This window comes from Variovorax sp. dw_954, assembly GCF_018449755.1.
Lineage (GTDB): Bacteria > Pseudomonadota > Gammaproteobacteria > Burkholderiales > Burkholderiaceae_C > Variovorax.
Genome location: NZ_JAAVVD010000022.1, coordinates 1 through 54,554 on the forward strand (window position 1 = coordinate 1; position 54,554 = coordinate 54,554).

The 54,554-nt window shown below is 66.7% G+C and carries 55 protein-coding genes, 3 tRNA genes and 2 pseudogenes (1 of these 60 running past the window's edge); 23 read left to right on the top strand and 37 right to left on the bottom strand.

The annotated features are described in order from the left end of the window. Positions 1 to 140: 140 nt before the first annotated feature. The 11 genes from HB681_RS27480 to trpE form a co-directional block, all read right to left on the bottom strand. Positions 141 to 215: transfer RNA gene (locus tag HB681_RS27480), tRNA-Thr, on the bottom strand. Between the two features lie 39 nt (positions 216 to 254). Then, positions 255 to 328: transfer RNA gene (locus HB681_RS27485), tRNA-Gly, on the bottom strand. An 88-nt stretch (positions 329 to 416) separates the two neighbouring features. Next, positions 417 to 502: transfer RNA gene (locus HB681_RS27490), tRNA-Tyr, on the bottom strand. Positions 503 to 559: 57 nt separating this feature from the next. Beyond that, on the bottom strand, positions 560 to 1,276 hold the full coding sequence (locus HB681_RS27495; RefSeq protein ID WP_213958057.1) for a uracil-DNA glycosylase: 717 nt from the start codon (positions 1,274 to 1,276) through the stop codon (positions 560 to 562). Positions 1,277 to 1,285: 9 nt separating this feature from the next. Continuing rightward, positions 1,286 to 2,086, bottom strand: coding sequence for an indole-3-glycerol phosphate synthase TrpC (gene trpC, locus HB681_RS27500; RefSeq protein ID WP_213958058.1), 801 nt, complete (start codon positions 2,084 to 2,086; stop codon positions 1,286 to 1,288). Between the two features lie 2 nt (positions 2,087 to 2,088). Then, entirely contained in the window at positions 2,089 to 3,123 is a 1,035-nt protein-coding gene (gene trpD / locus HB681_RS27505; RefSeq protein WP_213958059.1) for an anthranilate phosphoribosyltransferase, read from the bottom strand. Between the two features lie 23 nt (positions 3,124 to 3,146). After that, on the bottom strand, positions 3,147 to 3,797 hold the full coding sequence (locus HB681_RS27510) for a LysE family translocator (RefSeq protein WP_213958060.1): 651 nt from the start codon (positions 3,795 to 3,797) through the stop codon (positions 3,147 to 3,149). A 10-nt stretch (positions 3,798 to 3,807) separates the two neighbouring features. Next, positions 3,808 to 4,863: a low-specificity L-threonine aldolase gene (gene ltaE, locus HB681_RS27515; RefSeq protein WP_213958061.1), complete on the bottom strand. Its 1,056-nt coding sequence runs from the start codon at positions 4,861 to 4,863 to the stop codon at positions 3,808 to 3,810. 2 nt (positions 4,864 to 4,865) lie between these two features. Continuing rightward, positions 4,866 to 5,450, bottom strand: a complete 585-nt coding sequence (locus tag HB681_RS27520; protein WP_213958062.1) for an aminodeoxychorismate/anthranilate synthase component II — start codon at positions 5,448 to 5,450, stop codon at positions 4,866 to 4,868. Continuing rightward, positions 5,447 to 5,836: a GxxExxY protein gene (locus HB681_RS27525; RefSeq protein ID WP_213958063.1), complete on the bottom strand. Its 390-nt coding sequence runs from the start codon at positions 5,834 to 5,836 to the stop codon at positions 5,447 to 5,449. Before HB681_RS27525 ends, HB681_RS27520 begins: the two co-directional genes overlap by 4 nt. Next, positions 5,833 to 7,335 (bottom strand): anthranilate synthase component I, encoded by a 1,503-nt coding sequence (gene trpE, locus HB681_RS27530; RefSeq protein ID WP_213958064.1) that lies wholly within the window; start codon positions 7,333 to 7,335, stop codon positions 5,833 to 5,835. The genes HB681_RS27525 and trpE overlap by 4 nt, the downstream gene beginning before the upstream one ends. Positions 7,336 to 7,619: 284 nt before the next feature. Between trpE and HB681_RS27535 the strand changes: the two genes are divergently transcribed. Continuing rightward, positions 7,620 to 8,222, top strand: coding sequence for a chalcone isomerase family protein (locus HB681_RS27535; RefSeq protein WP_213958065.1), 603 nt, complete (start codon positions 7,620 to 7,622; stop codon positions 8,220 to 8,222). On the opposite strand, the gene HB681_RS27540 is transcribed toward HB681_RS27535, so the two are convergent. Further along, positions 8,191 to 8,889 carry a phosphoglycolate phosphatase gene (locus tag HB681_RS27540; protein WP_218628322.1) on the bottom strand — a complete coding sequence of 233 codons (699 nt, stop codon included), beginning with the start codon at positions 8,887 to 8,889 and terminating at the stop codon, positions 8,191 to 8,193. The genes HB681_RS27535 and HB681_RS27540 overlap by 32 nt on opposite strands. A 77-nt stretch (positions 8,890 to 8,966) precedes the next feature. Further along, positions 8,967 to 9,329, bottom strand: a complete 363-nt coding sequence (locus HB681_RS27545) for a response regulator (RefSeq protein ID WP_213958066.1) — start codon at positions 9,327 to 9,329, stop codon at positions 8,967 to 8,969. Positions 9,330 to 9,508: 179 nt separating this feature from the next. Between HB681_RS27545 and HB681_RS27550 the strand changes: the two genes are divergently transcribed. Beyond that, entirely contained in the window at positions 9,509 to 9,793 is a 285-nt protein-coding gene (locus tag HB681_RS27550) for a hypothetical protein (protein WP_213958067.1), read from the top strand. Positions 9,794 to 9,819: 26 nt separating this feature from the next. Here the strand turns inward: HB681_RS27550 and HB681_RS27555 are convergent, their stop codons facing one another. Then, positions 9,820 to 10,938, bottom strand: a complete 1,119-nt coding sequence (locus tag HB681_RS27555) for a beta-ketoacyl-ACP synthase III (RefSeq protein WP_213958068.1) — start codon at positions 10,936 to 10,938, stop codon at positions 9,820 to 9,822. Positions 10,939 to 11,279: 341 nt separating this feature from the next. On the opposite strand from HB681_RS27555, the gene HB681_RS27560 reads away from it, so the two are divergent. Further along, on the top strand, positions 11,280 to 12,092 hold the full coding sequence (locus tag HB681_RS27560; protein ID WP_213958069.1) for a transglutaminase family protein: 813 nt from the start codon (positions 11,280 to 11,282) through the stop codon (positions 12,090 to 12,092). 21 nt (positions 12,093 to 12,113) lie between these two features. Here the strand turns inward: HB681_RS27560 and uraH are convergent, their stop codons facing one another. From uraH to HB681_RS27580, 4 genes are read right to left on the bottom strand one after another with little or no spacing between them, the layout of a single operon-like run. Continuing rightward, entirely contained in the window at positions 12,114 to 12,467 is a 354-nt protein-coding gene (uraH, locus tag HB681_RS27565) for a hydroxyisourate hydrolase (protein WP_213958070.1), read from the bottom strand. A gap of 42 nt (positions 12,468 to 12,509) precedes the next feature. Beyond that, a complete protein-coding gene (locus HB681_RS27570) occupies positions 12,510 to 13,025 on the bottom strand; it encodes a hydroxyisourate hydrolase (protein ID WP_213958071.1) in 516 nt (171 codons plus the stop codon). Next, positions 13,022 to 13,573 carry a 2-oxo-4-hydroxy-4-carboxy-5-ureidoimidazoline decarboxylase gene (gene uraD, locus HB681_RS27575; protein WP_256735126.1) on the bottom strand — a complete coding sequence of 184 codons (552 nt, stop codon included), beginning with the start codon at positions 13,571 to 13,573 and terminating at the stop codon, positions 13,022 to 13,024. Before uraD ends, HB681_RS27570 begins: the two co-directional genes overlap by 4 nt. An 8-nt stretch (positions 13,574 to 13,581) precedes the next feature. Then, positions 13,582 to 14,919: an MFS transporter gene (locus tag HB681_RS27580; RefSeq protein ID WP_213958073.1), complete on the bottom strand. Its 1,338-nt coding sequence runs from the start codon at positions 14,917 to 14,919 to the stop codon at positions 13,582 to 13,584. A 181-nt stretch (positions 14,920 to 15,100) separates the two neighbouring features. On the opposite strand from HB681_RS27580, the gene HB681_RS27585 reads away from it, so the two are divergent. Then, complete coding sequence (locus HB681_RS27585) at positions 15,101 to 16,042, top strand: LysR family transcriptional regulator (RefSeq protein ID WP_213958074.1); 942 nt, start codon at positions 15,101 to 15,103, stop codon at positions 16,040 to 16,042. A gap of 9 nt (positions 16,043 to 16,051) precedes the next feature. Here HB681_RS27585 and HB681_RS27590 read toward each other — a convergent pair whose 3' ends face one another. Next, positions 16,052 to 17,047, bottom strand: coding sequence for a 2-hydroxyacid dehydrogenase (locus tag HB681_RS27590; protein ID WP_213958075.1), 996 nt, complete (start codon positions 17,045 to 17,047; stop codon positions 16,052 to 16,054). Between the two features lie 213 nt (positions 17,048 to 17,260). On the opposite strand from HB681_RS27590, the gene HB681_RS27595 reads away from it, so the two are divergent. The 3 genes from HB681_RS27595 to HB681_RS27605 all read left to right on the top strand — a co-directional run bounded on the left by HB681_RS27595 (position 17,261) and on the right by HB681_RS27605 (position 20,934). Beyond that, positions 17,261 to 18,079 (top strand): IclR family transcriptional regulator, encoded by an 819-nt coding sequence (locus tag HB681_RS27595; RefSeq protein ID WP_213958076.1) that lies wholly within the window; start codon positions 17,261 to 17,263, stop codon positions 18,077 to 18,079. 89 nt (positions 18,080 to 18,168) lie between these two features. After that, positions 18,169 to 19,335, top strand: coding sequence for an acyl-CoA dehydrogenase family protein (locus tag HB681_RS27600; RefSeq protein WP_213958077.1), 1,167 nt, complete (start codon positions 18,169 to 18,171; stop codon positions 19,333 to 19,335). Between the two features lie 21 nt (positions 19,336 to 19,356). Next, positions 19,357 to 20,934 carry an AMP-binding protein gene (locus tag HB681_RS27605; protein WP_345944763.1) on the top strand — a complete coding sequence of 526 codons (1,578 nt, stop codon included), beginning with the start codon at positions 19,357 to 19,359 and terminating at the stop codon, positions 20,932 to 20,934. Here the strand turns inward: HB681_RS27605 and HB681_RS27610 are convergent. After that, the gene (locus tag HB681_RS27610; protein WP_213958078.1) at positions 20,892 to 21,815 is read right to left on the bottom strand and encodes a LysR substrate-binding domain-containing protein; all 924 of its coding nucleotides are present in this window, start codon (positions 21,813 to 21,815) and stop codon (positions 20,892 to 20,894) included. The genes HB681_RS27605 and HB681_RS27610 overlap by 43 nt on opposite strands. Before the next feature lie 112 nt (positions 21,816 to 21,927). On the opposite strand from HB681_RS27610, the gene HB681_RS27615 reads away from it, so the two are divergent. The 5 genes from HB681_RS27615 to HB681_RS27635 all read left to right on the top strand — a co-directional run bounded on the left by HB681_RS27615 (position 21,928) and on the right by HB681_RS27635 (position 27,646). Beyond that, positions 21,928 to 23,016 carry a tartrate dehydrogenase gene (locus HB681_RS27615; protein ID WP_213958079.1) on the top strand — a complete coding sequence of 363 codons (1,089 nt, stop codon included), beginning with the start codon at positions 21,928 to 21,930 and terminating at the stop codon, positions 23,014 to 23,016. Positions 23,017 to 23,189: 173 nt separating this feature from the next. Then, positions 23,190 to 24,557, top strand: coding sequence for a dicarboxylate/amino acid:cation symporter (locus HB681_RS27620; protein ID WP_345944770.1), 1,368 nt, complete (start codon positions 23,190 to 23,192; stop codon positions 24,555 to 24,557). Positions 24,558 to 24,637: 80 nt separating this feature from the next. Beyond that, the gene (locus HB681_RS27625) at positions 24,638 to 25,822 is read left to right on the top strand and encodes a glycoside hydrolase 100 family protein (protein WP_213958081.1); all 1,185 of its coding nucleotides are present in this window, start codon (positions 24,638 to 24,640) and stop codon (positions 25,820 to 25,822) included. A gap of 119 nt (positions 25,823 to 25,941) precedes the next feature. Next, on the top strand, positions 25,942 to 26,310 hold the full coding sequence (locus HB681_RS27630) for an XRE family transcriptional regulator (RefSeq protein WP_213958082.1): 369 nt from the start codon (positions 25,942 to 25,944) through the stop codon (positions 26,308 to 26,310). Position 26,311: 1 nt separating this feature from the next. Further along, positions 26,312 to 27,646, top strand: coding sequence for a HipA domain-containing protein (locus tag HB681_RS27635; protein WP_213958083.1), 1,335 nt, complete (start codon positions 26,312 to 26,314; stop codon positions 27,644 to 27,646). Between the two features lie 98 nt (positions 27,647 to 27,744). On the opposite strand, the gene HB681_RS27640 is transcribed toward HB681_RS27635, so the two are convergent. The 6 genes from HB681_RS27640 to HB681_RS27665 all read right to left on the bottom strand — a co-directional run bounded on the left by HB681_RS27640 (position 27,745) and on the right by HB681_RS27665 (position 32,494). Further along, a complete protein-coding gene (locus HB681_RS27640; protein WP_213958084.1) occupies positions 27,745 to 28,374 on the bottom strand; it encodes a DJ-1/PfpI family protein in 630 nt (209 codons plus the stop codon). A gap of 162 nt (positions 28,375 to 28,536) precedes the next feature. After that, positions 28,537 to 29,319 (bottom strand): transporter, encoded by a 783-nt coding sequence (locus tag HB681_RS27645; protein WP_256735127.1) that lies wholly within the window; start codon positions 29,317 to 29,319, stop codon positions 28,537 to 28,539. 53 nt (positions 29,320 to 29,372) lie between these two features. Then, on the bottom strand, positions 29,373 to 29,897 hold the full coding sequence (locus tag HB681_RS27650; RefSeq protein ID WP_213958085.1) for a TIGR02281 family clan AA aspartic protease: 525 nt from the start codon (positions 29,895 to 29,897) through the stop codon (positions 29,373 to 29,375). Positions 29,898 to 30,037: 140 nt separating this feature from the next. Beyond that, complete coding sequence (locus tag HB681_RS27655; protein ID WP_213958086.1) at positions 30,038 to 30,307, bottom strand: hypothetical protein; 270 nt, start codon at positions 30,305 to 30,307, stop codon at positions 30,038 to 30,040. Positions 30,308 to 30,519: 212 nt separating this feature from the next. Continuing rightward, positions 30,520 to 31,272 carry a carbonic anhydrase family protein gene (locus tag HB681_RS27660; protein WP_256735128.1) on the bottom strand — a complete coding sequence of 251 codons (753 nt, stop codon included), beginning with the start codon at positions 31,270 to 31,272 and terminating at the stop codon, positions 30,520 to 30,522. Positions 31,273 to 31,414: 142 nt separating this feature from the next. After that, positions 31,415 to 32,494 (bottom strand): helix-turn-helix domain-containing protein, encoded by a 1,080-nt coding sequence (locus tag HB681_RS27665; protein ID WP_213958087.1) that lies wholly within the window; start codon positions 32,492 to 32,494, stop codon positions 31,415 to 31,417. 177 nt (positions 32,495 to 32,671) lie between these two features. On the opposite strand from HB681_RS27665, the gene HB681_RS27670 reads away from it, so the two are divergent. Further along, a complete protein-coding gene (locus tag HB681_RS27670; protein ID WP_213958088.1) occupies positions 32,672 to 34,084 on the top strand; it encodes a carotenoid oxygenase family protein in 1,413 nt (470 codons plus the stop codon). Between the two features lie 82 nt (positions 34,085 to 34,166). On the opposite strand, the pseudogene HB681_RS27675 reads toward HB681_RS27670, so the two are convergent. The 3 genes and pseudogenes from HB681_RS27675 to HB681_RS27685 all read right to left on the bottom strand — a co-directional run bounded on the left by HB681_RS27675 (position 34,167) and on the right by HB681_RS27685 (position 36,595). Beyond that, positions 34,167 to 35,089 (bottom strand): annotated as a pseudogene (locus HB681_RS27675) (3-keto-5-aminohexanoate cleavage protein). A 7-nt stretch (positions 35,090 to 35,096) separates the two neighbouring features. Continuing rightward, positions 35,097 to 35,696, bottom strand: a complete 600-nt coding sequence (locus HB681_RS27680) for a VOC family protein (RefSeq protein ID WP_213958089.1) — start codon at positions 35,694 to 35,696, stop codon at positions 35,097 to 35,099. Then, positions 35,693 to 36,595, bottom strand: coding sequence for a fumarylacetoacetate hydrolase family protein (locus HB681_RS27685; protein ID WP_213958090.1), 903 nt, complete (start codon positions 36,593 to 36,595; stop codon positions 35,693 to 35,695). The genes HB681_RS27680 and HB681_RS27685 overlap by 4 nt, the downstream gene beginning before the upstream one ends. 283 nt (positions 36,596 to 36,878) lie before the next feature. On the opposite strand from HB681_RS27685, the pseudogene HB681_RS38410 reads away from it, so the two are divergent. Both HB681_RS38410 and HB681_RS27690 read left to right on the top strand, forming a co-directional pair. Next, positions 36,879 to 36,971 (top strand): annotated as a pseudogene (locus tag HB681_RS38410) (LysR family transcriptional regulator); the annotation flags it as partial. Positions 36,972 to 37,062: 91 nt separating this feature from the next. Beyond that, entirely contained in the window at positions 37,063 to 37,755 is a 693-nt protein-coding gene (locus tag HB681_RS27690; protein WP_345944764.1) for a LysR substrate-binding domain-containing protein, read from the top strand. Positions 37,756 to 37,892: 137 nt separating this feature from the next. Here the strand turns inward: HB681_RS27690 and HB681_RS27695 are convergent, their stop codons facing one another. The 6 genes from HB681_RS27695 to HB681_RS27720 all read right to left on the bottom strand — a co-directional run bounded on the left by HB681_RS27695 (position 37,893) and on the right by HB681_RS27720 (position 44,714). Further along, complete coding sequence (locus tag HB681_RS27695) at positions 37,893 to 38,885, bottom strand: tripartite tricarboxylate transporter substrate binding protein (protein WP_213958091.1); 993 nt, start codon at positions 38,883 to 38,885, stop codon at positions 37,893 to 37,895. Positions 38,886 to 38,917: 32 nt separating this feature from the next. Continuing rightward, entirely contained in the window at positions 38,918 to 40,096 is a 1,179-nt protein-coding gene (locus HB681_RS27700) for an acyl-CoA dehydrogenase family protein (RefSeq protein WP_213958092.1), read from the bottom strand. A 13-nt stretch (positions 40,097 to 40,109) separates the two neighbouring features. Next, a complete protein-coding gene (locus HB681_RS27705; RefSeq protein ID WP_213958093.1) occupies positions 40,110 to 41,312 on the bottom strand; it encodes an acetyl-CoA acetyltransferase in 1,203 nt (400 codons plus the stop codon). 14 nt (positions 41,313 to 41,326) lie between these two features. Continuing rightward, positions 41,327 to 42,784 (bottom strand): 3-oxoacyl-[acyl-carrier-protein] synthase III C-terminal domain-containing protein, encoded by a 1,458-nt coding sequence (locus tag HB681_RS27710; protein WP_213958094.1) that lies wholly within the window; start codon positions 42,782 to 42,784, stop codon positions 41,327 to 41,329. 30 nt (positions 42,785 to 42,814) lie between these two features. Continuing rightward, complete coding sequence (locus HB681_RS27715) at positions 42,815 to 43,699, bottom strand: MaoC/PaaZ C-terminal domain-containing protein (protein ID WP_213958095.1); 885 nt, start codon at positions 43,697 to 43,699, stop codon at positions 42,815 to 42,817. A 100-nt stretch (positions 43,700 to 43,799) separates the two neighbouring features. Then, entirely contained in the window at positions 43,800 to 44,714 is a 915-nt protein-coding gene (locus HB681_RS27720; protein WP_213958096.1) for an SDR family NAD(P)-dependent oxidoreductase, read from the bottom strand. A gap of 98 nt (positions 44,715 to 44,812) precedes the next feature. Here HB681_RS27720 and HB681_RS27725 point away from each other — a divergent pair, with 98 nt between their 5' ends. From HB681_RS27725 to HB681_RS27735, 3 genes are all read left to right on the top strand, one after another. Continuing rightward, positions 44,813 to 46,114 (top strand): acetyl-CoA hydrolase/transferase C-terminal domain-containing protein, encoded by a 1,302-nt coding sequence (locus HB681_RS27725; RefSeq protein ID WP_213958097.1) that lies wholly within the window; start codon positions 44,813 to 44,815, stop codon positions 46,112 to 46,114. Positions 46,115 to 46,178: 64 nt separating this feature from the next. Further along, complete coding sequence (locus HB681_RS27730) at positions 46,179 to 47,168, top strand: tripartite tricarboxylate transporter substrate binding protein (RefSeq protein WP_213958098.1); 990 nt, start codon at positions 46,179 to 46,181, stop codon at positions 47,166 to 47,168. A gap of 14 nt (positions 47,169 to 47,182) precedes the next feature. Next, positions 47,183 to 48,355, top strand: coding sequence for a M20 aminoacylase family protein (locus HB681_RS27735; protein ID WP_213958099.1), 1,173 nt, complete (start codon positions 47,183 to 47,185; stop codon positions 48,353 to 48,355). Positions 48,356 to 48,512: 157 nt separating this feature from the next. Here HB681_RS27735 and HB681_RS27740 read toward each other — a convergent pair whose 3' ends face one another. Further along, positions 48,513 to 49,193, bottom strand: a complete 681-nt coding sequence (locus HB681_RS27740) for a response regulator transcription factor (protein ID WP_213958100.1) — start codon at positions 49,191 to 49,193, stop codon at positions 48,513 to 48,515. A 221-nt stretch (positions 49,194 to 49,414) separates the two neighbouring features. On the opposite strand from HB681_RS27740, the gene HB681_RS27745 reads away from it, so the two are divergent. Then, complete coding sequence (locus HB681_RS27745; RefSeq protein ID WP_213958101.1) at positions 49,415 to 50,746, top strand: DotU family type IV/VI secretion system protein; 1,332 nt, start codon at positions 49,415 to 49,417, stop codon at positions 50,744 to 50,746. Between the two features lies 1 nt (position 50,747). Next, a complete protein-coding gene (locus HB681_RS27750; RefSeq protein WP_213958102.1) occupies positions 50,748 to 51,806 on the top strand; it encodes a type VI secretion system protein in 1,059 nt (352 codons plus the stop codon). Positions 51,807 to 51,824: 18 nt separating this feature from the next. Here the strand turns inward: HB681_RS27750 and tssJ are convergent, their stop codons facing one another. Beyond that, entirely contained in the window at positions 51,825 to 52,355 is a 531-nt protein-coding gene (gene tssJ / locus HB681_RS27755) for a type VI secretion system lipoprotein TssJ (RefSeq protein ID WP_213958103.1), read from the bottom strand. Positions 52,356 to 52,426: 71 nt separating this feature from the next. Between tssJ and tssA the strand changes: the two genes are divergently transcribed. The 3 genes in view from tssA to tssC are tightly spaced (at most 46 nt apart) and all read left to right on the top strand, a layout consistent with a single transcriptional unit that may run on beyond the window. After that, on the top strand, positions 52,427 to 53,479 hold the full coding sequence (gene tssA / locus HB681_RS27760) for a type VI secretion system protein TssA (RefSeq protein ID WP_213958104.1): 1,053 nt from the start codon (positions 52,427 to 52,429) through the stop codon (positions 53,477 to 53,479). 46 nt (positions 53,480 to 53,525) lie between these two features. Continuing rightward, positions 53,526 to 54,044, top strand: a complete 519-nt coding sequence (gene tssB / locus HB681_RS27765; RefSeq protein WP_213958105.1) for a type VI secretion system contractile sheath small subunit — start codon at positions 53,526 to 53,528, stop codon at positions 54,042 to 54,044. 41 nt (positions 54,045 to 54,085) lie between these two features. Next, positions 54,086 to 54,554 carry the start of a type VI secretion system contractile sheath large subunit gene (gene tssC, locus HB681_RS27770; RefSeq protein WP_213958106.1) on the top strand. Its footprint extends 1,028 nt past the window's final position, so the window shows 469 of its 1,497 coding nt (coding positions 1-469); its start codon is at positions 54,086 to 54,088; its stop codon lies off the right edge, out of view.

Below are 54,554 nucleotides of genomic sequence, written 5' to 3' on the forward strand. Positions count from 1 at the left end.
GCCTTTTGCCATTATTTCGCTCCGAAGAAATTACTGAATCAGCACACTGACATGGGGCCGCGATGTCATGACGGCAAGTGGCCGGCCATCGACATCCTCAACACAACCCGGGGGCGGATGCTGCGCCACCCCTTGAAACCTGGTGCCCTTTGCGGGAATCGGACCCGCGACCTCTCCCTTACCAAGGGAGTGCTCTACCACTGAGCCAAAAGGGCAAACTAACGAACGCTTTCCAACAATCAAAACAGACCGACTGGAGCGGGAGACGGGAATCGAACCCGCGTCATCAGCTTGGAAGGCTGGGGTTCTACCATTGAACTACTCCCGCATCAGGGGGCACTTCAGCAAGCACCCCGAAACCTGCACCCCGCCCGATTCAGGCGGTATCCAAACGCTCTTTCTGTCCGTTTCATCGCTGGTGGAGAGGGCTGGATTCGAACCAGCGTACTCGTAAGAGGGCAGATTTACAGTCTGCTGCCATTAACCACTCGGCCACCTCTCCAGCGAGCCTCGGAATATAGCACGAATAGAAGAGGCCGTCGATCCGCTACCCGGAATTTCACACCGAAGCCGTGCCTTGCGCGTCCCGCCAGGCCCTCGCCTGCCCGAAATGACCGCATCCGATGAAAGGCAGCGGCGGCCGCAGGGCCGACAGGGGCGAAGGGTGGTTGGCCACCAGCACCTTGTGGCGTTTCATGTCGATCAGGGCCCGTTTGCCCTGGGCGTGGGCGCCCCAGAGCATGAAGACGACCGGCCGCTCGCCCTGCGCCACATGGCGGATGACGGCATCGGTCAGCACTTCCCAGCCTCGGCCCGCATGGCTGGCCGGCTGGGCCTCCTCGACCGTCAGGCAGGTGTTGAGCAGCAGCACGCCCTTTTTGGCCCAGTTCACCAGACTGCCGCCCGGATTCGGGAACGGCGGCGTCGGCGTGCCGAGGTCGCGCTGCAACTCCTTGAAGATGTTGCGCAAGGACGGCGGAATGGGCACGCCCGGCGCGACGGAGAACGCAAGTCCCTCCGCCTGCCCGCGGCCGTGGTACGGGTCCTGGCCGAGGATCACGACGCGTACCTGCTCCGGCGGCGTCAGTTCGAGGGCGCGCAGCGGATGCGGCGGGAAAATGACGGCGCCCGCCGCCAGGCGCTCGCCGAGGAAGCCCAGCAGCTTCTGCCCGACTGCGCCGCCCAGGAATTCGTCGACGAGCGGCTGCCAGCCGGGCGCGACCGGCCAATCGGCCGGGTCGTTGCTCGACAGTTGATCCGTGCGCGGGTCTGCCATGCCGACGCCTCAGCGGAACAGTTCGGCGAGCGCGTCGCCCGGTTCGTCGGCGCGCATGAAGGTCTCGCCGACCAGGAAGGCGTGGATGCCGGCGGCGCGCAGCCTGGCAACGTCGTCACGGGTGGCGATGCCCGACTCGGTGACCATCAAGCGATCCGAAGGTAGCTTGGGCAGCAGGTCGATCGTGGTCTGGATCGACACCTCGAAGTTGCGCAGGTTGCGGTTGTTGACCCCCACCAGCGGCGTCTTGAGCTTCAGCGCGCGCCCCAGTTCCTCTGCGTCATGCACCTCGACCAGCACCGCCATGCCCAGACCCAGCGCGATGGCTTCGAAGTCCCTCATCTGTGCGTCATCCAGCACGGCCGCGATCAGCAGGATCGCATCGGCGCCGATCGCACGCGATTCGTAGATCTGCCATGCGTCGACCATGAAATCCTTGCGCAGCACCGGCAACTCGCAGGAAGCGCGCGCCTGCTTGAGGTAGTCGATGCCGCCCTGGAAGAACTGCTTGTCGGTCAGCACCGAGAGGCAGGCTGCGCTGACGGTGCCGTCGCCTTCCGCATAGCTCTGCGCGATGTCGGCCGGGATGAAGTCGGCGCGGATCACGCCCTTGCTGGGGCTCGCCTTCTTGACCTCCGCGATCACCGCCGCCTGCCCTGCCGCGATCTTCGCCCGCATGGCGCCCACGAAGTCGCGCGTGAGCACGCGGCTTTCCGCATCGAAGCGGATGGCGTCGAGCGGCGTGCGCTGCTTCAGCGCCGCCACTTCCTGGTGCTTGACCGCAACGATCTTGTCGAGGATGTCGGACATGCTCAGTTCGCCCCCGCAGCCGTCGTCGCCTTGACCAGTTCAGCGAGCTTGGCCTTTGCCGCGCCGGACTCGATGGCCGTGCGCGCCTTGGCGACGCCCGCCGCCACGGAGTCGACCACGTTCGCCGCATAGAGCGCCGCGCCCGCGTTGAGCACGACGATGTCGCGTGCCGGCCCGGGCTGGTTGTCGAGCACGCTCATGAGCATGGCCTTCGACTGGTCAGGCGTTTCCACACGCAGGGCGCGGTTGCTCGACATCGAAAAGCCGAAGTCCTCGGGATGCAGCTCGTATTCGCGGATCTCGCCGTGCTTGAGTTCGCCGACCAGGGTCGCCGCGCCGAGCGAGATCTCATCCATGCCATCGCGGCCGTAGACGACCATCGCATGCTCGGTGCCGAGGCGTTGCAGCGCGCGAACCTGGATGCCGACCAGGTCGGCATGGAACACGCCCATGAGGATGTTCGGCGCGCCGGCCGGGTTGGTCAGCGGGCCGAGGATGTTGAAGATCGTCTTGATGCCGAGTTCCTTGCGCACCGGGGCGACGTTCTTCATCGCCGGATGGTGGTTGGGCGCGAACATGAATCCGATGCCGACGTCGGCAATGCACTTCGCGATCTGCTCGGGCTTGAGGTTGATGTTGACGCCCAGCGACTCCAGCACGTCGGCGCTGCCCGACTTGCTCGACACGCTGCGCCCGCCATGCTTGCTGACCTTGGCCCCCGCTGCCGCCGCGACGAACATCGAACAGGTGGAAATGTTGAAGGTGTGCGAACCGTCACCGCCGGTGCCGACGATGTCGACCAGGTTCCGGGTGTCCGCCACCGGCACCTTGGTCGATACCTCGCGCATGACCTGCGCGGCGGCGGTGATCTCGCCGATGGTTTCCTTCTTGACGCGCAGGCCGGTGATGAGCGCGGCCATCATCACGGGCGAGCATTCGCCGCTCATGATCAGCCGCACGATGTGCAGCATCTCGTCGTGGAAGACTTCGCGGTGCTCGATGGTGCGCTGCAGCGCTTCCTGGGGGGTGATGGGCATGGTGTCTCCTTGATTTGAATGCGTCAGTGCGCGGCGGGTGCGTCCGACAGTGCGAGCTTGATGCCGAAGCCGATGAACATGGCGCCGGCGATGCGGTCGAGCCAATGCATGCCCTTCTGCACCGCATCGCGGCGGGCCATCCAGGCACCGGCCAGCGCCCAGCCCGAATTCACCGGGATCGCGTTGACGTTGAAGAGCACGCCGAGCAGCACGAAGGCCAGCGCCTTGTTGTCCACGTCGGGCGCGATGAATTGCGGCACGAAGGCCAGGAAGAACAGCGCGACCTTCGGGTTCAGCACATTGGTCCAGAAGCCGCCCATGAAGACGGCCCGCAGGCTGCGCGGCGCCGTGGCCGACGCCATCGCAACCAGGTCGGTGGCCGGCGACGCCTTGGCAAAGATCATGCGCATGCCCATGTACAGCAGGTACGCGGCGCCAATGAACTTGAGCACGGTGAACGCATGCGCCGACGTGGCCAGCAAGGTGCTCACGCCCAATGCGGCAGCGCCGATGTGCACGAAGCAGCCCGCGGTGATGCCGAGGCCCGCCACGATCCCGGCGCGCGTACCCGAGCGCAGCGCGTGGCTGACGATGTAGAACACGTCCGGGCCGGGCGTGAGGTTGAGCAGCCAGCCGGCCGCGATGAAGACCAGCAGATGCGAAAGATCCGGCATCCCAGCGCCTTCAGTTCCTGAAATACGCGCGGACCGTTTCGATCGCGCGGTCGACACCTGCCGCATCGACGTCCAGGTGCGTGACGAAGCGCAGCTTGTAGAGGCCCGTCGCCAGGACGCCCTGCTCGCCGAGGTACGCCATCAGCCCGGCCGAGCGGGCCTTGGCCGGGCCTTCGAGGTCCACGAACACGATGTTGGTCTGGGGCGGCTCGACGATGAAGCCGTCGATGCCCGACAGGCCCTGCGCCAGCCGTTGCGCCAGCGCGTGGTCGTCGGCCAGTCGATCGACGTGGTGGTCGAGCGCGTGCGACGCCGCGGCCGCCAGCAGGCCCGACTGGCGCATGCCGCCGCCGGCCATCTTGCGGATGCGGTGCGCGCGCGCGATGAACTCGCGCGAGCCGCACAGCGCGGAGCCGATCGGCGCGCCGAGGCCCTTGCTGAAGCAGACCGAGACGCTGTCGAAGCACTGGGCGATGCGGCGGGCTTCGGCGCGCGCGTGTCCGCCGGTGGTTGCGGCCTGGGCCACGGCGGCATTGAAAAGGCGCGCGCCGTCGAGGTGGCGCTGCAAGCCCTTCGATTTCGCGAGGTCGGTGGCGGCTTGCACGTAGTCGAAGGGCAGCAGCTTGCCGCCAAGGGTGTTCTCCAACGCGAGCATCTTCGTCCGCGCGAAGTGCGCGTCATCGGGCTTGATCGCCGCCTCGATCTGCGCGAGCGGGATCGAGCCATCGGCCGCGTGGTCCAGCGGCTGCGGCTGCACGCTGCCGAACACCGCTGCGCCGCCGCCTTCCCAGCGATAGCAATGGGCCATCTGGCCGACGATGTATTCGTCGCCACGGCCGCAGTGCGAGAGGATGGCGCAGAGGTTGCTCTGCGTGCCGGTCGGGACGAACAGCGCGGCTTCGAAGCCGAGCATCGATGCGATCTTTTCCTGCAGCGCGTTGACGCTCGGATCGCTTGCGAACACGTCGTCGCCGAGCGGCGCGGCATCCATGGCCGCGCGCATCGCGGGCGTGGGCTGCGTGACGGTGTCACTGCGCAGGTCGACGGTATTTGAAGCGGTTGCCATGCTCAGTCCAGGAAGTTCTTGAGCATGGCGTGGCCATGCTCGGTGAGGATCGATTCGGGGTGGAACTGCACGCCCTCGATGCGCACGTCGTGTGCGTAGCCGGTGTGGCGCACGCCCATGATTTCGCCATCGTCCGTCCAGGCGGTGATGGCCAGCGCCGGCGGGCAGCTGGCACGCTCGATGGACAGCGAGTGATAGCGGTTGACGACGAATTTCTCAGGCAAGCCGGCGAAGACGCCCTCCTGCGTGGTCGTGATCTCGCTGGTCTTGCCGTGCATGAGCTGTTGCGCGCGGATGATCTTGCCGCCGAAGGCTGCGCCGATGGCCTGGTGGCCGAGGCACACGCCGAGGATGGGCAGCTTGCCGGCGAAGGCCTGGATGGCCGGGACCGACACGCCGGCCTCCGCGGGCGAGCACGGACCGGGCGAGATGACGAGACGCGTAACGCCCGCGCCGATGCGCTCGCCGATCTGCTCGACGCTGATCTCGTCGTTGCGCTGCACCTCGACCTCAGCCCCCAGCTCGCCCAGGTACTGGACGATGTTGTAGGTGAACGAGTCGTAGTTGTCGATCATCAAGACTTTCATGGCTTGCTCACGATCCTGTGGATGCCTTTGACGACGGGGAACACATTGAAGTTGATCAGCAGGCCCAGCTTGAGGCCGGACAGACGCAGCGCGGCCTGTACTTGCGCCCGGTGCAGGTCGCTCAGCACCTCCACGGCCCGCAGTTCGACGACGACCGATTGCTCGACGACAAAACCGGCACGGCACACTTCGCCGAGCGGCCGGCCCTTGTAGCTGGCCGACAGGGGCACGTCGCGCTGGAAGCCGATCTCGCGCTCGGCGAGTTCGACTTCGAGTGCCGTGGCGTACGCGGCTTCGCTCAAGCCCGTGCCCAGCATGCGCTGGACCTCGACCGCGGCGCCGATGATCTCGTGCGAGAAGTCGGTCTGGGGGACGGATGCGGTCATTCCAGGCCCTCCTCGACCAGTTCGGCCGCACGCAGGAGTGCCCGCGCCTTGGCTTCGGTTTCGCGCCATTCGAGCTCGGGCACCGAATCGGCCACGACGCCCGCCGCTGCCTGCACGTGCAGTACCTGGTCCTTGATGATGCCGGTGCGGATGGTGATGGCCACGTCCATGTCGCCGGCGTAGCTGATGTAGCCGCAGGCGCCGCCGTACAGGCCGCGCTTGGTGGGTTCCAGCTCGTCGATGAGTTCCATCGCGTGGACCTTCGGCGCGCCGGTCAGGGTGCCTGCCGGGAAGGTCGCCTTGAGCACGTCGATGGCCCTCATGCCGTCCTTCAGGATGCCCTCGACGTTGCTCACGATGTGCATCACGTGGCTGTAGCGCTCGACCGCGAAAGCCTCGGTCACCTTCACGGTGCCGATCTTCGCGATGCGGCCGATGTCGTTGCGCGCCAGGTCGATCAGCATGACGTGCTCGGCGCGTTCCTTCGGGTCGTTGATGAGCTCGACCTCGGCAGCCTTGTCGAGCTCGATCGATGCGCCGCGCGGGCGGGTGCCGGCGAGCGGACGGATGGTCACCTTCTGCTCGCCGTCGGGCATGTTCTCCTGGCGCACCAGGATCTCGGGCGAGGCGGCGACCACGTGGAAGTCGCCCATGTTGTAGAAGAACATGTAGGGCGAGGGGTTCATCGAGCGCAGCGCGCGGTACAGCGACAGCGGCGACTCGGTGTAGCGCTTGCTGATGCGCTGGCCGACCTGCACCTGCATGAAGTCGCCGCCGGCGATGAGTTCCTTGGCACGCTCCACCGCGGCCAGGTAGTCGGCCTTGGCGAAGGAACGCTCTGGCGGGTGCGGCTGGCTCGGCTTGACGTGCGGCGCGGCCACCGAGTACTTGAGCTGGTCGCGCAGCTCGCGCAGGCGGCGCTTGGCATTGGGATAGGCCTCGGGGCGCGTCGGGTCGGCGTAGACGATCAGGTAGAGCTTGCCGGAGAGGTTGTCGATGACCGCCAGTTCCTCGCACTGCAGCAACATGATGTCGGGGCAGCCGAGCGTGTCGGGCGGGCATGTCTTCTCGAGCTTCTTCTCGATGTAGCGCACGGCGTCGTAGCCGAAGTAGCCGGCCAGGCCGCCGCAGAAGCGCGGCAAACCGGGGCGCAGCGCGACCTTGAAGCGGCGCTGGTAGGCATCGATGAAGTCGAGCGGATTGCCGGTGGCCGTCTCGACCACGACGCCATCCGTCACGACCTCGGTGCGGGCCTCGTCAGCGAAGCCGCTGGCACGCAGCAGCGTCCGGGCCGGCAGGCCGATGAAGCTATAGCGCCCGAAGCGCTCGCCGCCAACGACGGATTCGAGCAGGAAGCTGAACTTGCCGCCGTCCTTGCTGTTCGCCAGCTTGAGGTAGAGCGAGAGCGGGGTCTCGAGGTCGGCAAAGGCCTCGATCATCAGCGGGATGCGGTTGTAGCCCTGGGCGCTGAGGCTCTTGAATTCGAGTTCGGTGATCACGGGATGTCCTCCGTCTGCCGGCCGGCGCTGCGTTGGCCGGTGGCGTTGTCATTCATGGTTGGCCCTGAGTCGAGAAGTGATCAGGCGCCGCGGGCGCACGGCGTGCGCCGTGCAATCAACGAGACAGCGACGACGGGCGACGCCAGGGCCAGGCTCCCCGGCTGCCTTGACCTGTCTGGATGACGTGATGAATGAACATGGAACGGCGGAGTTTAGCTGAGCGAGAATGCTCGTACAAAAAGATACATCTCGGGGAGAAGTTGAGACAGGACACGGAGATACACATGTTCCAGTTCGCCATCCGGCGTGCGCTTCCCTCGGTTCTTCTGGCGTTGGCCTCCTTGGTCGGGACCGCCGCTTCTGGCGCGACCATCGACGTCGCGGGCGTCAAGCTCGAAGAAGGCATCGAACTGCGCGGCAGCAAGCTGCAGCTCAACGGCGCCGGCATTCGCTACAAGGCGGTGTTCAAGGTCTACACGGCCGGCCTGTACCTGGGCAAGAAGGTCGGCACGCCCGAAGAAGTGCTGGCGGCCACCGGGCCCAAGCGCGTCACCGTGACGATGCTGCGCGACATCGATGCCAACGAACTGGGCAAGCTGTTCACGCGTGGCGTGGAGGACAACTCGGCGCGCAACGAATTCAGCAGCCTGGTGCCGGGCCTGCTCCGGATGAGCCAGGTCTTCTCGGAGCAGAAGCAGTTGAAGGCGGGCGACAACTTCCTGATCGACTGGGTGCCGGACGTGGGCACGGTGATCACCGTCAAGGGCGTGGTGCAGGGCGAGCCGATCAAGGAGCACGCCTTCTTCAACGCGCTGGTGCGGATCTGGCTCGGCCCGAACCCGGCCGACTGGAAGCTCAAGGACGCGCTGCTGGGCAAGGCGGGCTGATTTCGGCCAGGCTGTCGACGAAGGCGTCGGCGTCGACGCCCCGGATCGGCTCGCCGTGGTTGTACCCGTAGGTGACGAGCACGACGGGGCATCCTGCGGCCCGGGCGGCCTGCGCGTCGTTGCTGGAATCGCCGATCATGAGCGTGCGCGCGGGCGGGGTGCCGAGCGCCGCGCAGGTCTTCTGCAGGGGCAGCGGATCGGGCTTCTTGCGCTCGAAGGCGTCTCCGCCGAAGACGAATTCGAAGTAGCCGTCGAGCCCCTTGGCCGCGAGCAGGGGCCTGGCGAAATCATTCGGCTTGTTGGTCAGGCAGGCCAGCCGCAGGCCTTGGGCGCGCAGCGCCTCGAGGCCTTCCAGCACGCCCGGGTAGACCGCCGAATGCCGGCCGTTGATGACGAGGTAATGGTGGGTGTAGCGCTGCCAGGCCGCATCGCAGAGCGCCTCGTCGGCTTCGTTTCCACGCACGTGGCGCAAGGTCGAGCGGATCAGGTGCTCGGAGCCCTTGCCGACCATGGCCTCGACGTCGCGCGCAGTGACGTACCCCAGCGAGAAGTCGTCGAGCATGAGGTTCAGCGCCACGACGAAATCGCCGATCGTATCGACCATGGTGCCGTCGAGGTCGATGATGGCTGCGTCGAAGCTGGAGAGGTCGAGGGGAAGGATGTTCAAGGCGGGTGCAATGGCGTTCGAAAGGTGGCGAGCATAGCCGCGCGATGGCCGGGAGTCGGCTGCGCGCGCAAGGTGGGTCAGCGCCTGCACCACTCGAAGAACAGGTCGAGTTCCTTCGATTTGTCGAAGATCGCATCGGCGCCCAGCGCGAGGCTCCGGCGCCGCATCTCCTCGGTGGGGTAATTCGTGAACACCACCAGGCGCTGGTGCGGCAAGCGGTCCCGGCAGGCGCGCAAGACGGTCAGCCCGGTCCCTTCCCGCAGGAACAGATCCACCACCGCCAGTTGCCACCGGTCGTGGAGGTCCTCGAGGATGGCCACGGCCTCGCTCGCGGTTTCGGCGATCGCGAACACATCCACATCGGCGAGCTCCGCCAGCGCCGGGATCAGGTTGTCCCGAATGGTCTTGCTGTCTTCGACGAGGACGGTGGCGACGGGCATGGCTTTTGGCAGTTGCGCCCCTGCCGGATTTGTTGCGTCAAGTTGCAGAGCAACACGGTCTCCGGTTATACGGGCAGGGCGCGCGATGCGTGTAGGCCGACAGCCTGACCTGTTCCTTCCGGCAGCGAGCTTGCACAATTTTCAATAGCATCGGGCCGTTGCTCGAAACGAGGATCCCCATGTCCAAGCAGTCGTCATACACCGGCCCGGCCAATCCGGCCGTCCTGGCCGAGTCCCTGAAGGAAAACAAGGAGGCGGCGCAGGTGGTGCAGAAGGCTTCGGATGACCTCGCGGTCGTCCATGCAGTGCTGGACCACGGGGTGCCCAAGGATTCACTGCCGCCGGACGTGGACCGGGCCGTCGCGCAGACCGAACGCATCGAGAAACAACTCAGTGCGTCGGTCGAGAAGCTCAAGAAGGTGAACGCGGCATTGGCCCGCGCGTTGCCGGACCCCAAGGCTTGACCTCGAGGCCGGCGCCGGAGGCAAGGTCAAAGCTTCCTGACGATCGCGCTGCCGATCGAATAGCCCGCGCCGAACGAGCAGATCACGCCGAGATCACCGGCCTTGAAGTCGGCCTGGTGGCGGTGGAAGGCGATGATGGAACCGGCGGAGGCGGTATTGGCGAATTCGTCCAGGATCACGGGCGCCTCGTCCGCCGTGGCGTCGCGGCCAAGCAAGCGGCGCGCGATGAACTGGTTCATCGACAGGTTGGCCTGGTGCAGCCAGAAGCGGCGCATGTCGGCGGGGGCGTAGCTGAACGCGGCCAGGTGCTGCTCGATGTGGTCGGCGGCCATGGGACAGACTTCCTTGAAGACCTTGCGGCCTTCCTGGCGGAAGAGCTGGTCGCGGTCGTCCGGGTCGCGGTCTTCGGCGCGCGACATGAACCCGAAGTTGTTGCGGATGTTGTTGGAAAAAGTGGTCAAGGCCCGAGTGCCCAGCACCTCGAAGGCGCCCGGCGGCGCCAGTTCCAGGCGCTCCACCAGCACGGCGGTACAGACATCGCCGAAGATGAAATGGCAGTCGCGGTCTTTCCAGGCCAGATGGGCCGAGGTGATTTCCGGGTTGACCATCAGCACCGCGCGCGCGCCGCCGCTGCGCACCGCGTTGTAGGCCATCTCCAGCCCGAAGGTGGCCGACGAACAGGCCACGTTCATGTCGAAGCCGAAGCCCTGGACGCCGAGCGCGGTCTGGATCTCCACGCCCATCGCCGGGTAGGCGCGCTGCATGTTGGCCGAGGCGCAGATCACCATGTCGACATCGGCGGCCGTCTTGCCAGCAGCCTGGAGTGCGTCCTGCGCGGCCTTGACGGCAATCTCGGCCATCAGCGAAAGCTCGTTGTCGGGCCGGGGCGTGAAGACCGGGCGCATGCGCGTGGGGTCCAGCACGCCGGACTTTTCCATGACGTAGCGGCGCTTGATGCCGGACGCCTTTTCGATGAACTCGACGCTGGAGCTGGTCAGCGCGGCGTGGGTGCCGGCGGCGATTTCCCCGGCATGTTTCGCGTTTTCCAGCGCGGCGTATTGATTGAAGGCCTCGACCAATTCCTCATTGGTGATCACCTCCGGTGGAATGAACAGGCCGGTGCTGCTGATGGCGACACGATGCATGACGGTCTCTCTGATCTATGTTGTGGATGGGGCAGGCGAACTGCCCGGGGGCGGGCCAGATTGTCCGCTACCGCTCGCCCCTGCGCGGATACGGATTTGTGCCTAGCGGCGACCGGGACGAGCACCAAAGCAGTACCGTCCGCATCTGCTGGTACTGGCAAGGATGCGGGTACGGGTACGGGTGCCGAACGCAGAAGGAATTCAAAGAAAATATTTGGTTTTCCTTTTGCGACTTCTGCGGAGTCTTCGCGACTTCTGCGTTCGGTTCCCGATCCCGGTTCGCCCACGCGGTGGCGCGTCCATTGCATGTCCGCCTTCCTCCCCCACACCCCGTCACCACCATGAAGCTGCACGCCACCTGCAAGATGACCGTCACCGCCAGCAGCGACTGCCCCGTCGTCGCGATGCTGCGGCCGCGCAGCGGCGAGGCGCAATGGATGGTGCAGGAGCGCTACGAACTCGACCCGTGGGTGCCGACCACGGAATACGTCGACGACTTCGGCAACCTGTGCCAGCGCTTGAAGATCCCGCAGGGCCAGATGCGCATCGAAGTCGACATGCTCATGGTGACGGACGAGCTCATCGCCGTGGATTTCAACGCTGTGGCGACGCCTGTCGAGCAATTGCCTTTCGATGCGTTGAAGTACCTGCTGCAAAGCCGCTACTGCCCGTCGGACAAGATGGGCGACAGGGCGCAGGAGATCGTCGGCAACGCCGCTGCGGGCTATGCACAGGTCGAGGCGATCCGCGGCTGGATCCATGCCAACCTGCAATACAAGTACGGCGTCAGCACCGGCAGCACCGACGCCCTCGACACGTTGAACGACGGCGCCGGCGTGTGCCGGGATTTCTCGCACGTGGGCATCGCCCTGTGCCGCGCGCTGCGGATCCCGGCCCGGTTCGTGGTGGGCTACCTCCATCGGCTGGACCCGATGGACATGCACGCATGGTTCGAAGCCTTCGTCGGCGGCCGCTGGTACACCTTCGACGGCACGCAGGATCAACCGCGCGGCGGGCGCATCGTCGTGGCCTACGGGCGCGACGCGGCCGACGTGGCCTTTCTTTCGAACTACGGGCCGCTGGAGATGGGGGAGATGGAGGTCACGGTGCGGGAGGTGTTGCCGGGCGATGCGGCTCAACGCTCCTCCATGTGACCGCCGCCCCGCGTCGGGCGCTCAGGAGCCCCGGTAGGTCGAGCAGCTCCAGCCCGAGCACAGCATCGGCACGTGGTAGTGCTGCTTCGCATCGAAGATCGAGAAGCGCACCGGCACGGTGTCGAGGAAGGGCAACTCCGTGGCGTTGGCGCCGGGCCGCTGGAAGTAGTCGCCAATGTAGAACAGCAGCTCGTACTGCCCGACCTTGGCGTCCGCGGGTGCCAGCACGGGCGCGTCGGTTCGACCGTCCTTGTTGGTCGCGAGGGTCTTGACGAGTTTCCAGCTGGTTCCGTCGAAGACCGAGAAGTCGATGCGTACGCCCGCTGCGGGGCGACCGGTGCCGCTGTCGAGCACGTGGGTGGAAATGCCTGCCATGGTGGTTGTTCCTGGTGCGTTGAGGAGGTGCTCAGAGTCGCCTTAGCTGCCCCGGTAGTACGAGTAGCTCCACGGCGTGAAAAGGATCGCGAGGTGGATCCGTTCCTGCGGATTGCGCACGACGAAACGCAGCGGCACGGTCGACAGGAAGGTCGGCTTGGGCAGCGGCGTGTCGAAGCGTGCGAAGTACTCGTCGATGTGCAGCAGCACTTCGTAGCGGCCGGCCCTGTAGGTGCCCTCCAGCAGCAGCGGCTCGGCGGAGCGGCCGTTGGCTGCGGTCTCTATCGACTTGACTGGTTTGTAGCTTCCGTTGTCGAACATCGACAGGTCCGCCTTCATCCCCGCACCCGGCGTGCCGTGGAAGATGTCGATGGCGTGCATCGTGAGGCGGGGGCTCAGCTCCGATTGCGAGACCGGGGCGGTGGTGAGACCCGCCGGCATCACCGGGGTTGCGGGTGCATCGGCGGCGCGAGCGTTGCCGGCCAGTTGCAGGCCAAGGCCGCCGAGCGCCAGGCTGGCGGGGAGGAATGAGCGACGGCTCAGGGGTTTGTCGATCATGTCGTGGCTCCCAGCGGTGAACGATCGGATTCGGGGGCGCGGAACAGCGCGGCGAGGCGGCGGCGCGTGATCAGGCCGATCTGGCGCAGCGCCTCTTCGCGCTCGGTGTCGGTGTCGCGGTGGATGCGCATGCGCAGCGCGTCGAAGATGCCGGCCCGCGTGTGGCCCAGCACGGCAATGATGAACGGGAAGCCGTGGCGCTGCGCATAGGCCGCATTGAGTTCGCGCAACTCGACGACCTGCGCATGGCTCAGACTGTCCAGCCCGCGCTGCTCGAAGGTCGAATGCCCGGTCATCGTGCCGGCCTGTGCTTCCTTGCCGGCCAGTTCGGGATGGCCGCGCAGGAAGGCGATCTGCCTGGGCAGCGGCGCGGCGCGCACCGCCTCCATCATGGCGCGATGCAGGGCGTCTTCTGTGGCGAAGGGGCGCACGGCCCATGCCGCTTCGGCCACCCAGGGCGCGTGTTCGAACAGGTCGCCGAGTGTGTCGATGAAGGTGCCGTGGTCCATCTCCGCGATGGCAAAGATCGTGAGGGTTGAAGTGGTCATCGTCCGCATCACTTTCCGTTGGCCTTGGCGACGAAGCGCGGGACGAACAACAGGATCAGGATCGCAGCGCACACCTCGACGGCGGCGACGATCAGCAGGCCCGGAGCAAGTCCGCCGGTCTGCGTCTTGATGAAGCCCAGCATGGCCGGTGCACCGAAGCCCGCAAGGTTGGCAATCGAGTTGATCAGCGCCACGCCACCGGCCGCTGCGGCGCCCGCGAGGAAGCGGCCCGGCAACTGCCAGAACACCGGGATGGCGCTCATGGTGCCGATGATGGCGACCGTCTGCGCGACCAGCGCCAGCACTGGGCTCACCTGGATGAACAGCGAGGTGCACAGCAGGCCGACCGCGCCGAGCGCCGCGGCAAATGCGCAGTGCAGCCGCGCTTCCTTGCTGTAGTCGGAATGCAGGCCGTTCACCACCATGCCGATGGCGCCGAACAGGTACGACAGCGCCATGATCCAGCCGATCGTCGCCGGGTCGGTGAAACCGACTTCCTTCACGACCGACGGGCCGAAGAAGGTCAGCGACGAGTTGGCCGCGATCACGCAGAAGAACACCAGGATCAGCAGCCAGAGGCGGCCGTCCTTCAGCGATGCGAGCAGGCTCTCCTCGCGATGGCCGAGCGAGGCCCTGTCGCGTGCGAGGTCGTCCTCGATGAGTTGGCGCTGCGCCGGCGAGAGCCACTTGGCCTGCTGCGGGCGGTCGGTCAGGTAGAACCAGGTGACGAAGGCCGCGATGATCGACGGCACGCCCTCGACCAGGAACACCCACTGCCAGCCGGCCCAGCCGTTGACGCCGTTCAGGCTGTTCATCACGGTGCCCGCGAGCGGCCCGCCGATCACGCCCGCCACGCCGGACGCCGACATGAACATGCCGAAGGCCTTGGCCCGGCGCTCGCTCGGATACCAGTAGGTGAGGTACAGGATGATGCCGGGGTAGAAGCCCGCTTCGAACACGCCCATCAGGAAGCGCAGGAAGTAGAACATCGCGGGCGTCTTGACGAACATCATCAGCACGCAGACGACGCCCCAGCCCATGGTGATGCGGGTGATGGTCTTGCGGGCGCCGATGCGTTGCAGCAGCAGGTTGGACGGCACCTCGAAGAAGAAGTAGCCGAGGAAGAAGATGCCGGCGCCGAGGCCGTAGATGGAGTCGCTCCACTTCAGGTCGTCGAGCATCGTGAGCTTCACGAAGCCGATGTTGACCCGGTCGATCCAGGCCAGCACCCAGAGGATGAAGAGGAAGGGAATGAGACGCCAGGTGATCTTGCGATAGGTGGCGTCGAGGTCGTCGGTCGGGCCCGTTCCCGCGACTGCGGGGGAGGGCAAGGGAATGGTGGTCATGCGCGGCTCCGGGATGATTCGGTGGGGTCGGATCGGGGGTTGGATCGGGGGGTGGATCGAGAGGGCGAAGATTGCGCTTTTTCGAGCGAAAACGGGAGGCCTCGGCGGCAGCGGTTTCGATATAGAGTCGATCAGCAAAGACCATGTGGCACGGCTCGGGCTCCACCCCGACCGCAATGCAATGACCTCACGCAGCAACGTCGACCAACTCGATGGCTACCTGATCCGCGCGCTCTGCGCGCTGGTGGAGGAGCGCAGCGTCTCACGCGCGGCGCGGCGCATGGGCCAGACCCAGCCGGCCGTCAGCGCAGCGCTCAAGCGCCTGCGGCTGATCCTTTCGGATCCGCTTCTGGTGCGCAACAAGCTCGACATGATCCCGACCGAGCGCGGGCTGCAACTGGCGGCGCAGGCGCGGGTGGCACTGGACGCGATGTCGGTGCTGGTGGCCTCGCGCGAGGACTTCGATGCGCAGCGGGCTTCGCTGACCTTCCGCGTGGCCTCGCCCGACTACCTGGCGCCTTCGGTGCTGGCAGAGGTGGCGCGGCGCATCCGGGAAGAGGCGCCGCTGTGCCGGCTGGAGGTGCATCCGATGGGCCCCGATTTCGACAGCGAACGCGCGCTGGCCGACGACCTCCTGGACGTGATCATCGGCAACTGGCCCAACCCGCCCGAGCTGCTGCACACCTTGCTGTTGCTGGAGGACGAGCTGGTTTGCATGGTGCGGCCGGGCCATCCGCTGGCAGATGCCGAAGCGTTGACCGAAGCGCAGTACCTGTCGGCATCGCACGTCGCGCCGATGCGCTATTCAGGCTTGCATCGCGGAGTGGTCGAGACGCACCTGGCGCGGCAGCATGTGGCCCGCGACGCGCGCGTGTCGGTGCCCTACTTCGGCCTTGCGCCGCATGTGGTCGCGCGCACCGACCTGGTGTTCACCACGGCCCGGCATTTCGCCGAGCACTTCGCGCAATCGCTGGGTCTGGTGATCCTGAAGGCGCCATCGGGCTTTCCGACGATGCGCTTCTATCAGCTCTGGCACGAGCGCGCGCACCTGGCGCCGGCGCACCGGTGGCTGCGTGCAGTGATCGCGGAGGTGGGCCGGGCCCACGCGCCCAAGCCGGCGTGACGGCAGGCTTCAGGACAACTTGATCTCGTTCGACAGCGGCGCACCCGTCTCGAATTCGCTGACGCTGCGCACGGTGGTCTCGCAGATCGTGGTGATCGCCTCGCGCGTGAAGAAGGCCTGGTGGCCGGTGACGATCACGTTCGGAAAGGCGATCAGGCGCTGCAGCACGTCGTCGGTGACGATGGTGCTGGACAGGTCGCGAAAGAACAGTTCCGCTTCCTGCTCGTAGACGTCCAGGGCCAGCCCGCCGAGTTGCCCGGTCTTGAGCGCCTCGATCGCTGCTTCCGCGTCCACCAGGCCGCCCCGGCTGGTGTTGACCAGCAAGGCGCCGCGCTTCATGCGAGACAGCGATTCGGCGTTGACGATGTGGTAGGTCTCGGGGGTCAGCGGGCAATGCAGCGAGACGATGTCGGCGCTCGCGCCGATCTCGCCGGGCTCCGCGTATCGCGCACCGAGCGCCTCGAATTCGGGGGAAGGAAACTTGTCGTAGCCGATGACCTCGCATCCGAAGCCCAGCATGATGCGTGCGAACACGCGCCCGATCTTGCCGGTGCCGACCACGGCGGCGGTCTTTCCGTGCAGGTCGAATCCCATCAGCCCGTCGAGGGAGAAATTGGAATCGCGCGTCCGGTTGTAGGCGCGGTGAATGCTCCGGTTGATGGCCAGCAGCAGCGCCACGGCATGCTCCGCCACCGAGAACGGCGAGTAGTCGACCACGCGCACCACCTTGATGCCCAGGCGCGCCGCGGCCGCGAGATCGACGTTGTTGAAGCCGGTGCAGCGCAGGCAGACGAGCTTCGTGCCGCCGCGCTGCAGCACTTCGAGCATGGCGGCGTCGACGGTGTCGTTGACGAAGATGCAGACCGCCTCATGGCCGGCGGCAAGCGCCGCCGATTCGGGCGCCAGCGACGCCTCGAAATACTGCAACTGGTGCTGCTGGCCCGCATTGGCCAGGTCGAGGAATTCGCGGTCGTAGCGCTTGGCGCTGAACACGGCAATTTTCATGGGCACCCCAAGGTTCTGGCGTGTGTACCTCATTCGCCCCGGGCCGTGTTGCGCGTTACAGCGGGTAGCAATGCCGCGGCCACGGCCAGCACGCCCCCGTGTGTGGAATACCATCGCCAGAATCAACTTCGATCCAACAAATCGAACTCAATGTCTCAAAATTCGTTGATTTGAGCGACCCAACGCTACACAATGCATCCCAAGGATTGAGAAATGGATCAAGAGTCTCGTTTCCAGGAAACACCAGGCGATGCCGACAAGCCGGGCGGCAGTGCGCTCGCCCGGGGCGTCCATATCCTCCAGGCCTTCAGCGTCGATGCACCGGCGCTCACGGCGCGCGACCTCATGACCGCGACGGGCCTGCCCAAACCCACGCTTTTCCGGCTGGTAACCACTCTGACCGAACTCGGGCTGCTGCGCTACGAGGAAGCCGACGGCCGCTTCATGCCCGCGCCGGGCCTGTCACGACTGGCCGCGCCGCTGCTCGCCCGCACGCCCATCCGGCAACTCGCCTTCAGCCCCATGCAGGCGCTGGCCGACCGGGTCTGCGCGCAGGTCTCGCTGGGCCTCGGGCTGGGCCTCGACCTGGTGTTCATCGAACTGGCGCAGTCGAAGGATTGCGTGACGGTGCGCCCCGCCATGGGCAGCCACATCTCGCTGTCGCGCACCGCCTCGGGCCGTGCCTACCTGGCCGCCCTGCCAACGGAGCAGGCGCAGCGCTACATCGACAGCGTTCGCGAGGCGGACGCCGCGCAAGGCGCCTGGCTGGCCGAGCGCATGCAGGAAACCCGCGCCGACCTGGCCGAGCGCGGCTTCTGCGTGAGCCACGGCGACCTGCAGCGCCAACTGGAAGCCGTGGCCGTGCCCCTGCGCGGCGCCGGCAGCGCGGACGAGATCTATGTGTTCGCCTGCACCGTGCCCAGCTTCGAGTTGAAGCCGGGTCAACTGCTGGAGGAGGTCGGCCCCCGGCTGGCCACGCTCGCACGCAGCATCGAGGCTGCACTCGGCGCGCCGCCAACGCTCGGGGCTTGAACATGAGCGTTCTTCGGCGCGCGCTACGGAATCCTTCTCAACCTGATAGCCATCCGGCTTTCCTGACCTGACTGCTCCACTCGCCGCGCATGAATTTCGACCTCTCCGAAGACCAGCAATCCGTGTGCGACGCCGTCGGCCGCATCTGCAGCCAGTTCGACGACGACTACTGGCTCGGCAAGGACAAGGACGGCGGCTTTCCGTTCGAGTTGCATCGGGCGCTGGCCGAGGCCGGTTGGCTCGGCATCTGCATTCCGGAGGCGTACGGCGGCTCCGGCCTCGGCATCACCGAGGCCGCGCTGATGATGCAGACCATCAGCGCATCCGGCGCCGGGATGACGGGCGCATCGGCCGTGCACATGAACATCTTCGGCCTCTCGCCGGTGGTGATCTTCGGGACCGACGCGCAGAAGCAGCGCATGCTGCCGCCACTGGTCAAGGGCACCGAGAAAGCCTGCTTCGCGGTCACCGAGCCGAACACCGGCCTGAACACCACGCGCCTGAAGCTGCGTGCGGAACGCGACGGTGACCACTACGTGCTGAACGGCCAGAAGGTCTGGATCTCGACCGCGCAGGTGGCCGAGAAGATGCTGATCCTGGCGCGCACCACGCCCATCGAGGACGTGAAGAACCACACCGATGGCCTGAGCCTGTTCTACACCGACCTGGACCGCCGCTTCGTGGAAGTGCGCGAGATCGACAAGATGGGCCGCAAGGCGGTGGACTCCAACCAGGTGTTCATCGACGGCCTGCGCGTGCCGGTGGAAGATCGCATCGGCGAGGAAGGCAAGGGCTTCCACTACATCCTGCACGGCATGAACCCCGAGCGCATCCTGATTGCGTCGGAGGCCATTGGCCTGGGCAAGGTCGCGCTGCGCCGCGCCACGCAATATGCCAACGAGCGCGAGGTGTTCGACCGGCCCATCGGCAAGAACCAGAGCATCCAGCACCCGCTCGCCGAATGCTGGATGAACCTCGAGGCGGCCAACCTGATGATGCTGAAGGCTGCCGACCGCTTCGACCGCGGGATGCCTTGCGGCGCCGAAGCCAACGCCGCCAAGTTCCTCGGCGCAGAAGCCGGCTACCAGGCCTGCCTGCAAGCGGTGATGACGCATGGCGGCTTCGGCTACGCGAAGGAATACCACGTCGAGCGCTACCTGCGCGAGAGCCTCATCCCGCGCATCGCGCCGATCAGCCCGCAGCTCGTGCTGTGCTTCATCGCGGAAAAGGTGCTGGGGCTGCCCAAGTCGTACTGAACAAGAACAATCGGAGACAACGTGCTGGATAACCTGGAGCGCTGGTCCTTGGAGAACCCGGCCAAACCCGCCGTCTGGGAGGAAGACGCCTCGACGCCCGTCACATATGCCGACCTGCACCGCCGCTCGGCCCAGGTCGCGCAATGGCTGGTGTCGCTTGGCCTGCCCGCGGGCGGCAGCATCGCGATGCTGATGGAGAACCGGGCGGAGTTCTACGCGCTGTGCTGGGGCGCGCGCCGCGCCGGCCTTTACTACACGACGATCAGCACGCAACTCAAGCCGGCCGAGATCGCCTACGTGATGACCGACTGCGGCGCGACCCTGCTCGTCACCACGCCGAAACTGGCAGCACTGGCACGCGAGGTGGTGGCCGGCAGCGGCTGGGCGGGGCGTGTGTTCATGCTGGATGACGAAGGACCGGCCGAGACCTCGGTTTCGGCGCAACTGGCGCGCTTCGATCCTGCAACGCCGCTGGCGCAGCGACCGGTCGGCCGCGAGTTCCTGTACTCGTCCGGCACCAGCGGCAAGCCCAAGGGCATCCGCCGGCCGATGATCGCCTTCGAGGACCGCTTCAAGGAAGCGTACGACTTCGCCGCCTGGCGCGACACCTACCGCGTGACGCGCGACAGCATCTACCTCTCGCCCGCGCCGCTGTACCACGCTGCGCCGAAGCGCTTCACCAACCGCATGATCGAGATCGGCGGCACGGTGGTGGTGATGAAGCGCTTCGATCCGGAGAAGGCGCTCGCGCTGGTCGAGCGCCACAAGGCCACGCACAGCCAGTGGGTGCCGACGATGATGATCCGCATGCTGGCGCTGCCCGAGGCGGTGCGCTGCCGCTACGACCTGTCGAGCATGCGCATGTTCATCCATGCCGCTGCGCCCTGCCCGCCCGATGTGAAGCGGCGCTGCATCGAATGGTGGGGGCCGGTGGTCACCGAGTACTACGGCGGCTCGGAAAGCATCGGCCTGACCGCGCTCTACAGCGATGAGGCGCTGCAGCGCCCGGGATCGGTGGGTCGGCCGGTGCTGGGCACGGTGCACATCGTCGGCGCTGGCGGGGAGGCGTTGCCGGCGGGGCAGCAAGGCGCGATCTACTTCTCTGGCACGCCCCGCTTCGAATACCACAACGATCCGGTGAAGACGGCCGCGGCCTACGATGCGCAAGGCCACGCCACGTATGGCGACATCGGGCACGTGGATGCGGACGGGTATCTCTACATCTCGGGACGGCGCACCGACCTGATCCTTTCAGGCGGGGTGAACATCTATCCGCAGGAGATCGAGAACCTGCTCGCCGGACATGCCGACGTGCGCGATGTGGCGGTGATCGGCGTGCCGCATGCGGAGTTCGGCGAGGAGGTCAAGGCGGTGATCGAGCTCAATGATCCGCAAGCCGCAAGTGATGAGTTGGCGCAGGCGTTGATGGCGTTCTGCCGCGAACACATCGCGCACCTGAAGTGCCCGCGCAGCGTGGACTTCGTGGCGCAGTTTCCCCGGCAGGAGAACGGCAAGCTGTACAAGCGGGTGTTGATGGAGCGCTATGCGCAAGGCATTCAGGCGCCGGCCTCCTGCGCCTTGAATGCCAGCGCCACGTAGTCGACGAAGGCGCGCACCCGGGCGGCAAGCTGATGCCGCTGCGGATACACCGCATGAATGTCCGCATCCGGCGTGTCGTACTGCGGCAGGACGCGCACGAGCCTGCCGTCGCGCAGGTAGCGCTCGATGTCCCACTCGGCCCGCATCAGGATGCCGTGGCCGTCGAGCGCCCATTTCACGGCGATCTCGCCATCGTTCGTGGCCAGGTTGCCGCGCGTCTTGACGGCTTCGGTGCTGGCGCTGCGTCCCTTGCCGCCTGACAGGCGCCAGACGCCGTAAGCCTCTTCGCCCTGGCGGATGCCAATGCAGTTGTGCCTGGCGAGGTCGTTGGGCACCTTGGGAATGCCGTGCTTCGCGAGGTATTCCGGAGCGGCGCACAACAGTCTTCGATTGGCCGCGATGCGCCGCGAGATCACGCGCGAATCCGGCGGCGCGCCAAAGCGGATGCAGACGTCGAACGCGTCCTCCGTCAGCGGCGGCGGGTTCACCGACAACTGCAATTGCACCTCGACCTGCGGGTACTCGCGGACGAACTTCGAGATCAGTGGCGCCACGTGGCTGCGGCCGAAGCCGAGCGTGGCGTTGACGCGCAGCAGGCCCTTGGGCGTGGCCTTGGACACGCCCAGCAACTCGCCCATGCTGTCGATGTCGCCGAGGATGCGGCGGGCATGCGCCAGGTACAGCTCGCCCTCGGGCGTAAGGCTCATGCGTCGCGTCGTGCGGATGACCAGCGACACGCCGAGGCGCGACTCCATCAAGGCCAGGTGCTTGCTCACCGCCGGCGTGGTGATGCCCATCTCGCGCGCCGCCGCGCTGAGGCTGCCGGCACTCGCCAGCGTCGAGAAGAAGCCGAGATCGGCCGGCAGCACTTCACTGGACATGGCTGCTCCATTGTTGAGTTCAGGTTAACGATGGATTCACTTTAGGCCCGGCTGCAAAGGCTGTCGAGTCCATACATTCACTCCACCCCCAACCACCCCTCGGAGACACCCCATGAAGACGTACAAGATTGCAACCATCCCCGGCGACGGCATCGGCAAGGAAGTCGTGCCTGCCGGCCAGCAGGTCCTCGAAGCGCTGGCCGCGGGCAGCGGCAACTTCCGGTTCGAGTTCGAGAACTTCGACTGGGGCGGCGACTACCACCGCGCGCACGGCGTGATGATGCCGGATGATGGCCTGAACGCGCTGCGCGACAAGGACGCCATCTTGTTCGGCTCCGCCGGCGACCCGCATATCCCCGATCACATCACCCTCTGGGGCCTGCGCCTGAAGATCTGCCAGGGCTTCGACCAGTACGCCAACGTGCGCCCCACGCGCATCCTGCCCGGCATCGACGGCCCGCTCAAGCGCTGCGGCCCCGACGATCTCAACTGGGTCATCGTGCGCGAGAACTCCGAAGGCGAGTACTCGGGCGTCGGCGGTCGCGTGCACCAGGGCCATCCGATCGAAGCCGCGACCGACGTGTCGATGATGACCCGCGCCGGCGTCGAACGCATCATGCGCTTCGCCTTCAGGCTGGCGCAGTCGCGTCCCCGCAAGCTGCTGACCGTCATCACCAAGAGCAACGCGCAGCGCCATGCGATGGTGATGTGGGACGAGATCGCGCTGCAGATCTCCAGGGAGTTCCCCGACGTCAAGTGGGACAAGGAACTGGTCGACGCCTCGACCGCCCGCATGATCAACAACCCGGCCTCGCTCGACACCATCGTCGCGACCAACCTGCATGCCGACATCCTGAGCGACCTGGCCGCGGCACTGGCCGGCAGCCTGGGCATCGCGCCCACCGGCAACATCGATCCGGAGCGCCGCTACCCGTCGATGTTCGAGCCCATCCACGGCTCGGCTTTCGACATCATGGGCAAGGGCCTGGCCAATCCGGTCGGCACCTTCTGGTCGGTCGTGATGCTGCTGGAGCACCTTGGCGAGACCGAAGCAGCAGCACGCGTGATGGCCGCCATCGAGAAGGTCACGGCCGACAAGACGCTGCACACGCGCGACCTCGGCGGCAAGGCGACCACGGCCGACGTGACGAAGGCCGTGTGCGGCCAGGTGACGGCCAGCGGCCAGCGCAAGGCGGCCTGAACGCCCGCGTCCCGGGCGCCAAGCCAGGGACGCCTTCCGCCTGACCCGGGCGCCAAGGCCGGGTCGCCAACCATCCTCCACCCAGGCCGGCGCAGCGCGCCGTGCCTCGCCCCGAAGCGGCCGTTCAAGCGCCGCAGGGGCCAGCTCGCGCACCCCATCACTCCCGGAGACAAATCATGCGACGCTACCTCGGAAAACTCTACGTGCAAGTGCTCATCGGCGTGTTCGCCGGTGTGCTGCTGGGCATCTTCGCGCCCAACATGGCGAGCGACTTCAAGCCCTTCGGCGACATCTTCATCAAGCTCATCAAGATGGTCTTCGCGCCGATCATCTTCGCGACGGTGGTGCTCGGCATCGCCCGCATGGAGAACATGAAGGAGCTCGGCCGCGTCGGCTTCCGGGCGCTCATCTACTTCGAGGTGCTGTCGACCTTCGCGCTGCTGCTGGGCCTGCTGGTCGTCAACGTGTTCCAGCCCGGCCATGGCATGAACATCGACGCTACGCAGCTCGACACCAAGGCCATCGCCAGCTACACGGCAGCCGCCGCCAAGCCCGAAGGCTTCGTCGAGTTCGTGCTGCACCTGGTGCCGACCAGCATCGTCGACGCGCTGGCCAGGAACGACATCCTGCAGATCCTCGTGTTCGCGACCATGTTCGGCGTGGCGCTCTCGCACATCGGGCCGCGTGCGAAGCCGGTGGTGGACTTCCTCGATTCGTTCACGCACGCAGTGTTCTCGGTCGTCGGCATGATCATGCGGCTCGCGCCGCTGGCGGCCTTCGGGGCGATGGCCTTCACCGTCGGCAAGTACGGGCTGGGCTCGGTGCTGTCGCTGGGCAAGCTGATGGGCACGATGTACATCACCTGCTTCCTGTTCGTGACGCTGGTGCTGGGCGCGATCTCGAAGATCTCCGGCTTCAGCCTCTGGAAGTTCCTGAAGTACATCAAGGACGAACTCTTCACCGTGCTGGGCACCAGCTCATCCGAATCGGTGGTGCCGCAGCTGATGCGCAAGCTCGAGCATGCGGGCGTGTCGAAGCCGGTGGTCGGCCTGGTGGTGCCGGCCGGCCTCACCTTCAACCCCGACGGCCAGTGCATCTACTACACGATGGCCGCGATCTTCATCGCCCAGGCCACCAACACGCCGCTGACGCTGACGGACCAGTTCGTGGTGCTGGGCGTGCTGCTGCTGACCTCGAAGGGCTCTGCGGGCGTGACCGGCTCCGGCTTCATCACGCTGGCGGCGACGCTGGCCTCGATGGGCAAGATCCCGGTCGCCGGCATGGTGCTGCTGCTGGGCGTGGACCGCTTCATGTCGGAAGCGCGCGCCATCACCAACACCATCGGCAATGCGGTCGGCACCGTGGCCATCGCCCGCTGGGTCGGTGCGGTGGACCGTGACCGGCTGGCCCTGGTGCTGGATGGCAAGGGCGATCCCGAGGACCTTCACGGGCTCTACGAAGGCGACGACGACAGCAACGTGAAGCCGCTGCGTCCGCCGGCCGACGTGGCCCATCCCTCCGCTGCGCGCGTGGCGGCCTGAAGCGCATGGATGCGAAGGTCGCGATCGACTGAGCACCATCGGTGGTCGAGAATGCCCGCTGACCCTGCCGCGGCAACCTCATGACCCACCTCGACACCTCCACCCGTGCACTGATCGACACCTGCGCCCAGGCCTCGCTCGATCTCCTTGAAGCCAACCTCACGCCGCACGGCATCCTGGCCGCCAGCCGGACCGAGGCGGCGGTGGCGCGTCGCTACACGCGCATCTTCGGCCGCGACGCGGCGATCTGCGTGATGGCCATGTGCGGCAGCGGCGTGCCGGCACTGGAGCAAGGCGCGGTGGCCAGCCTCGATGCCCTGGCGGCGCAACAGGCGGCCAACGGACAGATCCCCAAGTACGTCGACCCCGAAGGCCAGGACGCCGACTTCTGGTACCTGGGCTGCATCGACGCCACCTTGTGGTGGCTGATCGCGGTGGACCACGTGCGCCGCCACGGCAGCGTCGGCCCCGCGCACTGGGGCAGCGGGGTGCGCCGTGCGATCGACTGGTTGCTGGCGCAGGAGCACCAGCACTTCCGGCTGCTGCAGCAGAACGAGGCCAGCGACTGGGCCGACATCATGCCGCGCTCGGGCTACGTGCTCTACACCAACGCGCTCTGGTATGACGTCAAGCGCCGCTTCGCGCTGGACCATGCGGACGAGACGCTCTACCACTTCAACCACCTGTTCAACCCCTTCCAGCAGGACCTGCCCGAGTACCACCGCGCCCGGCTGCTGCGCCACTATGCGCGGCGCGGCCGGCAGGACCCGGGGATGTACCTGAGCTTCGTGAATCTCTCCGTGGTCGGCGACGAGGGCGACGTGTTCGGCAACGTGCTGGCGATCCAGGGCGGACTGGCCGACGCGGACATGGCGCGCCGCATCGTCGACACCATCGCCACGGCGCACGCGAGCGAGCCCTGGCCGGTGCGCGTGGTGCTGCATCCGCTGGCGCGCGAGCACGAGCTGTGGCGGGCGTACATGGGGCGGCACCAGCAAAACATCGTGCACCAGTACCACAACGGCGGCATCTGGCCTTTCGTCGGTGGGTTCTGGGTGATGGCGCTGGCGCAGCTGGGCATGCGCGAACGGGCGTGGACGGAACTGGGGCGGCTGGCCCGGGCCAACGAGCACGGGAACTGGCGCTTCACCGAGTGGTTCCACGGCAAGACGCTGGCGCCGATGGGGATGGCGGGGCAGAGCTGGAATGCGGCGGCGTTCCTGCTGGCCAAGCGGGTGCTGGAGGGTACGGGCGCGGCTTGGTGACACGGGTCGCGGCGAAGTTGCAAAGCGGGGACTCCCGCCAGCACGTGCCGCGCCTTGGCTCAGCGAGCAAATACATATAGATATTGACGAAATTGCCATTTTCACAATAATCTATGTGTATGCCAAAGACAGCCCGAGCCCTCCTCCAACTGCCGCCGGCGACCGCAGCCGCCCTCGGCAAGCTCGGCGCTGACCTGGCCGTCGCCCGTCTACGCCGCAAGGAATCCTTGAAGACCTGGGCCAAGCGCATGGGTGTTTCCGTGCCCACGCTGCAACGGCTCGAAGCCGGCGACCCCTCCGTCGGCATCGGCATCGTTGCCACCGCGCTCTGGCTGATCCAGCGCGATGGCGAGCTGGGCAATCTCGCCGCCCCTGAGCACGACCAAGGCGCCATCGAGATGGATGTCCGGGCGGCCGTCGAACTGGGCCGCGCGCGCGCCCAGGCCTCCGCGGAAGCGCGCATGAACAGCCAGCGCGCCAAGGCCTGAGATGCGCCTGGACGACCTTTACCTCTGGTTCCTGCACGACCCGGCCGCCCCGCGCCACGTCGGTGCGCTGAAGCTGGTCTCCGCCGGCAAGGGCGTCTCGCTGCACTACGCCACGGATTGGCTCGCCAACGGCTTTGCCCTGAGCGAAGACCTGCCCCTCATCGACAGCGAATTCCTGCCGCCGGGCCGCCTGTCGGCCGATGCGCAGCGTGCGGTCGGCGCGGTCGACGACGCGCGGCCGGACCGCTGGGGCGAAAAGGTCATCCGCTTCGTCGACAAGCCCCGGCGCCTTTCCCTGATGGAGTACCTCTACTACGCGGGCGACGATCGCTTCGGCGCGCTAGGCGTCTCGACGTCCGCAAGCCAATACCTCCCGCGCGAGACGGGTCCCCTGCCCCGGATCGGGGATGCGCAGAAGCTCAGCGAAGTCGCGGCCAAGATCGAGGCGTCGGAGCCGCTGACCAAGCTGGAAGCGAAGATCATCGCCGGCGGCGGCAGTCCGCTCGGTGGCGCGAAGCCCAAGGCCCTCATCGAGATCGAAGGCCAGCAGTGGGTCATCAAGTTCTTCAACAACGAGCCCGTCGACACGCCGCTCATCGAGCATGCGACCATGACGCTTGCCGAACGCGCCGGCATCACGGTCGCCACAACACAGGTCATCCGCCTTCAGGCCGAGCACGCGATCGCCATTCGACGCTTCGACCGCGAGCGAGGCCGACGGATTCACAGCATCTCGGCGGGCACCGCCATCCGTGCGGCAACTGCGTCGGGCGCGGAACCGGAGATGGGCTATCCGGAACTGGCGCGCATCCTCCGGCGGATCGGCATTGCCCACGACGGCATCAACCTGCGCGACGCGCGCGAACTGTTTCGTCGCATGGTCTTCAACATCCTCGTCGACAACACCGACGACCACGAGAAGAACCACTCGCTGCTGGTCGCCAACCCCTTCGAGAATGGACGCCTGAAGCTGGCGCCGGCGTACGACGTCTTGCCGACGAATTCGGGGCAGGGCTTCCAGGAGTTCATCTGCGGCGCGTATGGCCGGGACTCGACGCTCGAGAACGCGATGTCGCAGTGCGATGCATTCGGCCTGCTGCCCGCGGAGGCCGCCCTCGAAGTGGCCGCGGTGATCGAGATCGTGAATGGCTGGCAGACGCACTTCGCAGCGGCCGGCGTGACGAGACGCGACATTGCGAGCCTGGCCGAACGCATCGACGGCGATGACCTGCAGATCCAACGCACCGCCTTCGATCCCAACAGCTTCAAGACCGCGCGGACCAAGTCAAAGCGTGCAAGCCCATTTCAGCGGAGCAATCCTCGCCACGAAACCTGAGGCCCGGCAGCGCAAGCTCAGGGGGCCGGTCGAAAGCCTCGCGGCCTACTCGCCACTGGGCATGGGCCACTCCACGAACGGCTACTTGCAACCCCGATTCAAGCCGTCGACTTGAGGTACGCCGGAGCCTGCACCTGGTTCTCATACGCCCCGTATCGAACGGATGAGGGGTAGTACTCTGCCGCAAACTGCACCTTTCCGGCGGCATCGTCACCGGCTGTACGGGCGATAAAGGCCAGCATGAGGTCGATGCCCGCCGAGACGCCTGCGGATGACCAGACGCCTCCGTCTTCGACGTAGCGCTGCTCGACCACCTCCACATCGCCCAGCGTGCGCAGCCGGTCGAGCGAGCCCCAGTGGGTGGTGGCTCTCTTTCCGGAAAGAAGTCCGGCGGCGTGGAGGATGAATGCGCCAGTGCAGACCGACAGCACGGCCTTGCAAGTCCTGGCTTGGGCAGAGACGAAGTCGAGCAAGTTCGGGTTGCCGACCTCAGCGCGCGTCCCTTGGCCGCCCGGAACCAACAAGTAATCGAGTGGCGGGCAGTCCGCGAACGAGCAGTGCGGATTGACGGACAAGCCCTTGGCGCATTGCACGGGCCCAGGGGACTCAGCAACGAGAAGACATCTGCCTGGGCCTTCGGCGACCTTGCTCCACATCGCGAGCATCTCCCAAGGCCCGACGAAATCAAGCTCCTCCACCTTGTCGAAGAGCAAGACGCCAAAGTTCATTGAAGCCTTTCCGGGAGCTTTCGCGCCACAGCAGACGAAGGGAGCGAAGGGCCGCCGACGGACGGCTCCAGTCTCTTTCAAATCTAGCAGTGCATGGTTTCGCGGGCAATCATCACGCCGACGTGCGAGAAGTTCAAAGGCACCGTTCCCGGCAGCGTGCGCCTACCAGAGCCGCGCCAACGGGAGTACCACGCCTGCGAAGAGCGAGGTCGTGGCAGGTCGCGGCCGCAGCGCGCGTGAAAGTCCCATGTCGAAAGTCAAGGTCTTGCTCGGACTGAAGGTCAGGGCACAGAGCAACTGAAGGCCGTTGTCCGCGCCGGCGCGGTGCGTGCCGGAGACTTCGCCGAGCATGCCCCAGTGTTTCGACAGGTTCACCGAGAACGCGCTCGCACCGCCGAGCTGCGTGCGCGAGCTTCCTGGATCGACCAGGCCCAATTGCGTGAGATTCATATTGGCGTCCATGTGAACCGGGCCGAAGTCCTGGCTGTAGATCGCGTTGACATCGTAGTCGGCCTTGCCGCTACCCAGGGGATCCTTGGCCGTCGGCAGCTTGACGTTGAACTCCAGGCCGAAAGCCGTCTCTTTGTCGACGACCCAGGCGCGCTTGAGCGTGACGTTCGTGTCGCCCACGCCTTCGAATCGACCGTCATCGCCGCGCGACCAGATGTAGGCGTCCCCGCCCACGAGCAGGCCCCATTCGTTGTTGAACGCCAGCTTGAAGAGATAGGGCAGGTTGCCGCGTCGCGACGCGCCGCCCGTGCCCTGGCCTCCCAACTCGAGCTCCAGCTGGCCCGGGAACGGCAGTTGCGCCGGAGTGGAGACCGAAGGACGGTAAGGGGTGATCTGCTCGTATTCGGTGCCTTCGTCTGCACGCCCGGTGCCGGCGAGCGTCATCGCCAGGATCGTGACCAGCATGGTGCCGGAGGCTGAGCGTGGGTGTGGCATGGTACGTGTCGTGGCGGCAGCGCAGGTCGAGCGCATTCTCTCCGGCGCAACCGCTACGGCGTCCGGGTCCGAATCACCATCTGCCGATCGTTCATCGTGACATCGAAATTCCGCAGGAAACTCTGACCCAGCAGGACTTCGCTTCCCTGCCCGGCAGTGCCCACTGCGACGGTTGCTGCCGCCACAGAAAACGATCCAACGATGACGGTGACGCCCTTGACCAGCCGGCCGGCACGGGCCCCGTTGGCCGTATTGAGCTTCGCGAGGCTTCCGCCTTGCAGATTGGCACGGCGCGCAAAGTCCTCGGAGACGGATATGTAGGTGGCGCCCATGTCGACCAGGAACATGACCGGCTGATTGTTGATGAAGCCCCTCAAGCGAAAGTGACCGTCTTGATCGACCGGGATGGTCATCACCGATGGCATGGCAGAGGACGGCCGACCCTCCCACAACTTGCATCCTCTCTGCTGGGCAACGGTCGCACTGCGGGTGTATTCATCACCGCATTTCCAGACCCGGCCCTGCGCCGAGGCGGACACCGCGCTCAAGAGCGTGACGGCAAGGAGCAAGTACTTCATCCGAGCTTCTTCTGCCCGAAGTCAGGCCGGGCGAGCACCCATGACCGGCAATCCGATGTCGCCATGGCCAGCGTGGCAATGGCGAGCGTTTCCCGAGCGACCGGCATTGCCGCTGGGCAATGCAATCGACCGATAGTCCGTCAGTACTTGGTGTCGCGCTTGTCCTGCCGACCCCCTTGCTTCGTCTCGTGCTTGTCCTGCCGGCACTGGGCGTTGCTCTTCTGGTTTTCGGCCCGGCAGTCGACCTTTTCGGAGCGCGCATCCTGTTTGGCACCCTGGTTCGTGTCCCTGCCTTGTTGGCGCTGCTGCGACTGATCGGTGGCCAGGGCGGCTCCCGACAGTGCCAGGAGTCCGGCCGTGGCCAGCATTCCGCCCGTCAGACGCCAGCGTGCGTATCTCGATTCGGCCATATGCGTTCTCCAATTTGATGGGTTTGAGACGGCGGTCGGCTGTCGCACCAAGCCGCCTTCGTATGCTCGTGCAGGGGGTCGGATGAAAAGTCCTCCTCCAGCAAGAGTGCGCCCCTATTGCCGGGGTCGCCTCATGGTGGCACCAATCACTGCCGAAGAGAACGAAATTCAGTCGAAGGTCATCATCAATTGGGTTGCAAATTGTTCGCACATCACCGCGTCGCTTCGATCGCGCGCCCGTTGAGCGGCTGCGTCGGTCGCGCATTCATCGCATAGTGCTTGCCGAAGGCGGCGATCTCGCTGCCGGCAATCCTCACCGGTGTCTTCAGCACGAACCAGCGGACATCCTCGCTGCACGGCGGCGTGGTGAGCGATCCCTCGAAGGTGTAGTAGCCCTTGTTGCCGGGCAGCAGCGCGGTGGCATCGACCATCGCATCGACATCCCGCTCGTGCTCCTTTTCCTTCGGCAGGTTCTTCCAGACAGTGTCGATCAGGGAACTGGCGCCGCCCTTGTCGAGCAGCACCGCGACCACCGCCAGCTTGCCGTCCGCGCTCTTGTGCACGAGGTGCGCGACCATGGCGTGCGCCTTGCCGCCAATCTTCTCTTCACTGGGCTTGTGGAAGTGGAATTGCACGAGTTCGTAGCGCGTGCCGCCCACCTCGATCGAACTGCCCGGTGCGTAGTTCACCTGGATCGTGTGACCGTTGTCGATCACCTTGAGCGGCGATGGCTTGTAGTCGAACCGGATCGCCGGCAAGTCCGCCACCTTGGCGCCGCGGATGTCGATGGGCGACTGGACCTTCCCGAGCTTGCAGGTGGCAAACGACGAATCGGCTTCTGCCCACTCCGCAGGTCCGAGGTGTCCGCTGTATGACCAGTGCTCATCCTCCGCCTGCACCCGGGTTGCGGCGCAAAAAAGCGTCATCGCGATAAGAAACGCAGGCACTGCTTTGATGGCATGCATATCAACTCCTTCCACGAACGCTGTCCGAAGTCGAACCGGGCGACGAAGCATAGGCCTGCGGTGCTGTATGCGGCCTGACTGCCCCTGCTGGCATCCGACCTTCATCCGCTCGCAACCCCTGCCGTCTTCCCGGTTTCCATTCTCAGCGCTGCAGCGCGCGCAGGCGGTCGTAGTAGGCGCGCGCATCCGAACTCGCTGAAAGCAGCCGGGAAGCGACCGGCGCCTGCGCCCGCGCCTCGCTCGGGCTGTGGCCGAATTGCTGCCGGAAGATGCGGCTGAAGTGGGACGGGTTGACGAAGCCGAACTCTTCGGCGATGCCGACCAGTTGTCGGGCCGCGTATTCAGGCGCGACGATGGCCGCGTAGATGCGCTTCAGCCTGCGCTCCTTGATGTAGTCGGCGACGCCGCCACGCGTCTCGAACAGGCGATACAGCGTGCTTCGCGACACCTTGAACCTGCGGCAGATCGTCGAGACCGACAGCGTCGGCTCGCCAAGGGTCGACTCGATCCAGCCGCAGATTTGCTGCATCAGCGCGTCCTCGATTGCCGGGCGCGCCCGGTCCAGCGTTTCCGGCGTCGCCAGCAGGCTCACGGCGAGGAGGCTCGCGGTCGCGACGGCGACGCCGCGCGCTTCGTCGACGGTGAGCTCCGCGAGCCGTTCCGACAGGTTCACGAGGTGGCTCACCAGCAACTGCGCGGACGCACCGCGCGGAACGACGCCGTGCAGGTCGATGTCCCTGGGCAGCACGTCGGCGAAGGCATCGCGCGGCAGGAAGACGACTATGCCCGGTCCGCCCGGCGAGTCGAAGGTCGAGGGGCGCGTCATGTCGGTCAACACCGGTTCGCAGGCGGCGAGCACCAGTCGCTTTCCATCGGCGTCGACCCGGGCGCCGGAGCGCTTCAGGTTCATGCGCAGGTGCAGGTGGTTGAACTGGTCGGCCCGTGCGAGCCGGGCCGTGCGCTTCGAGATCATCGGCGTGTAGTCGCCGGTGGACAGCACGTGAGGCCCGAGATTCCACAGCCGGGTCCGGCTGCCGAAGTCGCCTTGCGTCACGCCGTCCGGTAGCACCAATTCGTAGGAGGTCGCCGTGCGTTCCTGCCAGAGCTCGAAGCGCTCCCGGGGCGCCAGCAGGCTGGCGTCGAAAGTGATGGCCGACACGACGCGCGCCGCTTCGCCACCCTGCGAGCCGAGCCTGTCCTGGGGCGCCGATCGCTCAATCATGAGGGCCGGAGTTTCCCACCTTTGAATCAGACGGAACAGACATGGGACGCACAGTCAACGACAAGCGAAACGGTGCTTCCTAACATTCCTGAACCAGCAAGTCTTGAAACCCAGGAGGCCGAAATGATTGGCAAGTTTGACCGTGATCGTCGCGAGTTCCTGTTCAAAGGAGGTGCCATGGCGTTGTCCGTTCCCATCGGTTTGAGCGTGGCCAGCGCTCATGCATCGGTCGTGCCCGACGACAGGCCGCCCGAGTGGACCAGCCAGAACCCGTTTCTCCAGGGCGCGTTCGCGCCCGTCTTCGATGAACGGGACGACATCGACCTGCACATCGAAGGCGAATGGCCCAAGGGCCTGAACGGCGCTTTCATGCGCAACGGCCCGAACCCCGAATTCGAACCCGACGCGCACTACGGCTACCCCTTCGACGGGACCGGAATGGTGCACGCGCTGTTCGTGCAGGATGGGCGCGCGCGGTATCGCAATCGATGGGTGAGGACGAAGGAATTCGTGGAGGAGCGGGCCGCGGGCCATCGCATCTACAACTCGAGCTTTGCCGCGCCGCCCCACGCCAACCTGGCCAACACCAACATCGTTCATCACGCCGGGCGCTACCTTGCGCTGTACGAGGGCGGCTCGGCCTACCAGCTCGATGGCAACCTCAACACAGTCGGGTCCTTCGATTTCGGCGGCAGGCTGACCGGCAACATGACGGCGCATCCCAAGATCGATCCGAGGACACGGGAGTTGCTGTCGATCGAATACGACCTTCACACCGGGGCGATACTCTATGCGCGCATCTCCGCCGGGGGCGTGCTCGACCGTGCGGTGCCCTTTCAGGCGCCGTGGCCGGCGATGATCCACGACATCGCCATCACGGAGCGCCACGTCATCGCCATCTTCTGCCCCCTGGTCTTCGACTATTCCCGCAAGGGACCGCCGGCCGAGTGGGAGCCGCAGCGTGGAACGATGATCGCGCTCGTGCCGCGAGACGCAACGACGGCCGACCAGATCCAATGGATCAAGGGCCCGGCGTTCTTCAACTGGCACACGGTCAACGCATTCGAGCACGGCGATCGCATCGAAGTGGTGCTCCCGTGGTACGACGCCTTTTCCCTCACCGCGCCGTCGAAGCGACTGGAACTGCACCGGCTCGTCATCCACACCAGCACCGGCGCGGTCGAGGATCACGCACTGGACGACCAAGCCTGCGAGTTCGGGCGAATCAACGAGGCCTACCTGGGGCGGAAGGCTCGCTACGGATACGTCGGCCTGCGCGATCCCCGCCCCGGCGAGCGCTGGCAGTCAGGCGCCTTCGAATCCATCGCGCGCTATGACCTCACGACGGGCGCCAAGGTCGTGCATCGATTTCCCAAGGGCGTGACCGTCTGCGAGCCGCTTTTCGTGGCCGACCCTCATGGCCGTGGCGAAGCCGATGGGTTCATCCTGAGTTTCACGCACGAGGCGGGGAGCGCTCAGGGCAGCTTCGTGGTGCTCGATGCCCGCAATCTCGACGCGCCGCCGCTCGCGCGCATCGTGCTTCCGCGCCGGGTGCCTGCCGGCTTGCATGGGTCGTGGGTCAGCAGCTGAAGCGTGATCGGGATCGCCAGGCATGAGTCGAAAGCGCACGAGCATCGTGGCGGGCTTGCAGGCCACGATGCTCGCACCCCCGTCATGGCTCCCGGATTCCGAACGCCGGCATGGGACCCGCGCGGCGGGAAATCCCGAGATCTCCCGCGCCTCCATCGGTGTGGCCGGCTCGCCGCCCAGGTCGCGCACGATGCGCACCAGCCGCTCGATCAGCCGCTGGTTGGTCGCCAGCTCGCCGGCGGCGTAGTACAGGTTGTCCTCCAGTCCGGTGCGCACATGGCCGCCCAGCAGCACCGACTGGATGGCCGCCGGCAACTGGGCTGCACCGATGCCGCTGACGCCAAGGATCGCGCCGCGCGGGAGCAGGTCGGCCATGAACTGCAACGTCTTCGGCGCATAGGGCATCGCACCCTGAAAGCCGCGGTGTGCGTTCAGCACCAGGTTGACGAAAGGCGGCCCGTCGTCGAGCCCTTCGGACAGCAGCGTGCTCACGTCCTGCAGGATGTGGGTCGGGCTGAAGACCTCCCACTCCGGCTTGATGCCCCGTACCTTCATTGCTGCGGCCAACTCGCGGTTCTTCGACGGCGGGCTATTGAACAGGATCTCCCGGCCTTCGAAGCTGAGGTTGACGGTGGTCGCATCCAGCGTGCACATCTCGGCTCCGGCCTCGATGCCCTTGACGCGCTCGTCCCAGGCGATTTCCCAGCCGCCGCCAGGCAGCTGCCGCAGCAGATCACCATCGACGCCGCCGCCCGTAGAGTTATTGATCACGATGTCGCTGTGCGCCCGGATGCGGGTGTTGATGTCGCGGTAGATGTCGGGGTTGCAGGTCGCCTGATCGTCGGGGCGGCGGGCGTGGATGGCCGCCACCGACGCGCCGGCGTTCCAGCAATCGATCACGTCGCACGCAATCTCCCCGGGCTGCGTCGGCAGGTGCGGGTTCTGCTTCTTGCTGGCCATGCCGCCGGTGGGGGCGATGGTGATGATCACCTTGGGTGTATTCATGCGCGGCTCACTGGACCACCATGTCCCAGGGCGTGCGCCCGGGTGGCAATGACGGCCGGGCGGTGAGTGCTTCGAGCGGCTCGCCGGACTCGTAGCGCACGATCAGGTCCTCGGGATCGAAGGTCACCCCGATGAAGTTCTGTTCGTAGTTGCCACCGGCGAAGAAGGCCTCCACCTCACCGGGGAGTTCGAAGACGTCGTACTGCAGTTCCAGCCGGTTGCCATCCGGGTCCTTGTAGTAGATCGAGATGGTCGGCCCATGGTTGATCGTCCAGAACGGGCGGATACCGAGATCGGCCAGGCGCCGGTATGTGGCCAGCAACTGGCCGAGATCGCCGTAGGTGAACGCGATGTGCTCCAGGCCGGCGTGGCGATCGGCCTCGCCGTGCAGCTCGGGCCGGCTGATCAGCCCGATGCGGTGATGCTCGTCGTCGTAGGTGAGAAAGCACACCATCTCGTTCTCGAAGGAAGGGCGCGCTTCCAGCACGGTGAGGTACCACGCACGCGAGCGCTGCAGGTCGCGCGCACGCAGCACGACGTGCGCCAATTGCGTCGGGCGGATCGGGCGGGTCGAAGCGTCCGGGAGATGACGGGTCCTGGTGTTCATGCTGCTACTCCTTGGCGAATTGGCCGGTGCAGGCGCGCAAGCGGCTCGGCGACGACGCGGTTCTCGATCGCGCCGATGCCTTCGATTTCCACCCGCACCCGGTCGCCGGGCTGCAGGTAGCGCGGCGGGTGCATCAGGCCGCCCACGCCGGCCGGGCTGCCGGTCGACAGGATGTCACCCGGCATCAGGGTGAAGGCCGCGGAGAGTTCCGCCACCATTTCCTCGATGCGATGGAGCATCTCGCCGGTATGCCCGTCCTGCCTCAACTCGTCGTTGACCCAGGTGCGCAGGCGCAGCGCGTGCGGATCCGCGATCTCGTCGCGCGTCACCAGCCAGGGCCCAAGGGGGCCGTGGGTGTCGAAGGACTTGCCCAGCGTGTGGGTCGGCGACCGAAGCTGCCAGTCGCGCACGCTCATGTCATTCACGACCACATAGCCCGCGATCACCTGCATCGCATCCTCGGCCACGACGTGGCGGCAGCGCTCGCCGATGACCACGCCCAGCTCCCCTTCGTAGTCGAACTGGTGGGACGCCTGCGGCAGGTAGACGTCGTCGCAGGGGCCGGCGATGCAGGAGACCTGCTTGTTGAACCAGACCTGGCCGGGGCCGCGCACCAGGCCAAGCCGTGCGGCCTCTGCCAGGTGCGAGGGGTAGTTGCCTCCCAGGCAAAGGAACTTCTGGGGTGCCTGGATGGGTGCCTCCAGGCGGACCTGCGAGAGCGGCAGTCGAGGCGCGCCGATGGCTGCGCGCCGCGCCCATTCCATTCCTTCGGCGCCCCGCTCCAGCAACTCCCGCAGGCTGGAGGGCGCGCCTTCCTGCGTGGAGAGGTCGCCGATCAGATCGCCGTCGATCACGCCGACGCGCAGTCGGTTTTGATGGGAAAAGGTCGCGAGCTTCATGTTGTTACCCCATGGGTTACGAACTCGAGGGTGTTCACGACTGCGCCGCTCAGGCAGGGCGTCCCGGGCAGGCTGGGGTCGATTTGCAGCAGATTCATTTCGTCGTCTCTCTTGTGATTTCGATGCCTTGATGATGGTCACGCCAGGCTGTCGCAACAATCCGGCGGGCTCGAACGCAGCGTTCTGAAGATGGAACGAAGCCATGCGACGACGAAGCCCCTACGATCACGGGACTGCAGGAGCCACATCCATGGACGATCTCAATGACCTGGCGCTTTTCGCGATGGTCGTGGAGCACAAGGGATTCAGTGCCGCCAGCCGGGAAACCGGGATTCCCAAGTCACGCCTGAGCCGACGCATTTCGCGGCTCGAAGAGCGCCTGGGGACGCGCCTTCTGCAGCGCAGTTCCAGGTCGTTGAAGGTGACGCCGGTGGGCCTGCTTTTTCTACGAGCGCTGCAAGACGATCGTGACGCTGGGCGAATCTGCACACGAGGTCGTGCAGGAGGCACTCGCGCAGCCCCAGGGCCTGATCCGGGTGAGCTGCCCGATCTCCCTGGCGCAGATCTGGCTGACCTCGCTGCTGCCGGTCTTCATGAACCGCTATCCGAGCGTGCGCGTCGCGCTGACCGTCACCAACCGGCGAGTGGACCCGTTGGAGGAGTCGATGGACGTCGTGGTGCGCGTCCGGCGCCCGCCGTTCGACGATTCCAGTCTGGTGGTTCGCCCGCTCGGCAAGGTGGTCGATGTCCTGGTGGCGAGCCCGGGCCTCCTGGAGAAGCATGGCGAACCGTCCGGCCCGCAGGCGTTGTCGGCTTGGCCGACCCTGTCGCTGCCTGCGGCCGGCGACGTCGCATCCTGGCGCCTGCGCAACGGCAAGGCGGTCGAGGAATTCGTGCACCGGCCCCGGCTGCTGACCGACGACATGATGGCGCTCAAGAATGCGGCGACGGATGGCATCGGCATTGCACTGCTGCCCGAGATGCTCTGCGCCAATGAGATTCAGGCCGGCACGCTTCGTGTCGTGCTGCCGGCGTGGTCCTGCGACACCGGAGAGGTCCAGGCGGTATTCCCGACCCGGCGCGGCATCCTGCCGTCGGTGCGAGCGTTCATCGACTTCCTCGCCGAGCACCCCGCGGCTGCCAGCCCTCGGGGGCGGTGATCCATCGCGGAACCTTGGGATGCAATACGTCCGTCGGGCGCAAGCAGCGGACCACAGGTCTCGGCGGCGCGAGGGAAGTCGAGGTCTGCAACCCGGCGTGCAGGTTGGCGCGATGCGCCCATGGCCAACCTTGCGCCCTACGCCTCCTCCGCCGGGATCTTCGCCAGCTTCACCGCCTTCCCCCAAGCCACATACTGCTGCCGCAGGAAGCCGCCAAACTCCTCCGGCGTGCTGCCTTGCGCCAGCAATCCGTACTTGTCGCACTGCGCCACGAAATCCGGGTTGGCAATCACCGCGCGCAGGTCGCGCGACAGCCCGGCGAGGACGGACTTCGGCATGCCGGCCGGCGCCACGAAGCCGCCCCATGGCGAGATGTCGACCAGCGGGTAGCCCGCTTCCGCAATGGTCGGCACTTCGGGCATCACGCTGCTGCGCCGCGGCAGCAGCACGGCCACCGGTCGCGTGCGACCGTCCTTGAGCAGCGCGGGCGTCACTGCCGGCGTCGCCCACGAGATCTGGATGCGGCCGCCGATGAGGTCGGTGGTCATCTGGCCTTCGCCCTTGTACGGCGAGCGGATCATCTCGACGCCGGCGTTGGCCATCAACTGCTCGGTCGCCATGATCGACGCAGAGTTGCCGCCGCCGTAGGCGTACTTGCCGGGGTTGGCCTTGACGTGTGCGAGCACGTCAGAGAGGTTCTTGCCCGGGATGCTCTCGTGCACCATCAGGAAGAACGTGAACGTCACGAACGAGGTCAGCGGCGTGAAGTCTTCGAGCGTGTAGCCCGGCGCACGGCGGATGTGCGGCACGTACGACAGCGCGCTCGATGTCGCAAGGCAGATCGTGTGGCCGTCGGGCTTGCTGCGCAGCAACTCCTGCAGCGCGAGCGCGCCGTCGGCACCGGCCTTGTTCTCCACCACCACGGGTTGGTGGATGGCTTCCTGGAATTTCACCGCCAACTGGCGTGCCGCGACGTCGGCGCCACCGCCCGCCGCAAAGGGCACGAGCAGGCGCACCGGCTTGGACGCCCAGTCGGATTGCGCCAGGGCCAGCCCCGACAGGCCCAACTGGGCGACGCCGGCCAGCAGGAGGTCGCGCCGGGAAAGGCGCAAGCCGTTGATGTCTCTCATGTCTCGTCCCGTCTTCTTTGGTGGTGTCGCGGTCAGCCCAGCGCCTGGCTTTCCATGCTGCGCGCGATGAGCTCCTTCATCACCTCGTTGCTGCCGCCATAGATGCGGCCCACGCGCGCGTCGGCGTACATGCGGGCGATGGGGTACTCGTTCATGTAGCCGTAGCCGCCGAAGAACTGCAGGCATTCGTCGATGACCTTGCACAGCGTGTCGCTGACCCACCACTTGGCCATGGCCGAGGTCGGCAAATCAAGCTCGCCCTTCATCGCGCGCAGCACGCAGTCGTCGACGAAGCTCTGCGCGATGGTGGCGTGGGTCTGGCATTCGGCCAGCTTGAAGCGCGTGTTCTGCATCTTCATCAGGGTCTCGCCGAAGACCTTGCGCTGGGTGACGTACGCCATCGTCTCCTGCACCGCGCGCTGCATCGTGGCGACGCCGCCGGTGGCGACGATGAGGCGTTCGCGCGGCAACTGGTTCATGAGTTGCGCGAAGCCCTTGCCCTCTTCCGTGCCCAGCAACTGCTCGCAAGGCACGCGCATGTCGTCGAAGAAGAGTTCGCAGGTATCGATGCTGTGCTGGCCGATCTTGTCGTGCAGCTTGCCGCGCCGGAAGCCCTGCTGGTCCTTTGTTTCGACGACGACGATCGACAGGCCCTTGCCGCCCTTCTCCGCGCCGGTGCGCGCCACCACGCAGACCAGGTCGGCATGCCAGCCGTTGGTGATGAAGACCTTGCTGCCGTTGATGACGTAGTGGTCCCCATTGGCCGAAGTCTCGCGCCGTGCGCTGGTGCGCAGCGCCTGCAGATCGGTGCCTGCGCCGGGCTCGGTCATGGCGATGGCCGCGACCATTTCGCCGGTCGCCATCTTCGGCAGCCAGCGGCGCTTCTGCGCCTCGGTGCCGAACTGCAGGATGTAGTGCGCGACGATGCCCGAATGCACGTTGTTGGAGCCGCCGCCGACCAGCGCGTCCATCTGCGACCGGAGGATCACCGCTTCATGCCGGAAGTCGCCGCCGCCGCCGCCGTATTCCTCGGGGATGCTGACGCACAGCAGGCCGGCCGCGCCGAGCTTGTTCCAGTAGCCGCGGTCGGCCAGGTGCTCGGCCCGCCAGCGCTGCTCGTTGGGCACCGCTTCGCGCTCGAAGAAGCGCGCGGCGTTGTCGGCCAGCAGCGCCAGGTCTTCCGTCATCCAGGGGGAGGGGCGTCGTTGCATGTGTGCTCTCGGTTCAAGCGCCGTATGCGCCGACGATGGTGACGGACGAGACGTTCTGGCTCGGGAATCCACCCAGGTTGTGCGTCATGCCGAAGGTCGGGTTGGCACGCTGGCGCGCACCGGCGCGGCCGCCGAGTTGCAGGTACATCTCGTAGATCATGCGCAGGCCTGACGCGCCGATCGGATGGCCGAAGCACTTCAGGCCGCCGTCGATCTGGCACGGCACCTTGCCGTCGGCGTCATAGAAGCCGTCGAGCACGTCGCGGATAGCGGTGCCCTCGTCCGACAGCAGCAGGTCTTCCATCGTCACCAGTTCGGTCACGGAGAAGCAGTCGTGCACATCGACCAGCGAGACCTGCTCGCGCGGCTTCGTGATGCCGGCTTCCTTGTACGCGCGGGCGGCGGCGACGCGGGTTGTCGCGAAGTACGAGCCATCCCATTTGCCGAGCTGCGCTTCCTCGCCGTTCGACACCGCGAGTTGCAGCGCCTTCACCGCGACCAGGTCCTTCTTGCCGAGGCTGCGCGCGATCTCGGGCGTGGTGACGATGGCGCAGGCCGATCCATCGGAGACGCCGCAGCAGTCGTACAGGCCCAGCGGGTCGGCGATCATCGGCGCGTTGAGCACGTCCTGTTCGCTGATCGCGTTGCGCAAGTGCGCCTTGTCGTTCTTCGCTGCGTTGGCATGGCTCTTGACCGAGATGTGCGCCATCGCGCGCTTCAGGTCGCCGGCATCGACGCCATGCTTCGCCCGGTAGGCGCTCGCGAGTTGCGCGAACGAACCCGGCGCAGAGATGTTCGCCCAGTGCAGGTTGTTGAGCGCGCCGCGTCCGCGTTGCGGCAGGCCGCCGTAGCCGGTGTCCTTGAGCTTTTCCACGCCGAGCGCGAGCGCGATGTCAGCCGCGCCCGAGGCGACCGCGTAGCACGCGCCCCTGAAGGCCTCGGTGCCGGTGGCGCAGTAGTTCTCGACGCGCGACACGGGGATGTACGGCAGCCGCAGCGTCATCGCGAGCGGCACCGACGACAGGCCGACGTGCTGCTCGCCAATCGCCGTGCCGAGCCATGCGGCCTCGATGCGGTCGCGCGTGATGCCGGCGTCCGTCAGCGCTTCCTCGAAGGCCTCGACCATGAGGTCTTCCGCGTTGCAGTCCCAGCGCTCGCCGAAGCGCGAGCAGCCCATGCCGAGGACGACGACCTTGTCTTTGATTCCGGTGGCCATGTGTGCTCCTTGTGTCAGCTTTGCGCGGGCGCGGCTTGCATCACCGGCTGCGCTTTCCAGAAATAACGTTGGAAGCCGCGCGCGGCGTCCACATCCTTGATGCGGAAGGCCATGCGCATCGGCGTGCCGACGTCGACCGTGGCCACGTCGGTGAAGTCGGCCATCATCCGCCCGCCCTCGTCGAACTGCACCATGCCGTACCAGGCCGGCGGATCGGGGCTGTAGGTGAGCTGGTCGGCGGTGTACGAAAGCACCCTGGCGCGCGATTCGGCGAAGGGGTGGTCGTCCTGGCTGTCGAGCGCCTTGCAGCTTGGCTCGACGCAGTAGCGTTGCTGGGGGTACTGCACCGTGCCGCAGCTTCGGCACTTGCCGCCGATGAGGCTCAGCAGCGCGTCGCGGTTGCGGTAGGCGGTGCTTTGCGGCGTGAGCTTGTCGGCCTCGGCGCGCATGCCGCGCTCGACGTCGACGAGGCCGTTGATGGTGAGGTAGCGCATGTAGTTGCCGTCCTCGCTGCGGCGCGCGAGTGCGGCGCTGACGCTGCCGCCTGTTGCGCGTTGCGCGATGGCGGGCGTCGCTTCGAGCACCAGCGCATCGCAGCCCTGGCCGAAGGCGGCGACGACGATGATGTCGCCGGGCTTCGCGCCTTCGAGTGCGTGCGCGAGCATCAGCATTGCGTGCGCCGCGCCGGTGTCTCCGCAGGTGGCGGCGAAGTTGTCGCGCACAGCGCTGTCGGGGATGCCGACCTTCTTGGCCACGCCGGCCCCCACGCGCGACAGCGTGCAGGGCATGCAGAAGTGCGCCACGGCCGAGGCTTCGACGCCCGCGGCCTGCAAGGCGGCCTTGACGGCCGCAGGCACGATCTTGAAGTAGCCCTCGTCGCGGATCCAGCGCTCTTCCCAGGCGTAGTCATGCGACTGGTCGTGCATGCGGTACTGGTGCACGAAGTCGACCGTGTGGCTGTGCGCTGCGCGCAACTTGGCGATGGGCGTGCCGCTGCCGACGAGCATCGCGGCTGCGCCGTCGCCGTACGCCATCTCCTGCGTGCTGGCGGCCTTGGCCTGGCGCTTGTCAGCAGCCATCACCAGGGTCTGGCCGATGCCTTGCAGCGCCTGGATCAGCGCCGAGGTGCCGGCGCGCATGCTGCCGCCCGCATCCTGCGCGCCCACGTTGTCGGCCAGGCCCAATGCGCCGGTTGCCACGCCGGCATTGAGCCGGTCGGCGAAAGGGTGCGTCGTCGATGCGAGTACGGCGTGGGTGATCTTCGAGCGGTCGAAGCCGGCGAGGCCATCGCGTGCGGCTTCGATGCCCATCGTGATCGCGTCTTCGTCCCAGTTGGCGATGGCGCGCTCGCCCTTCGCCTGGCCTTTGAGGCCCGGGTTGAACCAGGTGTTGGCAGAGGCGATGGCCTTGCGCTGGAGGCGCCGCCATGGGAGGTAGGCGCCGAATGAAAGGATGCCGCGGTCCTGCGTCATGCTGGGTCTTTCGTGTTGGAGAAAAAAAGTTCAGGTGCCGATGTCGGCGGTGCCGTGCGACAGCACGACCACATCGCGTTCGAGCGAGCGCGCGCGGAACTGCACGCGGGCGCCGTCTCGCCAGATCTCGGTGCGCAGGGTCTCGCCGGGGTACATCGGGCTCGCAAAGCGCAGACCGATGGAACGCAGCCGCGCCGGGTCGTAGTCGCAGCAGGTGCGCAAGATCGCGTGGCCCGCCACGCCAAAGCTGGCCAGGCCGTGCAGGATCGGCTGCTTGAAGCCGGCCGCGCGCGCCACGGCCGGGTCGGCATGCAGCGGGTTGAGGTCCGCGCACAGGCGGTAGAGCAAGGCGGCCTGCGGCATGGTCGGCAGGTCGCACACGATGTCGGGGGCGCGGTCGGGCGTGGCGGGCTTGGCCTTGGGCGCGGGGTCGCCGCCGGCGGGGCCGTTGCCGGGCGTTTCGGAGAAACCGCCATCGCCGCGGCAGAAGGTCAGGCCTTCCAGCGTGGCCAGCAGGGCGCCAGTGGCCTTGTCATGCAGCGTGCGTTCGGCCACGAGTAGCGCGCCCTTGTCGCGCCCCTTGTCGACGATGGACGTGACTTTCAGGCGGCCCACCACGGTGGCACCCACCGGGATGGGTTGGTGGATCGTCAGGCTCTGCTCGCCGTGCAGCACCTTCACCCAATCCACGCCCGAGTCAGGCTCCTTGAGCCAGAAGCCCGGCGTGGCCAACACCACCGGCATGGTGGGCGCGGCACGCATCTGCTGCTCGTAGACGAAGGGCAACTGCCGCTCGTCCAGCGGGTCGTGGCCGAAGCCGACGCCCAGGGCGTAGAGGGCGCTGTCTTTCCAGGTGTACGTCTGCTCGATGTCGGGGAAGACGCGGTTGCGTAGCTTTTGGTAATCGATGGGCATGGGCTCGATGGCGCGGATGAAGTGGGCGTATGGAGTGCGAGCGCCGCGGCCCCTCACCCCGGCCCTCTCCCGGAGGGAGAGGGAGAAAGAGTGGATGGGATCAGATCGGGTCCCAGCAGAACACATCGGCGCTGCGTTCCAGCGGCGTGAAGCCCGCCTTCAATGCCGGCATCGCATGGTCCGCCACCGTCTGCGGCGTCCAGCCTTCGCCGCGGTGCACCCCGCGCATCGGACGGATCTGGTTGAACAGGAAGATCTCGTTGGCGCGCACGGTGAAGATCTGGCCCGACACCTCCTTGGCCGCGTCCGAGCACAGGTACACGACCAGCGGCGCGATCTTGTTCGTCTCCATGCGCTTCATGCGCTCGACGCGCTGCTTCTCTTCCGGCGTCTCGGTCGGGATGGTGCCGATCAGGCGGCTCCACGCAAACGGCGCGATGCAGTTGGAGCGCACGTTGTAGCGCTGCATGTCGAGCGCGATGTTGCGCGACAGGCCGACGATGCCGAGCTTGGCCGCCGCGTAGTTGACCTGGCCGAAGTTGCCGATCAGCCCCGAGGTCGAGGTCATGTGCAGGTAGGCGCCGCTGCCCTGTTCCTTGAAGTGGTTGGCGGCTGCACGCGCCACGTAGAAGCTGCCGTTGAGGTGCACGTCGATGACCGCTTTCCACTCCTCCGGGCTCATGCGGAAGAACATGCGATCCCGCAGGATGCCGGCGTTGTTGACCACGCCGTCGATGCGGCCGAAGTGGTCGAGCGCGGTCTGCACGATGCGGTTGGCCGCGTTCCATTCCGACACGCTCTCGGTGCTGGCCACCGCCTCGCCGCCGGCCGCGCGGATCTCGTTGACCACCGCCTGCGCCGGGCCGGCATCGCTGCCCTCGCCGCTGCCGCTGGTGCCCAGGTCGTTGACCACCACCTTGGCGCCTTCGGCCGCCATCGCCAGCGCAATGTCGCGCCCGATGCCGTTGCCTGCACCGGTCACCACGACGACCTTGTTCTCCATCATGTTTGCCATGTCGAGTCTCCTGATATTGCGTTATTTCGGGACGATAGTATCGAAAATATCTATGCATGTCATGATGTTGAACCCCTCACATCGCGAACTGGCAAGAAATGAGACAAGCAGGCGAGCCTTTGCTGCAGGACTGGATCCGGCCCGGCGACACCGTCATGTGGGGCCAGGGCACAGCCGAGCCATTGACGCTGACGCAGGCCCTGGTGGCGCAACGCGCGTCGATCGCGCGCCACGGTCGTGTGCGCGTGTGGGTAGGACTGGGTTTCGGGGGCACCTTGCAGCCGGAGCATGCCGACTGCCTCGACTTCGTGGGCTATATCTCCGGCGCATCGCAGCGCGGCCTGGCACAGGCCGGCGTGCTCGACGTGCTGCCAGTGCACTACTCGCAGTTGCCCGCGATGATCCGGAGCGGCGCGCTGAAGGTCGACGTACTGATGCTGCAGGTGCCGCCGCCCGGCGCCGACGGGCGCTACCAACTGGGCCTGGCGCACGAATACCTGGGCGCAGCGCTGGAAGTGGCGCGCACGGTGCTGGTCGAGGTGCATCCCGACCTGCCGCAATTGCATGGCGGCCCGGGCATTGGCCCGGAGCGCGTGGCTGCCTGCTTCGAGGCGCGTCATCCGATCGTCGACGCGCCGGCCGCGCGCATCGGTCCGGTCGAGCAGGCCATCGCCGCGCACATCGCCGCGCTGGTGGAAAACGGCGCGACGCTGCAGCTGGGCATCGGCGCCGTGCCGGAGGCAGTGCCCGCTGCGCTGCTCGACCGCCGCGACCTGGGCCTGCACAGCGGCGCGGCCGGCGACGGCATCGTCGCGCTGGCCGAATCGGGCGCACTCACGCATGCGCGCAAGATTGTGGACAAGGGCGTCGGCGTGCTCGGCATCCTGCTCGGGGGACGGCGGCTGCGCGAGTTCGCCCATCGCAACACGAGCCTGCGGCTGTGCGGCACCGAGTACACGCATGACCCCGAGGTGCTGGCCGCGCAGGAGCGGCTGGTGGCCATCAACGGCGCCATCGAGGTCGACCTGACCGGTCAGGTCAATGCCGAGGTGGCCGACGGCGTCTACGTCGGCGCGGTCGGCGGGGCGGTCGATTTCCTGCGCGGCGCGCGTCGCAGCCGGGGCGGCCTGCCCATCGTCGGGCTGCCGGCCCGCTCGGGTGCGCGCAGCCGCATCGTCCTGAACCTGGCCGGGCCGGTGAGCACCTCGCGCGCCGACGCGGGGCTCATCGTGACCGAATACGGTGTGGCCGACCTGCGCGACCAGCCGCTGTCGGTGCGCGTGCGCCGCATGATCGCCATCGCCGCGCCCGAGCATCGCGAGGCCCTGGAGCGCGAGTCGTATACGCTGCTGGCGCGAGCGGGAGCCGCCCTGGGCCCCGCCGCGTTCCGGGAGGCGTAGCGCGCAACGCAGTCGAGTGCCGGCGCGCGTCCTCCTTTCCCGGTCATCAAGGAGGCAACGACAAATGAACCCGAACACCCGTTTCACCCGCCGCGGCGCCGCCGCCCTCGCGCTCACAGGACTGGCCGCCGGCCGCGCCGCGTGGGCACAGGACAGCCAGCCCGTGACCATCATCGTTCCCTACCCGGCCGGCGGCGCGTCCGACATCGTTGCGCGGCGCATCGCACCGCATCTCGCGAAGGCATTGAAGATGCCGGTGGTGGTCCAGAACATCCCGGGGGCCGGCGGCGCAATCGGCGCACAGAAGCTGCTGGCGTCGCCGGCGGATGGCCGCACGCTGTTCTACGGATCGCCGAACGAGCTGATCCTGGTGCCGACGCTGAATGCCGCCGTCAAGTACAAGCCGACTGCGTTCGTACCTGTGGGCATCACCACCCGCACGCCGATGATCCTGGTCGCCCGCACCGGACTGCCCGTGAAGAATGCCGACGAGTTGCAGAAGTACGCCAGGAACGCACCGCGCGAGCTGACGTACGGCAGCGTGGGCGCAGGCTCATTCCAGCATGTGCTGGGCGCCCACATCGGCGCGTTGATGGGCGTGAAGCTGCTGCACGTGCCCTACACGGGCGCGGCGCCGATGTACAACGACATGCTCGGCCAGCAAGTGGACATTGCCGTCGCGACGCTCAGTGGCGGCGCGCTGGACTACGTCAAGGGCGGAAAGGTGACGTCGCTGGGCATGCTCACCCGCGAGCGCAGCCCGCTGGCGCCCCAATTCGCCACGGTGCAGGAAAGCCACGCGCTCAAGGGCGTGAACTTCACGACCTGGGGCGGCCTGTTCGTGCGGGCGACCACGCCTGCGCCGCTGGTGGAGCGCCTGCAGGCCGCGTTCCGGGAAGCCATCGCGGTGACCACGTTGCGGGCCGGCATCCGGTCCGGCGGCAGCGAACCGATGCCGCCGATGACGGCAGCCGAGCAACATAAGCTCTATCGTGACGACGCGGCGCGCTACGCCAAGCTCGTCAAGGACCTGAACATCCGCATCGAACCTTAAGGAAAAAACTACTCATGGACGCAACCCAACTCCTCGACCGCATGCAACTGCTCGCGCCGGAAATGGTGGCCATCCGGCGCCAGATCCACGCGAATCCGGAACTCGCATTCGCGGAGCACCAGACCAGCGACCTGGTGGCCGAAAAGCTCGCGGCCTGGGGTTATGAAGTGCATCGCGGCCTGGCTGGCACCGGCGTGGTCGGTACGCTGCGCGAAGGCACCGGCACGCGCCGCCTGGGCATTCGCGCCGACATGGATGCGCTGCCCATCGTCGAGAACACCGGCCTGGCATGGGCCAGCCGGCGCATCGGCTGCATGCACGCCTGCGGCCATGACGGCCATACGGCGATGTTGCTCTGCGCGGCGCGCTACCTGTCCGAGCACCGCGGCTTCGACGGCACGCTGAACCTGATCTTCCAGCCAGCCGAGGAGAACGAGGGCGGTGCGCGGGTCATGATCGAGGAGGGCCTGTTCGAGCGCTTTCCCTGCGATGCGGTGTTCGCGCTGCACAACGGGCCCGGCATTCCTGTCGGCCAGATGGCGATACGCGAAGGCGCGGCGATGGCATCGTTCGACCGCGTGACCATCACGCTCACCGGCGTGAGCGCGCACGGCGCCATGCCGCACCACGGCATCGACCCGATGCAGTGCGCTGCCAGCATCGTGCTGGGGCTGCAGAGCCTGGTGTCGCGCGAGGTGAACGCGCACAAGGCCGCGGTGATCACCGTGGGCTCGCTGCAGTCGGGCGAGGTCTACAACATCGTGCCGGAGCGCGCCATCCTGAAGATCGGCGTGCGTGCGCTCGACCCTGCGGTGCGCGACCAGATCGAGCGCCGCCTGAAGGCCTTCGTGCAGGCGCAGGCCGAGAGCTATGGCCTGAAGTGCGAGATCGACTACATCCAGAAATACCCGGTGCTGGTGAACCACGAGCGCGAAACGGCATTCGCGCGCCAGATCGCGGTCGACATGTTCGGCGAGGACAAGGTGGTGCAGCGCGACCCGGCGATGGGCAGCGAGGACTTCGCCTACATGCTGCAGGTGGTGCCCGGCTCCTATGTGGTGCTGGGCAACGGCACGGGCGAGGACGGCGGCTGCATGGTGCACAACCCGAAGTACGACTTCAACGATCGCGCCCTGCCGCTGGGTGCGAGCTACTGGGTGAGCCTGGCGCAGCGATTCCTGGCCTGAAGCGAGGTGGTGCGGGGCGGAGGGCTGCTGAATGCGGACTTCGAACGCAGAGGACGCAAAAGAAGACAAGAAGAAACCAGAAAATTATTCTTTGGTTTTCCTTCTGCGACTTCTGCGAAACCTTTGCGACTTCTGCGTTCGGGTCCGGCTCCCGATTTCAGGTCTGCGCTTCAGTCAGCGTCTGCGCAGCCACCACGGCCTCGGTGCGGTTGCGGACGTTGAGGGCGCGGAAGATGGCGGCCAGGTGGATCTTCACGGTGCCTTCGCTGATGCCGAGGCTGCGGCCGATCAGCTTGTTGGGCTTGCCTTGCGACAGCAGTTGCAGCACCTCGACCTGGCGCTCGGTCAGCACCTTGCGCAGGTGTTCCAGCGTGTGGGCGCTGTTGGCGCCTCGCGGCGCCGCGGCGTCGGCACCGACGGTGACGCCCGGCACGATGCCCGGGGGCACGGCGGACAGCATCAGCGGCGGCACGTAGACGCCGCCGGCCAGCACCAGCCGGACGGCCGAGATCATGACTTCGGGCGAATAGGCCTTGGGGATGAAGCCGAGCACGCCCACTTCGAGCGCGCTGCGCATCACGGTCGGGTCTTCGTAGCCGGACAGCACGATCACCGGCACCGCGGGATGGCGGCGGCGGATTTCCTCGATGTGGGCCTGGCCTTCGGCGCCCGGCATGTTGAGATCGATCACGGCCAGGTCGAGGTCATCGGAAGCGCTTGCCAGCAATTCATCCACGCTCATGGCGAGCACGAATTCGATGGCAGGTTCCAGCTCGGACAACTTGGCCTTGACCGCTTCTATGACGAGCCGGTGGTCGTCGGCGATCAGGATTTTCATGGCGCACCCCCGGCGGCAAAAATTTGTTAACGCAAGTGTGAAGATAGCGACCTTTGGCGGCGCCGGCAAGCCGGGCCGCCGCCCGAAAGGCATAGCTCCCACGAAGTATGGTGCATGCCCGCGACGCCCGGAAGAATCAGGGGACTTCCAGAACGGACGGGACGGAGCATGCGCCGAAACCACACCGGCTTCGCGCCCACGCAGCATAGCCGCGAGCAGCCATGAGCCGCCATCGCCTGCTCGAATTCTTCCAACCCCTGTTCTCGCTCGGTCTCGAACTGGAGGTCGCGATCCACGCCGGCCATGCGGAGGCGCCGGTGGAGGAACCCCAGGCCCGGGCGCTCGCGCTGCTGGAACAGGCGCGCGCACAGGCGCTGGCCGCCGGGCAGCCGGCGGATCGGGTCGAGTCGGCGTCATTCGCGCTGGTCGCCTGGCTCGACGAGATCCTCGCGCGCCGCCCCGCATGGCACGCAGGCCTGCCGCCGCTGCAGGTGCGGCTGTTCAACTCCAACAACGCGCACACCGAGTTCTTCCATCACTTGTCCTCGCTGCAGGCAGAGGACGACGAACTGCGCGAGGTGTACTGGCATGTGCTGGCGAACGGCTTTCGCGGCCAGTATTACTTCGAGAACGGCGACAGCGGCGAGCTCGGCAAGCTGAAGGCGCTGCATGCCCGCCAACTGGCCACGCCGCCGCTGGCGCTGGAAGAGATCGCGCGGGAGCACATCACGCCGCAACCGTATTCGGTGCCGGACCCGCCGGGCCCGAGCAAGCCGGAGCAGCGGGAGCGGACCATGCTGCGCGGCGGGCTGGCGCTGGCGCTGCTGCTGCCGCTGGCCATGCTGCTGTGGCTGTTCGTGGCCCACCCGCCCACGGCGCCGACCACGCTCGCGCAACGCGTCGACCTCCGCCTGCAGGCCTTCGCATGCGCCGACCTGCAGGCCACCGTGACGGACAGCGGCATGGCCGAGGTGCGCGGCTTCGTGTCGCAGGCCGAGGACCTGCAGCGCGTGCAGCGCGAGGTGTCGGCGGTGCAGGGGGTGAGGTCGACGCGCGTGGAACTGGCGGTGCGGGTGTGGCCGTATTGCGAAGTGGTCGCGATGCTCAAGCCCTACCAGATGCGCAACCGCGAAAAGCAGTGGGGGCTGACCGTGTACTCGAAGACGGCGCGCAACGGCCAGCTGCGCGAAGGCGATCCGGTGCTGCTGCAGCTCACGCAGCCCAACTACGACGGCTTCGTCTGGGTCGACTACTTCACCGCCGATGGCTCGGTGCTGCATTTCAATGCGGGCCGCAACCCGCGCCGCCACGCCGCCGCAGAGCGCATCGAGATCGGCGCGGACGTGCCCTCGAGCTGGCTGGTGAGCCCGCCCTTCGGCACCGTGCTGGTGACGGTGCTGGCCTCGCCCACGGCCTTCAGCGAAAACGTCGACAGGCCGCCTTTCGAGCTGGCCTCCGACTACCTGCTGCGCTTGCGCGAATCGCTGTCCTTGCACAAGGACCCGGAGCGACTGATCGCCGAGTTCGAATTCCTGCAGACCACGGAGAGATGAGGTGAGCGCACTGCCCCACCCCTTCTGGCTGCTGACCGCGGTGTGCGCCGTGGCATTCGCGCTGCTGTGGTGGGGGACGTTGGGGCGGCGTCGGTCGCAGCGGCTGCGCACCTTGCGCACCCGGCTGGCGCGCTCCGACATCGAGGATGCGGACACGGCGCTGGCCGCATTGCCGCATGCGCTGTCCGAAGGGGACGCGGCCGACATCAGCAAGCCGTGGGTGATGTTCGTCGGCAATGCCGCGGCCAACCTGCCGGGGCTGCTGGCGATCGAGGCGCAGCCATGGATGTTCTGGCAAGCGCAGGTGCGTCCGGACATGGCCGCGATCGCGCTGGGCCCGGCGGCAGTGAGCAACGGCGTCGCTGGGCAGCGCGCCCGCGGCCTGTGGCTGCGTGCGCTGATGGCCCTGGCGGAGCAGCGCCCCGCGCTCCCGCTCAACGGCATCGTGGTGTGCGTGGAAGCACGCGAGCTGCTGCAGCCGCCGCCGACGATCGCGCCGCTCGCCGGACGCCTGCAGCGTGTGCTGCGCGAGACCACGCAACTGCTGGAACTGCGGCTGCCCGTGTATGTGGTGGTCACCGGGCTCGAACGGCTGGCCGGCCATGTCGAGGTGTGCGCCGTGCTGCCGCCGCAGGTGCTCGCGCAGGCGATCGGTCATCGGCTTCCCGAGCCCGGCCCTGGCGGCCCGGAAACAGGCCCGGAAATGGACGCGCCCGTTTCCGATACAGCGGGCGCGCGCTTCGACGCCTTGTTCGCCACCCTGTCGGCCCGCTTGCGCGCGCTCGGCGCGGGCCTGTTGCGGGAGCATCCCGACGCACCGGCCGGGCGCCTGGCGAGCCATCAGTGGGTGGAACAGCTGATCGCGCTGGAGCCGGCATTGCGCGAACTGGTGGTCAAGCTGTTCGAGCCGGAGAACGACAGGCCGGCCGCCTGCTTCTGGCGCGGCCTCTACCTGACCGGCGCCTCGTCGCCGCAGAGCCAGGCCGCCTTCAGCTCGGACCTGCTGCAGCACTTCCTGCCGGCGGACCAGTCGCTGGCGCGGCTGCACCGGGCGTCGTGATTCCGCGCAGGCCGCGCCCTACTTCTTGGGTGGCGGCGGCGGTGGCGCGGGGACCGAGTCGATCTTCATCTGCCGCGCGCCCACCGTGACCGTCACGATCTGCCCCTTGCCCGGTTCGACAGGGCGCACTTCGCGCCAGCGGGCATGGTCGAGGTCGCGGTAGGCGCCCATCACGCCCCAGGCCTTGGCATCGGCGGGCAGCACGAACTGCACCTTCTTGCTTTCACCGGGGCGCAGCAGCATCTCCTCGCGCTGCACCGTGTCGGCGGCCAGGATGGCGGTGTCCTTCTCGAACAGGGTAAAGAAATCCGCGCCTTCGAAGGCGGCGGTGGTCTTGAACGCGTAGAGGCGCACCGTGATGGGAGAGGCACGGCCGCGCGTATCGGGGTTGGCATCCGGGCCCGCGGTGATCGTGAAGTCCATCGGCGTGGTGACGGGCGGCGGCGGCGGCGGCTTGGCGGCGCAGCCGGCCAGCGCCAGCCCCACGAGCAACGAAGCGAGGACCGCGTGGTTGCCATAGGGCAAACGGTGGGTGCCAAGAAGACGCATGCTATTTCCTTCGTTGCATTGACCGGTCCGGACGCTTCTTTGATTATCACCAGTCAATTCGAACAGGCAACATGCTGACTCCCGAACTCGTCGAGGCCTTGCAAGCGCCCATCAGCGAGGCATCGCCTGTGGGCGACGACCTTGAGCATGACCCGGCCTTCACCGCACTGGACACCGCATCCCAAGGCAAGCCCGAGCAGCAGTTCGGCGACAAGGTCATTCCTGCGGTGGAGCCTGAATGGCGGCTGGTCTCGGACCAGTCGCAGGCGCTGTTGCGACGCGCCAAGGACGTGCGCCTGGCGATGCTGCTGCTGCGCGCGTCGACGCGCCAGCAGGGCGTGGTCGGCTTCAGCCTGGGCTTGCAACTATTGACAGCCTTGCTCGACACCTACTGGGAAGGCATCCATCCGGTGCTGGACGCCGAGGAGGACAACGACCCGACGATGCGCCTCAATGCGCTCGCGCCGCTGACCCAGCAGTCGATGGTGGTGCGCGACCTCTACGAAGCTTCGGTGGGCGTCTCGCGCGGCGTCGGACCGATCAAGGTGCGCGACATCGCGATCGCGCACAACCTGATCACGCCGGTCGGCGGCGGAACAGGCTACTCGCCGGCCCAGGTGCACGGCGCGCTGGCCGAGATCCATGTCGAACATCCGGAGACGATGCCGCTGCTGCAAGGCATCCTGGCGCAGGTGGCTGCACTGCAGGCGCTGGTGACCGATCGCACCGGCCGGGCCGATGCGATGGACCTCGATCCGCTACGCCGCGTCGGCGTCGTGCTGCGCAGCGCCGCCACGGCGGTGGTGGGCGAAGGCGCAGAGACAGGGCCCGACGGTGAGACCGGCAATACCGGTGAAGCGGGCGACGGCGACGCGCCCGCGAGCGGCGCCCGACCCGCAGCGGCCCGCGCTGGCGAACTCGGCAGTCGGCAGGACGTGCTGCTCACACTCGACCGCGTGATCCGCTACCTGCAACAGACCGAACCGGGCAATCCCGCGCCCCTTCTGATCGAACGCGCCAAGCGCCTGATCGGCGTGAGCTTCTTCGAGATCATGGCCGACCTCGCGCCCAATGCGCTCGACACCATCGAAACAGTGACGGGCCCGCGCCCGTCATCGGAGTGAGCCTCTTTCCAGCGAACCGCTACTTCCAACGCAAGGAGTTACTTCCATGGCCACCAGCAGTCAGAAATTCGTCGCCCGCAACCGGGCGCCTCGCGTGCAGATCGAATACGACGTCGAACTCTACGGCGCGGAGAAGAAGATCCAGTTGCCCTTTGTGATGGGCGTGCTGGCGGATCTGTCGGGCAAGCCGGCCGACCCGGACAAGGTCATCCCGGTGGCCGACCGCAAGTTCCTCGAATTCGACGTCGACAACTTCGACACCCGCATGAAGGCGATGAAGCCGCATGCCGCCTTCTCCGTGCCCAACACGCTGACCGGCGAGGGTGAGCTCAAGGTCGACCTGACCTTCGAGAACATGGAGGACTTCTCCCCCGCCGCGGTGGCGCGCAAGGTCGATGCGCTGAACAAGCTGCTGGAAGCACGCACGCAGTTGTCGAACCTGGTCACCTACATGGACGGCAAGGGCGGCGCGGAAGACCTCCTGGCCAAGGTGCTGGAGAACCCCGAACTGCTGAAGACGCTGGCCGCCAGCAAGAAGCCCGAGGACGCCGCGCCTGCCGCGTGACGCCTGACTGAACATTTCACTGAACATCAGGAGAACGCATCATGGCCACCGAAGCAGTCGAGCAGCAGAGCGCACTGAAAGACGTTGCGCTGGAAGGGAACGACTTCTCGTCGCTCCTGCAGAAGGAATTCAAGCCGCGCAGCGACGAGGCCAAGAGCGCCGTCGAAGCCGCGGTGCTCACGCTGGCGCAGCAGGCGCTGAGCAACACCGCGGTCATCGGCAAGGACGTGACCAAGTCGATCCAGGCCATGATCGCCGCGATCGACGCCAAGCTCTCGGAGCAGATCAACAAGATCCTGCACAACGAGGACTTCCAGAAGATCGAGAGTGCATGGCGCGGCCTGCACTACATGGTGAACAACACCGAGACCGACGAGAACCTCAAGATCCGCGTGATGGACATCTCGAAGAAGGATCTCCACAAGCAGCTCAAGAAGTTCAAGGGCGCGGCCTGGGACCAGAGCCCGATGTTCAAGAAGGTCTATGAACAGGAATACGGCCAGTTCGGCG

What these genes read in the sequence shown, in the direction of transcription:
- HB681_RS27740 (WP_213958100.1), bottom strand. Translation starts at nt 49,193, where the DNA reads ATGAAAATCCTGATCGCCGACGACCACCGGCTCGTCATAGAAGCGGTC.
- HB681_RS27660 (WP_256735128.1), bottom strand. Translation starts at nt 31,272, where the DNA reads ATGCATGCCATCAAAGCAGTGCCTGCGTTTCTTATCGCGATGACGCTT.
- HB681_RS27595 (WP_213958076.1), top strand. Translation starts at nt 17,261, where the DNA reads ATGGATCAAGAGTCTCGTTTCCAGGAAACACCAGGCGATGCCGACAAG.
- trpC (WP_213958058.1), bottom strand. Translation starts at nt 2,086, where the DNA reads ATGTCCGACATCCTCGACAAGATCGTTGCGGTCAAGCACCAGGAAGTG.
- HB681_RS27650 (WP_213958085.1), bottom strand. Translation starts at nt 29,897, where the DNA reads ATGAAGTACTTGCTCCTTGCCGTCACGCTCTTGAGCGCGGTGTCCGCC.
- HB681_RS27700 (WP_213958092.1), bottom strand. Translation starts at nt 40,096, where the DNA reads ATGCAACGACGCCCCTCCCCCTGGATGACGGAAGACCTGGCGCTGCTG.
- HB681_RS27625 (WP_213958081.1), top strand. Translation starts at nt 24,638, where the DNA reads ATGACCCACCTCGACACCTCCACCCGTGCACTGATCGACACCTGCGCC.
- HB681_RS27550 (WP_213958067.1), top strand. Translation starts at nt 9,509, where the DNA reads ATGTCCAAGCAGTCGTCATACACCGGCCCGGCCAATCCGGCCGTCCTG.
- uraD (WP_256735126.1), bottom strand. Translation starts at nt 13,573, where the DNA reads ATGACCACTTCAACCCTCACGATCTTTGCCATCGCGGAGATGGACCAC.
- tssB (WP_213958105.1), top strand. Translation starts at nt 53,526, where the DNA reads ATGGCCACCAGCAGTCAGAAATTCGTCGCCCGCAACCGGGCGCCTCGC.
- HB681_RS27600 (WP_213958077.1), top strand. Translation starts at nt 18,169, where the DNA reads ATGAATTTCGACCTCTCCGAAGACCAGCAATCCGTGTGCGACGCCGTC.
- HB681_RS27525 (WP_213958063.1), bottom strand. Translation starts at nt 5,836, where the DNA reads ATGACCGCATCCGTCCCCCAGACCGACTTCTCGCACGAGATCATCGGC.
- HB681_RS27535 (WP_213958065.1), top strand. Translation starts at nt 7,620, where the DNA reads ATGTTCCAGTTCGCCATCCGGCGTGCGCTTCCCTCGGTTCTTCTGGCG.
- HB681_RS27570 (WP_213958071.1), bottom strand. Translation starts at nt 13,025, where the DNA reads ATGATCGACAAACCCCTGAGCCGTCGCTCATTCCTCCCCGCCAGCCTG.
- HB681_RS27585 (WP_213958074.1), top strand. Translation starts at nt 15,101, where the DNA reads ATGACCTCACGCAGCAACGTCGACCAACTCGATGGCTACCTGATCCGC.
- HB681_RS27645 (WP_256735127.1), bottom strand. Translation starts at nt 29,319, where the DNA reads ATGCCACACCCACGCTCAGCCTCCGGCACCATGCTGGTCACGATCCTG.
- HB681_RS27555 (WP_213958068.1), bottom strand. Translation starts at nt 10,938, where the DNA reads ATGCATCGTGTCGCCATCAGCAGCACCGGCCTGTTCATTCCACCGGAG.
- HB681_RS27720 (WP_213958096.1), bottom strand. Translation starts at nt 44,714, where the DNA reads ATGGCAAACATGATGGAGAACAAGGTCGTCGTGGTGACCGGTGCAGGC.
- HB681_RS27715 (WP_213958095.1), bottom strand. Translation starts at nt 43,699, where the DNA reads ATGCCCATCGATTACCAAAAGCTACGCAACCGCGTCTTCCCCGACATC.
- HB681_RS27520 (WP_213958062.1), bottom strand. Translation starts at nt 5,450, where the DNA reads ATGAAAGTCTTGATGATCGACAACTACGACTCGTTCACCTACAACATC.
- HB681_RS27710 (WP_213958094.1), bottom strand. Translation starts at nt 42,784, where the DNA reads ATGACGCAGGACCGCGGCATCCTTTCATTCGGCGCCTACCTCCCATGG.
- HB681_RS27670 (WP_213958088.1), top strand. Translation starts at nt 32,672, where the DNA reads ATGGCGTTGTCCGTTCCCATCGGTTTGAGCGTGGCCAGCGCTCATGCA.
- HB681_RS27495 (WP_213958057.1), bottom strand. Translation starts at nt 1,276, where the DNA reads ATGGCAGACCCGCGCACGGATCAACTGTCGAGCAACGACCCGGCCGAT.
- HB681_RS27580 (WP_213958073.1), bottom strand. Translation starts at nt 14,919, where the DNA reads ATGACCACCATTCCCTTGCCCTCCCCCGCAGTCGCGGGAACGGGCCCG.
- HB681_RS27610 (WP_213958078.1), bottom strand. Translation starts at nt 21,815, where the DNA reads ATGTCCAGTGAAGTGCTGCCGGCCGATCTCGGCTTCTTCTCGACGCTG.
- HB681_RS27615 (WP_213958079.1), top strand. Translation starts at nt 21,928, where the DNA reads ATGAAGACGTACAAGATTGCAACCATCCCCGGCGACGGCATCGGCAAG.
- HB681_RS27545 (WP_213958066.1), bottom strand. Translation starts at nt 9,329, where the DNA reads ATGCCCGTCGCCACCGTCCTCGTCGAAGACAGCAAGACCATTCGGGAC.
- HB681_RS27685 (WP_213958090.1), bottom strand. Translation starts at nt 36,595, where the DNA reads ATGAAGCTCGCGACCTTTTCCCATCAAAACCGACTGCGCGTCGGCGTG.
- HB681_RS27560 (WP_213958069.1), top strand. Translation starts at nt 11,280, where the DNA reads ATGAAGCTGCACGCCACCTGCAAGATGACCGTCACCGCCAGCAGCGAC.
- HB681_RS27665 (WP_213958087.1), bottom strand. Translation starts at nt 32,494, where the DNA reads ATGATTGAGCGATCGGCGCCCCAGGACAGGCTCGGCTCGCAGGGTGGC.
- HB681_RS27510 (WP_213958060.1), bottom strand. Translation starts at nt 3,797, where the DNA reads ATGCCGGATCTTTCGCATCTGCTGGTCTTCATCGCGGCCGGCTGGCTG.
- trpD (WP_213958059.1), bottom strand. Translation starts at nt 3,123, where the DNA reads ATGCCCATCACCCCCCAGGAAGCGCTGCAGCGCACCATCGAGCACCGC.
- tssA (WP_213958104.1), top strand. Translation starts at nt 52,427, where the DNA reads ATGCTGACTCCCGAACTCGTCGAGGCCTTGCAAGCGCCCATCAGCGAG.
- HB681_RS27730 (WP_213958098.1), top strand. Translation starts at nt 46,179, where the DNA reads ATGAACCCGAACACCCGTTTCACCCGCCGCGGCGCCGCCGCCCTCGCG.
- HB681_RS27590 (WP_213958075.1), bottom strand. Translation starts at nt 17,047, where the DNA reads ATGAAAATTGCCGTGTTCAGCGCCAAGCGCTACGACCGCGAATTCCTC.
- uraH (WP_213958070.1), bottom strand. Translation starts at nt 12,467, where the DNA reads ATGGCAGGCATTTCCACCCACGTGCTCGACAGCGGCACCGGTCGCCCC.
- HB681_RS27640 (WP_213958084.1), bottom strand. Translation starts at nt 28,374, where the DNA reads ATGAACTTTGGCGTCTTGCTCTTCGACAAGGTGGAGGAGCTTGATTTC.
- HB681_RS27745 (WP_213958101.1), top strand. Translation starts at nt 49,415, where the DNA reads ATGAGCCGCCATCGCCTGCTCGAATTCTTCCAACCCCTGTTCTCGCTC.
- HB681_RS27680 (WP_213958089.1), bottom strand. Translation starts at nt 35,696, where the DNA reads ATGAACACCAGGACCCGTCATCTCCCGGACGCTTCGACCCGCCCGATC.
- HB681_RS27725 (WP_213958097.1), top strand. Translation starts at nt 44,813, where the DNA reads ATGAGACAAGCAGGCGAGCCTTTGCTGCAGGACTGGATCCGGCCCGGC.
- HB681_RS27695 (WP_213958091.1), bottom strand. Translation starts at nt 38,885, where the DNA reads ATGAGAGACATCAACGGCTTGCGCCTTTCCCGGCGCGACCTCCTGCTG.
- HB681_RS27635 (WP_213958083.1), top strand. Translation starts at nt 26,312, where the DNA reads ATGCGCCTGGACGACCTTTACCTCTGGTTCCTGCACGACCCGGCCGCC.
- tssJ (WP_213958103.1), bottom strand. Translation starts at nt 52,355, where the DNA reads ATGCGTCTTCTTGGCACCCACCGTTTGCCCTATGGCAACCACGCGGTC.
- HB681_RS27735 (WP_213958099.1), top strand. Translation starts at nt 47,183, where the DNA reads ATGGACGCAACCCAACTCCTCGACCGCATGCAACTGCTCGCGCCGGAA.
- HB681_RS27630 (WP_213958082.1), top strand. Translation starts at nt 25,942, where the DNA reads ATGCCAAAGACAGCCCGAGCCCTCCTCCAACTGCCGCCGGCGACCGCA.
- ltaE (WP_213958061.1), bottom strand. Translation starts at nt 4,863, where the DNA reads ATGGCAACCGCTTCAAATACCGTCGACCTGCGCAGTGACACCGTCACG.
- HB681_RS27705 (WP_213958093.1), bottom strand. Translation starts at nt 41,312, where the DNA reads ATGGCCACCGGAATCAAAGACAAGGTCGTCGTCCTCGGCATGGGCTGC.
- HB681_RS27655 (WP_213958086.1), bottom strand. Translation starts at nt 30,307, where the DNA reads ATGGCCGAATCGAGATACGCACGCTGGCGTCTGACGGGCGGAATGCTG.